The organism is Caenibius sp. WL, from assembly GCF_019803445.1.
In the GTDB taxonomy this organism is placed as follows: domain Bacteria; phylum Pseudomonadota; class Alphaproteobacteria; order Sphingomonadales; family Sphingomonadaceae; genus Caenibius.
Map to the genome: position 1 here is coordinate 2932053 of NZ_CP081844.1, position 52552 is coordinate 2984604.

A 52552-nucleotide genomic window follows, 5' to 3' on the forward strand; every position below is an offset into this window, starting at 1 on the left:
GACAGCAACGCGGTTTCGCGCCCGGCCCCAGTCGGGGCCAGCGTCCAAACCTTGTCTCGACAATGTCGGGATGGCGCGCAGATAAGCCTATTGCAGGCAATTTGCAAGTTCTTTCGCCCGGGAGGCCACAGGCGCCCAGCCCTATCGCCTCTTTGCCCGTTCCTGATTTGCCGCTAAGGCCCCGCGCCATGCGCTCTCTCGACGATATCCGCGAAGAATATGAATTCCTCGAAGGCGATGAACGGTATCGCCTGCTGATCGATCTCGGCCGCGATCTGGAGCCGATGCCCGATGCACTGAAGACCGACGCCACGCTGGTGCGCGGCTGCTCCGCCGCCGTGTGGATCTACCCCACGCAGGAAGGGGAACGGCTGCATTTCCTCGCCGATTCGAACGCGGCTATCACCAAGGGAATCGTGGCGCTGGTGCTGGCCGCCGTGCAGGATCGCCCGGCGGCGGAAGTAGCGGCGATGGATATCACCGCCGCGCTCGAACCGTTCGACCTGCGCAATCAGCTTTCTTCCAATCGCACGCAGGGCGTGCCCAACATGATCGCGCTGATCCGCGAAACCGCCCGGCGCATCGCCGCAGGCTGAACGCCAGCCTAACACAGGCCCGTTTCCGCGACACTTTGGTACAAAACGCGACGCTCAAACGCATTTTCCGATGCTAGATCAAAGGCATCGGCACTCCCCGCCGAGCAAGACCAAGGCACGGCCCCTGCAACGGCCATGCCAGAGGAGTGAAACCCATGCGTAAGTTCCTTGTCGCCGCCCCGCTCGCTCTCGCCACCGCCGCCGTGCTCGCCACACCCGCTTCGGCCGCGCCGGGCTCCTACAACAGCGCCCAGATCAGCCGCGAAATCAACCAGCTCGATGCCCGGATCGACCGGGCCCAAGCGCGCCGGGCCATTTCGCCCCGCGAGGCGAACCAGCTTCACCGCGAAGTCCGCCAGATCAGGGATCTGCGGGCGCATTATGCCCGTGGCGGTTTCACCCGGGCGGAACTGCGCACGCTCAACGTCCGGATCGACAACGTGGAGCGGAAACTGCGGGCGGAACGCAACGATCGCGACAACCGCCCCGGCCGCAATCCCTATCGCCGCTGATCAGGCCGATTAAAAGCGATAACCCCCTTGTCTTGCGGGGTCGGCGCGCCTAGCTGCCAGCTATGGCTAGCAGACCCCGCACTCTCTACGAAAAGATCTGGGATGCCCATGTCGTGGAATCGCGCGACGATGGCACCTCGATCATCTATATCGACCGTCATCTCGTCCATGAGGTGACGAGCCCGCAGGCATTCGAAGCCTTGCGGATGAGCGGCCGCAAGGTCCGCCGTCCCGAGCTTACGCTGGCCGTGCCGGATCACAACCTGCCCACCACCGCGCGGCTTGACGCAGCGGGCAACCGCCTGCCCATCGCCGACAAGGAAAGCGCGCAGCAACTCGCCGCGCTGGAGCGGAACGCACCCGAATTCGGCGTGCGCTACATCGGCGCGACCGATGCCGAACAGGGCATCGTCCACGTGGTCGGCCCGGAACAAGGCTTCTCTCTGCCCGGCGCGACCATCGTTTGCGGCGACAGCCACACCGCTTGCCACGGCGGCATCGGCGCGCTGGCTTTCGGCATCGGCACGTCCGAGGTCGAACACGTGCTGGCCACGCAAACCCTGCTGCTTAAACGCTCGAAGACCATGGAAGTCATGGTCGACGGCGATCTCGGCCCTGGCGTGACGCCGAAGGACCTGATCCTGCACATCATCGGCGTGATCGGCACCGCCGGCGGCACCGGCTACGTAATCGAGTATCGCGGCAAGGTGTTCGAGGAAATGAGCATCGAAGGCCGGCTGACCGTGTGCAACATGTCCATCGAAGGCGGTGCCCGTGCAGGCCTCGTCGCGCCGGACGACAAGACGTTCGCCTATCTCCAGGGCCGTCCCTACGCTCCCAAGGGCGCGGACTGGGACAAGGCGTTGGCGTGGTGGAAAACGCTCCGCACCGACGGTGGCGCGACGTTCGACAAGAGCGTGCGGATCGATGCCGCCGATGTGCAGCCGACCGTCACCTGGGGCACGAGCCCCGAAGACGTGGTGCCGATCGGCGGCGTGGTTCCGGCGCCCGAAAGCTTCGCCGACCCGTCCAAGCGGGACGCGGCGCGGGCCAGCCTCGATTACATGGGGCTGGAACCGGGCCAGAAGATGAGCGAAGTCGAAGTGCAGAACATCTTCATCGGCAGTTGCACCAACAGCCGCATCGAAGACCTGCGCGCCGCCGCCGCCGTGCTCAAGGGGCGCAAGAAAGCCGCCAATGTCAAATGGGCGATCGTGGTGCCGGGTTCGGGGCTGGTGAAGCGCCAGGCGGAAGCCGAGGGGCTCGACCGGATTTTCATCGACGCCGGGCTCGAATGGCGCGAACCGGGCTGCTCCGCGTGTCTGGGCATGAACCCGGACAAGGTTCCGGCGGGTGAACGCTGCGCTTCGACCAGCAACCGCAATTTCGTAGGCCGCCAGGGCCCCGGCAGCCGCACGCATCTCGTCTCTCCCGCGATGGCGGCCGCCGCGGCCGTCACCGGCAAGCTGACCGATGTGCGCGAATTGATAGGGTGATGCGATGAGCAAGAAGAGCGACAAGAACTGGACCGGTCCGGCAGCGATTGCCGGGGCCGCTATCGGCTCGGCCGCGGTGGCCGCGGCGTTGCTGTTCTCCAGGTCCCGCAAGGACAAGAACAAGGGCAAGCCCACATCGCAGCCGCACACCCCCACTGGCGAAAAGCCGGAGACCGATTGATGCAGCCTGTCCATGAAGTAAGCGGCCCCGCCATTCCGTTCGGCCGCAAGAATATCGATACGGACATCATCATCCCGGCGCACTGGCTGAAGACCATCAGCCGCGAAGGGCTGGGGCGCGGCGCTTTCGAAGCCTTGCGCGCCGATCCGGACAACATCTTCGATCAGGAGGCCTACAAAGGCGCGCCGATCCTGATTGCGGGCGACAATTTCGGCTGCGGTTCCAGCCGCGAACACGCCGCCTGGGCCCTACTCGACATGGGCATCAAGGCCGTGATCGCCCCCAGCTTTTCCGATATCTTTTCGGGCAACGCGTTCAAAAACGGCATTCTGACTGTCGTTCTGCCGCAGGAACAGGTCGATCGCCTGCTGGAAGTAGCGCAGACCGATCCGTTGACGATCGATCTCGAAGCGCAGACCGTGACCAGCCCGTTCCAGGACCGGTTCTCGTTCGAAATCGATCCGTTCCGCAAGCATTGCCTGCTGAACGGGCTGGACGAAGTGGGCCTGACGCTGGCCCGCGACGCGGCGATTGCCGATTACGAAAGCCAGCAGGCGGTGGACATGCCATGGTTCGCCAAAGGCACCGCCCTCGCCGCTGCCTGATCCTCGCAGACCGATTCCGCAGACACCCCATCGCGATTTACTCATCAAGGGACCGACATGACCGACTTCAATGACCGCGAACGCGCAGAAGAAGCCAAGTTCGCACTGGACGAAGAAACCGCCTTCCGCGTGGCCGCCCGCCGCAACCGGCTGTTCGGCCAGTGGGCCGCCGAAAAGATGGGCCTGACCGTGGAAGAAACCGATGCCTATGCCAAATCGGTGGTCCAGGCCGATTTCGAGGAAGCCGGCGATGAAGACGTGATCCGCAAGGTTCTGGGCGATCTGACCAGCGCCGGGATCGAGATCGATGAAGCCGCCGTGCGCGATGCGCTGGCGGAAAAATCGATCGAGGCCCGCCGCCAGCTTATCGGCAAAGTCTGAACGCACAGGAAGGACCAGCCTCATGCCGATGGCCGCCGACGACATTGCCGCCATGATCAAGGCCGCCCTGCCCGATGCAGTGGTCGAGATCACCGATCTGGCCGGTGACGGCGATCATTATGCCGCGCGCGTGACTTCGGCCGCCTTTGCCGGAAAAAGCCGTATCCAGCAGCACAAGCTGGTTTACGAAGCGCTGGGCGGCAATATGGGCGGAACGCTCCATGCCTTGCAACTGACGACCGCCATCCCCAATTGAGCGGGACAGGCCAGTACCGCCTTTCACGCTCCATCACAGGGCCAAACCCATGTCTGACACCAATTCCCGTATTGCCGAAATCGTGAACGCGAACGATGTCGTTCTGTTCATGAAGGGCACCCCGCTGTTTCCGCAGTGTGGCTTTTCCAGCCGCGCGGTTGCCATTCTCGAACATTGCGGCGTGGAATTCGCCAGTGTCGACGTGCTGCAGGACATGGATATCCGCCAGGGCATCAAGACCTATTCGGAATGGCCGACCATTCCCCAGCTCTATGTGAAGGGCGAATTCGTCGGCGGCAGCGACATCATGATGGAAATGTACGAAGCGGGCGAACTGCAACAGCTCATGCAGGACAATCAGGTCAAGCCCGCCTCCGACTGAACCGCTTTCCGGTAAAAGCAAACGGGCCTGCCGCCTTCGCGCGGCGGGCCCGTTTGCTGTTTGCGCACGAACGATACCACCCGGAAAACCGGCAACTATTCCGACAGAAGCGGCGCTGCCCTCTTGGCAATCCGCCGCGCGCTCCCCACTGTCAGGCACATGACTTTCGAAACCGATCCCCAAAGCGCCATCAACGCACGTCCTGCTGCCACGGTGATCGTTTTCCGCCGCTGCCCCGATGGCGGCGCCCCGCAGATTCTGATGCTGATCCGGTCGCAAACGATGTCGTTCGTTGCCGGTGCGGCGGTCTTTCCCGGCGGCAAAGTCGATCCCGCCGATTTCGAACTCGCCGCGCGAATCCCCGGTCTGCCGGATCGGGAAGAAGCCGCGCACCGCATCGCCGGTATCCGCGAAACACTGGAAGAAGCAGGCCTTGCCATCGGGCTGACCGCGCCCGTCAGCGCGCAGGATGCCGCTGCCGCGCGCCTGATGCTGCATCAGGGGCAGACGCTGGATGGCGTTCTGGCCCATTTCGGCTGGTCGCTCGATCTCGAAGCGCTGGTGCCGTTCGCCCGCTGGATGCCGCATTTCAAGCGGGGGCCGATTTTCGACACGCGCTTCTATCTTGCCGATCTGGGCACCGGCGCGGTCGATATCGCGGTGGACGGGACGGAGAACACCCGCCTGTTCTGGACGACCGCCAGCAACGCGCTGGCCATGGCCGACAGCGGTGAAATCCGGGCGATTTTCCCCACCCGGCGCAATCTGGAACGGCTGGCGCAATTCACCGATTTCGCCGATGCCCGCGCGCATGCCACGGCCATCCCGGTGCGCACCGTCACCCCGTGGATTGCCGAACGGGACGGCGAAAAATTCCTCCGGATCGCGGAAGACCACGGCTATCCCGTGTGCTGGGGCAGGCTTTCCGAAGCGGCGGGCTGACGCGACCAATCCCTATACGCAGCCGGACACGCTCGCCTGGGGCGCGGGATTGAAAATCCCCGCACCCGAAAGATCGCGATCGTCGCGCACATACATCGCCGCATACTTGCGGATCGTAAAATCGCCGAACGCCCACCGGCCGCCGATCAGCGGCTGATATCGGTACACCACTTCCGCCACCATGATTGCGCCACCCGGCTCCACCGTAACTCTCTCGTCAGCCGGTCCCATTCCGGGGAATGACGTCCCGGTTGCGCCATCGCCTTCCACGCCATAGCTGGATTGGTAGGCAGTCAGCACCCCCTTGCAACGCTGCCAGTGTATCCATTGCCCGCCCTCCGCATTGGTTTCGAGGCTGGACAGGAACAGGCGGCCATTCTGCATCAGATTCAGATCGGCGCCCTGCAATTCGGCCGCTTTGAAAGCTTCGTTCACATCGTATTCGCGAACCTGCGGCGCGCCGCCGATCGTCTGCTGCTTGAGCCGCGAGGCGTTGTCCGCCAGCGAAATCGCGATCTGGTTGATCCGCATGTGCGTGACAGTCAGATTGGCGATTTCCAGCCCACCCAGCAACAGCATCAACAGGATCGGCAAAGCCAGAGCGAATTCGATGATGACCGCGCCCCGCGTGTCGCGGGCGAGCAAGCAGCGAAAAGCCGATAGGCGGCAGGCGGCGGTCATTTCGGGCATATCTGCCTCACCGGGCGATCGGCCTGCGTTGCGAACGGCTGATTCATCAACGTGGTCACAGCGGTGAACCGCCGCTTCGGGTCCAGCCCGACGAAACGCGAAAGGGGGACGAGTTCATCATAAGCCACCGTCACCCGGTACACCACGACATCGCGCGCGCCGCCCTGCCCCAATGCCCCCGCGTCGGCATCCCAGAGGCTGTTGCCATTTTCGTCGTCGAAGCATTCCTTGTTGTCGTAAATGCCGTTCTTGTTGGCATCGATAAACACTTCCGGCCGGTTCACGTCGCTGAACGTCTGGTAATTCTTGCGCTCGAACGACACTTCCGCGCTGGGCAGCATCCGGTGAATCTGCTCTTTGACCTCGTCATCGATCGCCGTCTGGCTGGCATGCGCCATTTCCAGCCCCGAATCCCGGCCCGCCTGCTGCACGGCCCCGTTCACCATCGCTTTCATCCAGATATCGTACGAGAGTTGCAGCCCGCCGAGCAGCAGCATGATAAGGATCGGCCCGACAAAGGCGAATTCCACCGCGCTGACGCCGCGCGTATCGCGCAGCAGGCCAGAGGGATGCACGTTCACCGCTTCAGCCTCAGGTCGGCCACCTGCCCCGCGATATAGCGGAAGGCGTTGCGCAGTTCCGTCGTATTCGTGGCCTGATAGGCGCGATCGGCACTCGCACAGGTGCGCATGGCATTGGTGATGCTCGTCCCGAAGCTTATCACCCAGATCGTGTATCCTTCCTCCCGCGCCGCGCGGCAGGCAGCAAGGAAACGATTGGTGTGGTACGTCGCCAAAGTGCTGTTGGCACCGCTTCCCGATCCGCTGGGTGCGATGCGGCGATCGAGATCCTCGATCCCATAGGCGTTGTAGCCACTGCTGCTCGGCTCCATCTGGCCATCGGTCATGAAAATGATATGGCGGCTCACCGACGTACGGTTTCCTTCCAGCACGTTGGCGGCGAACATCCCTCGGGTGCTGGCCAGACGCGCGCCCCAGATCATGCCGATATCGTGATAGGTGTTGCCCACGGCGGTAAGGCTGTTGAGGTAGGTATCGAGCCACTCGGGCACCGTGTCGGGGGTGCGTGTGTCGACCTCCTGAAACTGCCGCATCGGTGCCGGGCAGCGTTCGGTAGCTCTGGTACCGCTGCGATTATATTCCACGATACCCCAATACGGCTTCCACTTAGTGTTATCGTTGTCGGCGATAGGCGCACTGTTGATATCGAGATCCAGCGCACCATCCGGCACCGGATTCATAGCCAGATCGACCACGGTCTGCCGTTCCTCGATGCAGCCGTTCCAAGCGTAAGTCGTCGGGGCGGGCAGATTGGTGTTTGCCGTCCCGTGTAGCTTAGCCAGCGCGCGCATGTCGTATTCACCACGTTCCGCCACGTAATAATTATCGTTAGAGGACAGCGATGTAATCAGGCTGCGGCCCCCCGGCACAACTCCGGTGGTGTCAATCATGGTCTGCTTATAGAGCCACTGCGTGAATTTATAGACTGTGGTATAAGTGGTGGTGGTCACCATTGGGATACGGTAACACGTCCCGATGTCGACCTTGTTTTTGCCGCTCCCTCTCGTACCAGTCTTGCTCCAATCCTGCCCCTTCACATAAGTTGTTTTGGTTCTATCCTTAGGTGCTGGTCCGCCACCCTCCGACGTACTGGCAATCCAATCATTACACTCGCTCTTGCTAACAGAAGGCGCGAGTTCTTCTTTTCCCCGTACCGCCGTCCCCTCATTTGGAAGATAATGAACTGTATTAAAGTAGGCGACCCGCGTCTGGTACGGTGTGTTGTCGGCAAACGCGCCTGTGGGCAGCGCCCCCGAAGCAACAAGACCGCTGGCGTTCACCGTCATGCTGTAAGGCACGAAGCCATAGCGGATAACGGTTCGGTCCTTGTCGATCACCGCACGGGCGACAGTGGTGTGGAAATCGCGCACGGCATCGCGCAAGCCCTGAATCTTGGTGCCCGCCATCGACCCGGTAACGTCGAGCACGAACATCACGTCCGCGCTCGCCATCTGCAACTCGGCGCTGCATTCGGCCCTCAGGTCCATGTCGCTGAATTTGAAAACCGCCATGATCGTGGTGGGCATCGTGGCCGTTGCCGTGCCTGTCACCGAACCGTCCTCATGCGCCTCCGACGTGAATGTCACGTCATGCGACTGGGCGGCCGACTTGCGAAAATTGAACGCGAACATCTTGTCCGCTTTCTCCTGCTCGGCCGAACCGTAGTCACCCGTCCGCGACAGCGCCTTGCGGCCCGCCAGTACCCCCGCGTCGCAAGCGGACTGGAGATTGGTCTTGACCATGTAGGCCCGGCTCATATCGACACCGCCGCCGACCGCAGCGAGCAGCATCAACACCGCAAACGCCACCACGGCCAAGGTGTTGCCCGCTTCATGACGCAGCAGGTTCGCCGCGCACCGGCGAACGTTCGCGCATCCTGAAGAAAAACCCGCCGCCCGATTCATATCGCCCCCGTCGCCCCACGCGGCGCAAGCGCGCCAACCCTGGCGATATAGACAGGCGGCCCTTAAGAATTAGCTAAATAGAAGCGTCCCATGCGCGCCTTTTGTGCCTTCCACCCCAGTCAAACAGCCGCATCCAGAAGCAGGTATTCGCGAGTGGGAGCCAACGCGACTTGGATGGCTATCCGCTTCACGACAAGTCCTTCGCCATCTTGAACCGGTTGAGATACTCGCCGTTTCGGAAGACTGTTTCTGGCTCGACCACCCTAAACCCGTTTCTTTCAAAGAATGGGCGTGCCGTGAGACTGACCTCCGAATGAAGTCTCGTCAGGCTGTGGGTCCGGGCTTGTGCTTCCACCGTTAGCAGGAGTTGTTTCGCCACACCCCGCCCTACATAGTGTGGGTCGACGTACATCTTGTCGATATGTCCGTCAGGCTCGAGATCGGTAAAGCCGATGGGCCTCCCGTCGACATCCGCGACCCACGTAGGCCTGCTCATCCGGCGCTCTGACCATAGTGGCCGATCAGCCTGTGCCCATGCATCAATCTGCGCGGGCGAATAGTCCTTAGAGGCAGTGTGCCGGATCGCGCGGATGAATACATCGATGACGCCGTCCAGATCTTGCGAACGGTAAGCCCGGATCGAGAGTTCACTTGGGAAAGCTCCTTCACATACTTGAGACGGACGATCGGCAAGAAGTGGCGCGCCCTACAGGTCTTAAACAGGATAGCGATATCAAACAGATAAGTTTGGCTAACCATCGATTTTGACTCACGCGATTCCGCCAGTCCTGAGATTTTTTGGCTAACCTTTTCGCACGAAATCTCGCCTTCCCGAATCACTTTCGTTCCCGTATTGTTCTCATATGGAACGCATGGAACGAGACGAACTCATCCCCGAGCTTGAACGTCTCCACCGCATCGTTGGGGAGTCCGCGTTCAAATCCACCAAGCACATGACGCACCTGGTCGAGATCGACCGGCTCATCCCCGATATCGTGGCGGCGCTGAAAGAGAGTGGGGACTTCGTGAGGGTCCCTCGCCTGCACCTCGGCAATCCCAAGGTGTGACGGTGAGCAAACAGCCCGCCGACCCGTGACTGGATGATTTCGTGCCTCGTTATGCAGACGGCGTAAGAGTTCCAGATAGCGCCTTCGAAGCCGCCACCTTCCAGACCTGCGTTGCTGCGACCTGCTCATGCGGGCATGTGGTTGTGTTCGATCCGCACGCCCTATGGTGGCACTGCTTCCAAAGGGGCTGGGATGATCGCTTCAGCCAGTTGCGCAGGCGGTTCTACTGCTCGCGGTGCTATGCGACCGACAAGCGCAAGGTGGAGCCGGAGTTTGCCACAACCAAGGCCGAACCGACCTTTGATCTACCGATGCCGCCTGAGCGGGAATGGAAACGCGCGTTGCGGCGGGTGCGCAGCTGACCGATCCGGGTCAGTCGGCGGGTGGCTTGTCGTTGATCCAATACCAGTCGTCCGGCAGCATTGCCTTGCTCTGCCAACTGGAAATCGGACACTGCAATGCACGATCGCGGCAATATTGCGTGTGTGCGCCGCGGTCGCTTACTTCGCTTCCGAGCGTGGTCCACAGTCCGTCAGCCACTTCCGATGTCGCGATGCGGTTGTGCACCAGCCAGGCCAGAGCAAGGCGGTGCGCGTCCGTCCGCTCGATTGGGCCCCACTTCGCGCGGCGGGCCGCATCGATCAGCACGTTGATCGCGAGAATATTCATCTGGCGCAGGGTCGGGCGGCGATTCATGGCGCGGGGCTTCGATTGACAGGTGGTCGGCGGCGCACCACCTTCGTTCGGTGTGCAACCTCTACCGCCTCGACCCAAGCCAGAAGGTGTTCGATTTCACCGCAGAGGAAATCCAGCAGCTCAATGTGCCGCTGGATATCTACCCCAACTATCCGGGCATTGTGATCGAGAGCGGCCAGCCCAAGGCGATGAACTGGGGCTTCCCGGCGCGTCTGAAGCACATGAAGCCCACATCGAAGCCGAAGCCGGTCAACAACACGCGTGACGACAAGCTGCGCACATTCTTCTGGCGCGACAGCTTCGAACGACGGCGTTGCCTTATTCCGGTCAGCCAATGGGCGGAAGCATGGGGCAAGCCCGGCGCCATGACAAAGACCTGGTACAGCCTGCCCGATACGGATGCCTTCGCTGTGGCTGGTATCTGGCGACACAGCGACGAATGGGGCCTGTGCTATTCGATGGTCATGACGGACGCGAACATGCAGATGGCCGAGGCCCACGACAGAATGCCGGTCATCCTCGCCCCCGACGACTATCAGCAGTGGACCCATGGCACGCCAGACGAAGCATTCGCCCTTGTCCAGACGTGGCAAGGCCCGCTTGTCGTCGATGCCACGGATGAATTGTGGTCAGTCAAACGATAGCTCCGGCTGACCGGCTTTCGCTCTTTTCGTGGTTTCGGCTTGCGAGAGAGCTTCGAAATCCTCCGGCTCCAGATCGAACGCCATGCTTGCGTCGATTGGATCGGTGGCGATCCGCGCGTAATAATCCGGCCGCGAAACCTTCCAGTCGTAATCGCCTTCGTCACGGGCCTCCTGATAGGGCTCCCAGCGTAGGTACATCGCCGTCAGCGCAACACGCGGTTCGGTAAAGCCCAACTCCTTGACGATCTTGAGGCGATCTTCCTCAGGCGCGAACAGTACGGTTTCGATCTGCTCAATCGTCATCGCAATGGAGTTGACCTTGCAGTACGCCGCCACCCGGCGCGCAACAGGCGCATCATAGTCCGGAAGGCGATACGGGTACTCGGTGAAAGCGGTAATAACGGGGTCGTCCATGGGGTCCTCGCGACTCGGGTGTGGCCCGATTATACGCCAGAACAAATGCGGAACAAAGTGCGCGCACTATCCACCTGAATCGATTTCACATCTGCCGGAACTTCTCAGCCAGACCGCCGTTATCCTCTCGCCTTCCTTGGGCAACAGATGACCTGCGGCGACCATAAACCCCTTCTCGTCCCCGGCTGCCGCAGGTCTAACTGTCCTCAGAGACACCACCCCTCAGGGTACGGGGCACCTTTTCGAACCGCATCGCGGCAGATACGTGCCACAGCGGACCAGCCGCGTTCGCCCCACGCTTCAATTGCACTTTCGAACGTTCGGGCGGCCTGTTCGCTCTCGAACACTTCCGGCCCGGGCACAGGCTTTGGCTCAGTCCGCACGTCCTCCACAGGCGGGAAGCCCTGAAACGTCCCGGCCTGCCTGCCGCAACCGCTCACAGTTAAGAGCATTGCTGGCAGCGCCAGGGCGGCCAGTATCGTTCGCGTTCCGTATCGCATCGTCTCGTCCTTTCTGAGCCTGTCCGGCCGCCTGCCGGTCTGTTTCGCGATCCTGCGCTGATTGCCCCGCCGATTGGTCGGCCAGATCGCGGGCCACCCCGGCAGCGCGAGCTTGCGCGGCCTGCTCGATGCTTCGTCCGTGGTTGCAGCCTTTGACGAACGCCAGCACCGCCACGGCAAGGCAGATCGCCAGCCACTTCCATGCGCCCGACAGGAAGCCGAGCGCGCTTGTCAGATATCGTTCCATGGAATACTCCCCGTCGCGTTGCGGTGCCGCTCATACCCCCCAAATGTCTGATTGGTGCCGCAACGCCTCATTCCTCAGGCTTTCCCCGCCCGAACTCGACTTCGCGCTGGTCCACTTTGGCCCGGAAGTAATCGGCGCCGAAGACGACAAGCCCAAGGATCAGCCCGAAACCGGCCATGATGGCGTTGTTCCACCACTGCTGATTGAGCGCCATCTGGCCGAACAGTGAACCCGGCGATGCGTCGCCCAAGACCCGGCGCACCATAACGATCAGGCCGATGTTCTGCAGCGAAAGGGCGATGATGCCGCCCAGCATGCCGAGCGAGAACAGCGCGCGGATCTGCGTCTGTGTCAGGTTGATCAACGCCCGGGCAGCGCAGGCGAGAACGCGGAAGGGATGGCCCAGCCAGCGGAGGAAATTCGCTGCGTGCGTCATGCCAGCCCGCCAATCCGGCTGTCCATCCAGCCGATCATAAAATCTTCGAATTTCGTCCCGCCCTTGGCCAATCCGAAATAGTGCATGAACTGGAGGCCGTTCAGCGTCTTGAGCATAAGCTGCCGCGCTTTCGCTTCCCCACGGCGGCGGCGGAGCGCCTGAAAGGCGGCGATAGAGCGCGGGCCGATCTTCCCATCTTCGGCAATGTCGGCATAGTCCTTCTGCCGCCGATTGAGCACGTTGAGGGCCTGCTGAAACCACAGGCGCGCCCGCTGCGGCCCTGCGTTCACGCCGCTGTCGATCAGTTCCTCCGCCACCAGCGGGTCAATCTCTGCCACGGCCAGAAACCCCGGCTTCTCGATATATTCACGCCGGTAGATTTCGATGGCCGTCGCCTTCGGCAGGCTCCGCATCGGGCCGGTGTAGCCGTTGGCGCGGGCAACCGCCTGCGTGATGCCGAACATCGTCGCGCCGCCCGGATCGGAAGGATGATCCACGAACCCGCCTTCGCGGTCGAGAATGCCCCCGATCATCTCGTCTATGGTCATCTCAACCCCCTTTCGTCACGGCGATCACAGCCAGTTTGAACACGCCCACGATCATGCCCACAGCGAGCCCCACGGCAGCAATGACCTTGGATAAGCCAGCAATCACCCTGCCCAGCGTCTTGAGCCCTTGCAGCGCCTCAAGAATTTCCCGGACAGCGGCCATGTCGGCTTGCATTTGCGGAAGGCAGCGCAATTCCTCTGCGATTTCCTTGAAACGCTGGTCTCCACGGTCCAGCCGGTCAGCGATATCCTGCGGCGTGATGGGCTCCACCATCAGTTCAGCCTCCGCCATTTGATGTAACTGCCCTTGAGGACAGTGTGCACGGCAGAGCCGGACGAGTTTCTGATCTGAAGCTTGAACGATCCGCCCGGCGTGGCTCCAGTCGTCAAAATACCCTGACAGAACACGCGGGACCATGAGGTCATATTGATGTTCGTGCTGGGGGTAAAAGCTGCGGCAAAATCGCCATGCAAATTGATCGAATCACTGCCGGAAGTCCAAGTTGACCCTGGACCGGCTGTGAAGAAGTAAGCCCCCTCGACGCCTGTTAGGGCCGTGCAGCCCAAGCGAAAATAGCTCGATGCGACCTTGGCAAAGGCGCGCATTTCCACTTCGTACAACGAGTTCGGACTAAGCGAAGCGCCCGTAATTTCAAGCCCGGTGTCCGTAAGGGTCGCGGCCGTTCCGGTGAAATTGGCGCTCAGGTAGTCATAAGTGAAATCGCTGGTCGAAGGCGGAGAAGGGCCAACATCGATTAGGGTATTGACCGCAGTCGCCAGCTTTACCCTGTTGTTCGTTGTGTCGATATAGAGACCACGAGGCAGCAATTGCCCAGCAGTGGCCAGCGCGGCGAGATTGGCCGCAGTGTCATAGTACGGAGCCACTTTGGCCCCGCTGATCGATCCACCTGTAATTGCCACGTTGTTGGCGTTCTGAACGGCGATGGTTCCCACGCTCACCGGCGTCGGCGTCAGGTCCGCAACAGGAGACGGAGAAAGCGCGCCGGAGGTGACCGAATAGACCGTGAAGTGATTGCTGGCGCTCTCATCCTTCCAGACGTGCACATAGCCGTTCGGGAGTGAGGGAGCAGCGGCTACCGCATCGGCCTTCGTCGAATAGAAATTGTAACCCGCCCCCGCTGCATTAACGATACCCGCTGCGATCTGAGCCGTGTCTGCGTCGGCAGCAGCGGCTTGCGCGGCGGTCTGTGCCAATGCGGCCTGTGCGCCAGCAGAGTTTACCAGCCCTTGCAGGGCCGCGTTCACGGTGTCCAGGATGGCAGGCGTATACGGGTCCGCCTCGTCCATGGTCACACCAGCACCATCCCGAAGGATCACGCGGTAAATTGTGGAATCGTCGTAGAAGATTGCGGGCCATTTCCCTGCGGCATTGGCCACCACGGGATTGGGAAGCTCGATAGTCAGCGCCTCATCGGCATAGACCGCCGCTTCTGTCGTCGTGCCCGTGAGATAGAAATGAAGCCGCGCGCCCGGCACCACCTCAAGGGCAGTGGCGGAAATCGCAGGACGGAAAGGAAGGAGGAAAGATTTGACCGTCATGTTCGCCCCATAAAAAAGGCGGCCCCAAAGGACCGCTTGCGCTATCATTTTTTGCTTGCAATATGCCGCGCGATAGCGTTATATGCTTGCATGAACAGCAAGCAGTCCAAGACGCTCAAAGCCATCTTCTCCGATCCGGTTTCGGGAACGATCAAATGGGCGTCTATTGAAAGTCTGTTCGTCGCGGTCGGTTGCGAAATAATCGAGGGCAAGGGATCGCATGTCCAAGCCCACAAGGATGGCGTGATAGGTTATTTCGTCCGCCCCCATCCGAACAAGGAGGCCAAGCGCTACCAAATTCGGGATGTGAGGGAATTTCTAGCGAAGATTGGAGTTGAGCCATGAACGTCATGAGTCACAAAGGTTACAGCGCCCGCATCGAATATGATGATGACGATGGCATTTTTTTCGGCAGGCTTGCCGGTATCAATGATGTGGTCGGCTTTCATGCCGATAGCGTCGAAGAACTGCGCGCCGCCTTTCACGAGGCCGTGGACGATTACATCGAAGCATGCGCGAAGATCGGGAAAGACCCTCAGAAGCCCTATTCCGGCAAGATGATGTTTCGCGTGAGCCCCGAGCTACATCGCCGGGCGGCCATCGCGGCTGAACTGGCGGGCAAGAGCCTTAACCAGTGGGCGGAGGAAGCCCTGCATGAGGCGCTTCCTCACTAGTTGATAAGAACTTGAAAGGGTCGTAAACCTATCGGGTGAAGGTTTGGCACATCCTCTTGATATTTTCAGTTGCCTACTTCCTGCCGCCGCGACGATTCAGGCTATATAGCCTAGCGCTTGTTCTCCTCATCTGGCCCTTCATTTGGTGAAGCTGCGAGCGTACCCACCCGAGGACCTTGCGCATTCAAAGCGTCGCGGATCGCGCCAACGAACGCGGCATTCTCGTTCGCAGCGATGCCGGGAAGCCCCCCAAGCCTGACAAAATACTTGTCTATGATGCGCGGGTCCGTGGTCTGAGGTGCTTGTTTCAGCCACTTTGTGAAGCTGGGGTTCAATAGCATTCGGGCCGCGCGTTCGTCGCCCCAGTTCTTCATGAAGTGGGCGGCGAAAGGAACGGCGACCGCACCGGCGGGACCGCCTTGCGACAGCCCCAGTGCGCCCAGCAAAAGGTTTTTCAACCCGCCAACGCGCGCCCCCATCGAATTGGCGGTCTTAGAAGCGTTGCGTTCGGATGACGCTGCGACTTTGGCTTGGGCGATAGTGCGCAGGTCTTCCAGCGCCGTTGCCCCATCCTTGCCAAAGATCAGCCGGGCGGTGCGCGGGTTGATACCCTCTTTCGGATCTAGGCTGCGGACAAGCCGCGCCAGACTGAAATCCCCGTTGGGTGCTCTGCCCAACGAGGCGGCAACAGTGGCAGCGATATCACCACGCTCGTTCTGATCCAGTTCCCGCCACATGGAGGAAAATTTGTCAAAGTTGCCCTTGCCTTTGGTCATCGACATGAGTCGTTGAGCAGCCGTTTCGGCAGAAATTGGCTGGCCACGCGTCCCCATGAACTGCTTGAGAGTGCCGTTGATAAATTCCTGCCTCTGGCGATAAAAATCGTCAGCGGCGCGAAGCGCTTCCGAGGCCGGTTGCGGCAGATCACGCGTCAAATCCCGGTTGGCGGCTTCGATCACCTGCGTGACCCTGCGTTCCGCGTCGGAAGCCGTCAGGTTCCGCTCGCTCAGTTGACCGCGCATATTCGTTCGCAGGTTTTGGACCGCCTCAATGGTGAGGCCACCGGGACGCGCCAAATCGGATTTCAGCCCTTCCAGATACGCAATCTGCGATCCATTGGTGGTTTCGCCAGCGGCCCGCAACTCGGCAATGTTCTGGTCAATCGCTCCGATTGCTTCCTGCGGGGATACTGTTCTCCCCTGTGCCGCCGCACGGGCGCGCTCGTACAGACGGTTCGCTTGCTGGCCTGTTCGCGCTTTGAAGCGTTCACCCGCTTCCTGCAATCGCGTTCCGAGCGCATACGGATCAGGTGCCCCCTCTCTGCCGCCGATAGCTGCGACGCGCTGTTCTACCGCCGACACATCATCTGTGAGTGCCTGACGGATCATGCTCCCGCCATTCGGTGTAGACTCGACAGCGCCGAACTTTCCGCGAAGCGAAGGAATCGCATCGGGCCGCCTGATCGGAATGTCCTGGCGAGCACCGGCAGCGATCACATTCATATCCGGCTGCGCGGAAGGCCTTGGAATCCGGGGCATGAGCGCGTTGCCGATCTTATCCAGCCCGAATGCCGTGCCCGCGCCCAGCGCTGCCCCTGTCGTCGTCCCTGCAAGGCTGTCCTCAGCACCGCGACCATAACCGAAACCGCCAAGCCCCCCGATGGTCGCGCCTTGCAGCAGGGCATTACCGCCAGCACCGATCCTTAAGGCGCCACCGCCACCAGCAAACTCCAGCGCCGTGCCGAGGATCGGGTGTGCTTCCCGCGCACGATTGACGAAATCCATCTCGGCATCACGAGACTTTCGGTACTCGTCCACGGGGTTCTTACCCAGCAGCAGACCCGCAATAGCACCGCCGACGCCCGCCGCCTCATCGGACAGGCCAAGCGTTATACCCTGCTTACCCAGCGCCGTGAGGCCTCGAAACCCGCTCGCATCCCCGTAAAACGGGTCATTCGGATCGTTGCCGGGAGTATTCGGCGTAGGCTGCTGCGGGCTATCGTCGGTGACAGAACCAGTCAGGCCAACCCCGTCCCAGTTGGCCTTTTCTTCCGGCTGATCTATGCCCAACACGACATCTGCGGCGGTTGGTCCCGCAGAGTCCTTGAGGCCTTGCAGGGCGACCAAGCGTGCCTGCGCTTTTTGCGCCAATACCTCCGGCCCATCACCGGGGCGTGGGAAATAGATTTGGCCTTGAGTCGCAAATTCTGAAGGCGGGATGGCCGCGCCTGAATCGTAGCGAAGTATCGCAGCAATAAAAGCCCGCTCTGCCTGTTCCGCCAACTGACGATTGGCATCGCTGGTCAAGCTGTTGGCGAGGTTCGGATAAGCGTCCGCGAAAGCTTGCCCAGGGACGGAACGCGGCTGCACATCACCCAGTTTCGAGAAATCCTGATTTGCCTGAATTGCCCGAGTGAGAAAGCCCTTTGTCTTGTTCTGTTCAACAGAACCTTGAGCGTCTTTCGCCGCAGCGCGCCGCTCTGCGTTCACGGCGCGTGCTTCTGCACGATCCGCCCGTTCGTTTGCCGCACGCTGCATCCTCTGATCTTCCGCAGCCCGTGCCTCAGCGTTCGCCTTATACGGATCAGGGGGTGCGATGATCGGGTCGCCAGAGGGCGCAGCGTCAAACTGATCGAAGAAGTTTCCGGGCATTCTGTTATTCTCCGATTACGATATGCCAGTGGGGGCCGGTCGCGTGGCTGGACGGGTTCTTGACCTCATCGCGCGCCTCAATGATCCGATAGCCCGCCTGCTTTATGCGGTTCACATACTGTCCGAATGTCATTCCGGGGATCGGCGCGACATCGACCGCGCCATGTGAACGAGCGTGCCAACTGCGAGGGTTGGCTTTACTCAAGGGATGGTTGGGGCCCCGATAACCTGAGGTAATACGGGCATCGGGGAACAGGCTGTTGACGACGCTGCGCCCGTCACTGACCGGGGAGAAACCCACCGGTGGCGTTACCGCCACCGCCTCCCAAGATGCGCTCGGCAGCACCACGGCCAAACTTCTGATCAAACTCGTCGCGCCGCTCAGGGTTCTGGCGCAAAGCATCAATGTGCGCCTGCGAAGGCGGCCCAACTTGGACCTGCCCTCCACCGCCAATTCGTGGCGTATAAACACGCGTCTCCCCGCCTGGCCCAGTATACGGGCGCACCATCCCGGCTTCGATTATTTGTTTCACCACTTCGCTAAACTCAGGCGTGCCGGGTTGAAGGCCCATGTCCTGTGCCTGTTTCCCAGCAGCAGAAAGAGCCTCTGGCTGGCCTGCGAGGAAGGAAAAGATTTCCCCCTGCCGCGCGGTCCATTCGGGATCGAACTGCGCTGGCACACCGGAGACATCAACGCCCATCTGCTGCGCGATGGATACACGGTTGGCATAGTTTTCAGGGGTGACGCCCTGAAACAGCCGGGCGATCTGACCCAACTGCGCCTGCTTCTGTTCCCGCGCGGCCTCCTCAGCTTTCGCCTGATACTGCTGCATCTGGAAATCATCCATCCGCGCCTGACGCTGGGCATTCTGCACCTGGAGCATCAGGCGGGGATCGAACTGGCTGATCTGCGCCAGCGCGTTCGGATCATCGGGGTTCATCGCAAAGTTGCGCATGGCGTTCTTGGCGTTCTGCTGATCGTTGCGCTGTTGCTGTGCGTCATAGCCCTGCTGAAAGGCCATGCCGACTTCGCGCGGGTCCATCAGGGCATTAAACATGCTCATAGTGCGCCTCTCAGAAGCCGAAGTTGTTCGCGCCGGGTGTGTTCACGTATCCGCCGAAAGCGGAGCCGGGCGTCTGGAAGCTCAAGCCAGAGCCCGCGCCCTGATAGCTGCTGGTCGGAAATAGCGCATTGGTAACGCCAGATACGCCCTGACCAATCGCGCCGAGAATGCCCGCAGTGCCCGCGTTCGAATTGTTCGCGTTTGCGATGGCGCCCTGCCCGATGGCATTGGCGGTATTCTGATTGATGCCCGTTGCTGCGTTGGCGAAGCCCTGCCCGACGCCTGCGAGGGCAGAACCGGCAGACAGACCCATGCCCGCCTGATTACCAAGCAGGGTCATGTAGTTGTTGAACTCGGCGGAGGCGAGGTTCTGGTTATACTCGGCCAAAGCCTTTTGGGCCGCACCGCTCTGGAGCATGCCATTGGCGGCGTATCCCGCGTTGACGCCATTGTTCCCCTCGTTGAGACGGAACTGATAGCCGGTGATGTTCTTGTAAGTGTTGAACGCCTGCTGAGCCGTGACCGGCTTAACAGTCGGCGTAGCGGGCGCTTGCGTCGGCTGATTTGCGTTCTGAGGCGCATATATGGACGTACTACCGGGCGGTAGCGTAATCGTCCCGTTGCTGAAATCGAAGGTCGGGAGCGCACCATTTCCCGTTACCGACGAGGCAGGCATGATGCCGTTGGGCGTGTTCACATACCCGGTGCCATTGTTGTTCGCGGGCTGGAACGTCTGCGCGGGCGCGGCAGGGAGACCGAGGAGGGCATTGTAATAGTCGCCCGCAACGTTCCCCCGCCCCACATAAGGCGAGAGAAGGCCGTAATTCTGGTTATAGATGGCCTGCTGTAGGGCAAGGCTGTCCTGATTGGCTTGAACCTGCGCATCCGTGGCCTTGTTGATGGCCTTCCGGTTTTTGCTGGCGGCTGACGACGATGCAACAGCACCGCCTATGCCAACTGCTGCGCCTACGGCAACACCTACCATATCACTCTCCGATCATTTTGGAGTAGATGCGCTCGACTTCGGTATAACCGAGCTTTTCGAACAGCCACGAGGCGTCCTTGTGCACCTTGGAACCCGCAAACATTCGTTGCACGCCGCGCCGCTTGGCTTCTGCCTCCACGGCTTTGAACAGCCGAAACCCTGCCATCTTCCCGCGATGATCGGGGTGCACCCAGAAGATATCCAGATGTAGCGTAAGGCAGGTTTGATAGTGCAGCCCCGGCGCGACGAAACCGACGAAATAGCCGACCAGCTTGCCCGCATCGCGCAGCGTGATGGTCATGACCATGCCTTGCGCATCACGCTTCAAATACTCATCGTATTGAGGATCAAGCGGTACGCAGTCCTTGTTCAGCGCCAGTTCTTCGTAATGGAGGGCCAGAAGCGGCTTCACTTCCTCCAGAAATGGAGGAAACGGTTCAACCTGGGCGGTCAGCATTGGCGAATGTCCACGATGCAAACGATCCTGTCGTCCGCGCTATTGTTGATCACCTCATGTTCCGTGCGATTGTCGATCCACCACACGGAGCCAGAGGGGAAGTTGATCGCCTCGTCACCGATGCGGAAATTGCAGCCGGGCAACGACTGGAGAGCGATTTGGTAGCGGGTGAAGTACTCGGCGGGCGCACCCTGATCGACATGGGGCAGGATGCGCTTGCCCGGACGCAGGCGGGTCAGGATGACCCTGCCCAATTGAACGCCGCCCACGCGGTGCATGAGATCGAGAACTAGGCTGCGCAGGTGCGGTAACTCGGTCCATGCCCGATACGGAAAGACCGAGATATCGTCGATGACCTCAGCGGGATCATTCGGCACCTTGTTGAACATCAGCCAGATATCATCAGCCTCGGCATGTGCCGTCCCTGCATGCTGTGTGCGCAGGGGGTTCTCATTCCATAGACCCGGCTTCACCGCCAACGCGGCAAGCGTGGGAATGGGATCGACAGCGCCGACCTGTAGGAAGTGCCTCACAGGATTACCTCACTTGTTCGCAGATCGTCGATCAGCGCTTTCAATGTACGGGAAAGGGTTTGTACGTGATTGGCCAAAGCCTGCATTTCAGCCTGCGTTGGCGGGTCGGAGACAACGGGTGCGGTGTAGGTCGCGAATGCCGCCCGGCTCGCGGTGCCCGTGGGACTGCCCCAATTGGCTGTGGTATCCTTGACGACAAACGTAGCAGCGGCTTCCTGCAGTGCTTCAATGTCGGTGCTCAAACCCTCAAGAAAGCGCTGAAAGCGAAACTCTGCCTGACCGGTGGCATTGACCAGTCTTTCCGTAGAGGTGACGAATTTACCCACGGCCCCGTCCGCCCATTTGCTCGTTGTAGAATGCCCCGCTCACCCGAAAACTCACCGGATCGGCCACGCGGAACTCGAACAAAACGCCCGGCGCATCGACAACACCCCACGAGCGCCATTCAGGCCGCTTGCGATACACGCCTTGTTTGCCAAGCGAAGTTTGCCGCCAGAGGCCCCAGGTCTGCCCGCCGTCTCGTGATAGCCGCGCTTCGACGATGGGATCGGCGTAGTCGCCCACAGTGTAATTCGTCTGGCCCGGGTTCGTCCGGATACCCAGATTATCGATTGTCATCGTTCCGCCATTAGCCGGTAAGCCAGCGCGGAAGCGGCGAACCTGCGCCGCACCCAGGTCATCGTATTCGGAGAAGATCAGCAGCTTGCCATCTTCGACCGAACCGAACACCGGGCCTGAGATCGATACACCCCCGAGGAGTGGGCCACCGTTGGAACTCCATTCCGCCCACTGCTGGCTCTTGGCCCCGTAAACCAGAGAAACTGTGTCCAAATCGATCTTGAGGAACTCGTTGCCTTCAAGATAGAACGAGGTGACCTGACAGTTAAGGGAACCGGATATCAGTTCCACAATGCCTTCGTCGCTGATCGCTAGCGGAACGTTCCCTGCACGATAGACGATGTTCTCCTCGCTGACCCACGCGAACGAGTTGTCAAAGTGCGCAGCGCAACCAGAGGCGCGAATGCCCTTTTGATACACCCGCCCTTGCATGGGAGCCCACGGCGCTGCGGACTGCCCCGTCTCGGCATGAAACTCGATGGTGTTCTGGCCGAACAGTACCAGCGAGTCTTCGATAACGAGGATATCGAGTAGATGATCGGGTTCGTTCTCAGCACTGGCGTAATCAAGCGGATCGACGACGATATCGCCGCTGCCGTTGATCATCGCCGTATAAGGCTTCGTCCAGTAGTAACGATGCGACTGAGCCCGCAGGAAAATAAAGCGCCCGCCTTGCTCCGCCACTCTCGTGACATTGGCGTTGTCGGGAAACGCCACAGATCGATAATTCGTGCCATCCCAGAAGGAAACCGTCTCACCAGCAGTTCCAATAACGCCGATTTCGTTGCCAGCGAGATTGGCCGCGCCGCTTCCAGCCAAAAGCCCCTTTCGTTCACCATCTACGTAGAAATCGGTATCCGAGACCGCGATAATTCGACCGTTCAGAACGCCTTGCTGCCGGAATAGTGCCCTTATCGGGCCATCCCCATATTGCTGACCGTTGCCTGAAAATCCTGGACGTGAGAGCAGTGAGAAACGCTCTGGCTCCGTGATTGCGGCCTCCGCGAACATGTTGACGAGCGGAAGCTGCGGTAGTTCACCGCGCGATCTCCGCACGGTACTGGTGGCAAGTCCAAGATTGGGCATCAGAAGTACTCGGTTGTCCCGCGCTCACGCGGCAACAGTGCCTGCTTGATCTGCTGGAGGCCTGTCATCGCCAGTTTCGCAGTTACCGGGGAAATTTCCCGTCCATAATTGTCCGCCACTCGAATAATCAGGTTGTTTTTGATCGCGGCGATGAACTGATCCGGCACATAGAGCTTTTCCGACGCCTCCAGAGGGAGATTGACGCCGGTGTCAGCGCCCTGCCCCTTCCAATCGGCCAGCATGTCATTCAGCCATTCAAGCGCATCGTCGAACTCGCCCGACGATGCTTGCTCACCAATCCCTACGATCTTCCGCAGCGCAAATGCCGCGATTTCCCCAGCAGTGCTAAGCCGCGCCAGATCACGCGAGACGATGGGAACATAGATCGTCTCTTTCTGTGTTTCGCCGTAGGTGGTGTAGACCGTCGCCGCTATTGTGCAGATCGCCCCCACAGCGCCGCCAGCCAGATAGACTTCGATTACCGAACTATCGTGGCTGTCGCTTACGATGCTCGCACCATCCGGCTCCAGCACATAAGACGAGATCGTATCGCCGGGCAGGAGAGCGGGCGCCCACGTGTAGCGATAGGTTGCGCCCTCCGCTTTCGGAACCCAGTTGACCGCCATGGGCTATCTCCTGCTTTCTGCGTATCGGGAGGCGGAGCGAGGGGCGGAAAGAACGCCCCGCTCTATGCCGCCTGCGGACCGATAGGCCGGGGTCGCAACGCCCCCTTCGAAATTGTCATTCTCGCCCTCAAGCGCGCCCATCACCCCGTAGATCGGCGCAACGCCGATTGCCGCAAATGTGTCGGGTCCGCTTTCAAGAGCGGCGAGATAGGCGAAATGGGGCACAACGCCCGACGCCGCAAAGATATCGGAGCCAATTTCCTGAGCGGTGAGTGCGCCGACCACTTCCGGGCGGACGATCAACCCGTCGAAATCGTCGGCACCACTTTCCACTACCGCCAGTGCGCCGGATACGGAGACTGCGCCGTAAACGATCACATAATCAGGCTGGGGTTCCGATATGACGAGATCGCCAATAACGACCGGATCGCCAGTACCGCTGAAAATGTCCTGCCCGGTTTCCGTTGCCGCCATGTATCCAACGGCAGGCTGGAAAATGAAGGCGTAGAACGTGTCATCGCCAGTTTCGGAGGCTGCAAGGCTCCCGGCGACAAGCACACCGCCCTGACCGGCGAATGTATCGGGCGCTTCCACCGCTGCCAGTGCGCCGGATATTGCAACAGTCGCAGTGGCCGCAAATGTGTCGGCTCCGCTCTCCTGTGCCGAAAGCGCGCCGAATATTCCGGGCGCGGGAAGATTAAGTCCCAGTGAACCGAACGGGACCGCACCGAACGGCGCGCCGCCGAAGATCACTTAACGGCTCCCGGCCTCGATAAACAGCGCATCGATTTGCTGTTCCGTCAGTCCAAGCGCTGTCCCGATCTGCGCAATCAGGTAATGATCGCGCCGGAACTCGGTTGCGTTCGCCCATTCGATTTGTGCAGAGCGCGGGAGTTGCGCAACCAGTGCTTCTACTGCATCGAGCTGGCCAGCACCTTCAAGGGCCAGCAACGCTTGCCGACGCGAGACCACTTCGGGGACAACCGGCGCCGGATCGGGAATTTCAACGACTTCCTCAACGCCGGTCGCAGCGTTAATGCGGAGTGCCATGCCCATGGCTTACCTCCCGAACAATGTGATGGTGCCAGCGTCGAAATTGCCAGCGATAGTCCCGACGCGAAGCGCAGAAATGCCGCCATCGCACCGCCAACCGCCTCCAAAATTGGCGGCGGCAATCGTTGGGCTTGTCGATACCGAAGCAGCCCCGCCATCGAATGAGCCCGAATTTTCCTTGTAGTTAGTAATGCGCGTCTCACCGTATAGAGAACCGCTAGCGGCAATCGCTGCCCCAACAGTCACAGCGGTTGCAAATGTCACTCCATCAGGCGACACAGATAAGTTGATGCTGGTGCTCGTTCCAGAATCATGACTGACGCCGCTATAAGCCAACCTCAGATCAGTGAAATGGCGGGGAACGCTGGTGAAATCGACCGTGTTCACGCCGGTCGGCGTTGCCGTGGCTATCTGCGTCCACTTCTGCGTGCGGGACAACAAAACGAGGCCCACGCGTTTCGTCCCCGTACTGAAATTCACCGCCGCATTGGCATTGCTGCTGCGCAAGATGGTGGTGCGGGTCAGAGTATTCGCAGCGGAGTAGGTGCCTATCCCTTCCTCCACGTCGCCAGTCGGCGCTCCATTACTGTCAACAGCCTGAATGGTGTACGGAACGGTATCGCCCACCGAACACACGGACGAGAAAGCGAAAAACCCATTCACCGCTCCCGCAAGGGTGAAAGGGCTGGTGCCTGTGCTCGTGCTCAATTCGAGGATCAAGTCCTCAGTGACGTAAGCCATGGTCAGGCGTGCTTGATCGTTGCGCTCGAAAGCGTCACGTCCTGCCCGGTGGCAATCGACGTGTTGTTAAGAATGATATCGGTCCCGGTTGTGCCAACAGTCAGCCCGGTCAGGTTCGCCGTGCCGCCGCTGGTCTTCAACTGAGCCTTCGTCGCAGTGCCAGTCCCCGTTGCGGCAACCGTGTTCGCATCGAGCACGAACGTCCAGGTATCGCCTGATATGGTCCCGCCGCTTGCGGAAAGGCCAAACGTCACAAGGACGGCATCCGCCGCTGTGAGAAGTTCAAGGGTCCCGTTCGCGAAGTGGTCGCGGGTCGTGGTCATGCGCGCGGTCTTGACCGCGACATTGTAGTTTACAGCCATTATTCGCCAACCTTCTTCCGACGCGTGCGGGGCAGAGAGCCGCCCTTCTTGCCGTTGCCATCGTGATCCAGTGGATCGGCTCGTTCGAATTCCCCCTCAATCAGCCGCAGGGCCAACTCGTCGGGGCATTCGGTGGGTTCGTGGCCATCGAACGTCACACCCTCGTAGGTGATCGACGTGCGGCCGTTGGTGTGTTCACCGGTAAAGCGGATACGCATCGGCGCCTCCCGAAATGGAAACGGGGAGCCGAAGCCCCCCGCCTCTCATCAGACCGCCAGAGCGCCCACGTAGCCCGTGAAGACGCCGTGGTCCTGGTTCTGGTACATCAGCTTTTCGACACCGAGCATCTCGTGGATGCCCACGCCCTTGACGAAGCCGTAGTCCCGAACATCGGTCGTGCTCTTCGTGGTCTGCGCCCACGCAACACCAATTGCCTGCGCACCGCACAGGAAATAGGGTTCGATGCGGGCGCTCGTCGCGCCGACATTGCCGATAGACGCGATTTCCTGAATCTTGCGGATGACCACGCCATCCCACATCAGGTCACCATCGTTCCACAGCGGGTTGCTGTCGCCGCGTTCCTGCGCATTCTGCAAACTCGTGGCCAGATCGGTCTTGAGATCACGGAACGCACCCGAGCCGACGAACATGACGTAAGTTTCGCTGTCCTCGCCCACCGTCACCGGACGGATGATGGGAGTGGACAGTTCCGCTTTCGCCTTGGCCTTCGAAACCACCTCTTTGGTGAGTTTCATGCCAGCAGTGACAAGTGCCAGATCGGCCGAGTGGTCGGTGAAGCCGCCGACCGTGCCATCCCCGAACATCACACGGTCCGAGTTGGCCGCCAGCCATGCGTCCTTGTCACCTTCGGAAGCCGACGCATAAATGATTCCGTTCTTCGAGCCCAGGGCATCGATGATGTTGGTGCGCAGCTTCTTCATGGCCCAGAGCTTGAGCTGCTCCTTGGCCGCATCACGCAGCGGAATGCCCGTGAACTGCTGGTCATTGTCCGTCACGGCAACAGCATGGCGGCGCGTGGCGACTTCGATCTTGTGACCGTAGTTGCCCAGCGCCTCTTCGTTGCCTTCCAGCAGACCATTGCCGGTCTGGCCAGCACCCGTCAGTTCGGTGATAAGCGGGAGCGTAATCCCGTCACCGGCCTTCTTGGTAAGGTCCATCTTGGTATGGATGATGCTGTTTTCGGTGGTGCCCATGTACCGCTTGAAGCGGTTTGCACGGACGTAGGACTTGAAGAAATCATTGTCCCAAAGCTCTTCAACGTTTGCAGCGTTGACAGTGGTGAATGCCATGGAAAGTCTCCATCATAGGGAAACCGGCGTCATCTCGACGCGGGATCAGCGGGGGCGACTAACTCCCCAGGATGTCTTGCAGAGACACCCCGCCAGCCTGCGGCACTACGCCGCCGCGTGACGATTGGGCATCTGCCAGCGAGTTTGGAAGAACCGGGGCAGCGGGGGCCTGCGCGGCCATTTCCGCCTGGATCTTCTCGCGAAGTTTCTGTTCGAGAGACGTGACATCGGTCGCGCCAAGTTCCTGCATCGCCCGATGGCTTTTGACGATTTGATACGCCTTGTTCCACGGGTGCGGGTCTGCACGCGCCATATCCAGCAGCGCCGGGTTCTGCTGGGCCATGGCAAGAAATTCCTGCTTCGCTTCTTCGAAATCAGGATTGGCCTGCCGGGCCATCATTTCGGACATATCCAGTCGGGCATTCAACGCAGCCGCCTGAATGACCTGTCCGCCGAAATGCTGGGTCCACCCCTGTTCATCGTCCCACAGGGACGGTGGCGGGGCGGGAGGGTTCTGGTTCGACTGTAGTTGTTCGCGAAGCCGATCACGTTCTTCTTCCGCCGCCTGACGGCGCTTCCGTTCCGCTTTCAGCCCTTCGAACTCTTCCTTGGGAAGGTCACCACCGGTCGGCTCCACCGGCTCCGCAGGGGTTTCCTGCGGCGTTTCGCCCGTTTCCTTCGTTGCAAATCGCCCTGCCTCATCGCGCGGCTGTTGCACCGGCTCGGCAGGGGTTTCCACCACCTCAGGTTCATCGCTTCCGTTCAGAATGTCATCCAGATCGCTCATGTCGTCCTCGTTCACGCCCGTTATGGTCGGCACCACCGTTCACGCCCGATTGCCCCGGCGACAGGCACGACGCGCCATCCCTCGAAAGGGACATGGAACGCGCGTAATCTCGTTGGTTAGATCATGCCCATGCTGGCTGCGGCTGCATCCTTGGCAGCGCCAACCAGTTTGGCTTGAGCGTCAGCGTTGTTGCGCTTGGTTTCGCTCTTGGTTTTCTCAACCTCGGCAACAGCGCCTTCGAACTGCAACTGCTGCGCTGCTTGCTGCATCGGGTCAGGCTTCTGGTTCTTCGCCTGCTCCATGATTTCGCGCAGCTTGTCCTTGTTCCGCAGCGACGACGCTTCGATCATCATCTCGAACATTGTCGGCAGGAATTGCGGCGGGGCCATCGGGGCCAGCTTGGTCAACTGGTCGAACTGCTCGATCTGCAAAGTCGGCGTATCGACCACTTCATCTATTTCGATATCAACGTCCAGTTCGGCAACCACGTTCATGGGCTGCATCATCACCGGATCAAGCTGCACCTGCTGACTGAACTGCGCCGCCTGCTGCTGGTCGATCTGACCAGTCCGCAGCGCTTCGCGGATTTTCATCATCGCGTCATCGGCGCGCGAGACGTTGAAACCCACAAAGCGGACGTTCTTTTCGTCATCGGTTACACGCACCCAACGTTCTGCCGTCCAGAACTGGCGAATGCGGTTCCAAACGGCCCGATAGACCCGAATATTGAAGTGCCGCAGCGCGTCCAGCAGTGGCGCGACTTCGGTCATTCCGCCCTGCTGCAAGGCGAGAATAGCCCGTCCTGACTGGCCGACCTCGGACTTGCCCTGCATCGTCGCATTCGGGCCGACAGCTTTGATGGCGTCCTTTGCCTCAGCCAGCAGGTTGAAGTGGCCCGCAGCCATCGCGCCGCTCGTCAGGTCCTCCACCTCGCCCTGTTCGGCCATCAAAATGCCATCGGGGCGGTTGAACTCCTGCCGCGCCGCTTCCGGATCAAGGCCAGATGCAGGCGATACCCGAACCGGGCGGCTGTTCGACAAATGCAGAAACTTGGACCGCCGCTTGTTCACTTCGTCTTGCAGCGTCATGAAGTCGCGCACAGGCCCATAACGGTCGTTATCGCGGTCCACATAAGCGGATTGCAGGATCAAGCCGCAATCAGGATGTCCGTTCTCGTCCAGGAACGGCGATGGGGCCGTGGGCTCCACTTCGCCGGAGAGGGTGAACACGCACCGCTCCCATTGCCCCCGCCTGCGATCATACATCGTGACGATACGGACACGGCGGCGCTTGCCATCCGACCAGTTGGCCCAGCGCGGCTTATCGTCATAGGTTTCGAAGGCGGACGAATAACCGCGCGCGAACGAGGCTTCGATTGCCGCACGCGCATCGGGCCAGCGCCGGATTGCCTCGTCAAAGTCCATCCATGTCACGTAGCCAAGATACATGGCATCGCTGAAATCAGGTTTGCGCGAATGCGGATCGAAAAACAGCCGGTCCCAATCCAGTTCCTTGATTGCCGGATCGATACCGTCGCGCACCTGCTCGGCGGTAACCTCCACGCCGCCGAAACCCTCGATCAACATGTTCTGGAACACGTGGGAACGCTTGATCGCGAAATCCTGATCCTCAGTCGCGTAACGCAGGGCGTCAGTCGCGGCGTTGGCATCATCCTCATGAACGATCGTACGCGGCAAAGCGCGCGGATCGGTACGAGACTGGCGCTCAAGGCCGCAGAGATAATCCACTTTCGGACGGATCAGGTTTTCAATGACAATCGGTTGCTTGCGCTTCTTGAGTTCCTTGATTTGCTCGGGCGTAAGCTGCCGTCCGTCATAATAATCACGGGCGCGCTCGCTTTCGGAACGGGCCTCCTGCGATGCCTGCTCCGCTTCCTCAAAGGCGCGGACAAGGGAATTATGGTGATCTTGCGCCATCATTCCTCCTAGACCGTCATCCAATCGTTATCGGCTTGCTCTTGCGGCCAGTACCCATCGCGGCGTTGCTTGTGCTTCTGCGCTGCCACAATGGCAGGATGCGCCTGATCGATAGCCCGACCGATCAAGCTCGCCGTATCAACATCGTCGTCATGCTTGCCTGCCGGGAACACCAGAAACTCACTGATGTCCGCTCCAGGCTCGAAATGCACGCGCCCCGTCGCAGCCATGGCTTGGAACGATCTGGCCCGCGTCGGCTTATCCGCGACGCTGGAAAGCCATTCCAATCGGCAATGAACGTTGCGCTCGCGCATCCGGCGCTTGAGCATCGGCTCGACAGCCTTCTGAATAACCCCGCCCTCACCGAACCAACACAGCGGCTTGTACTTCGCTATCAGATCCAGTTTACGCTCTATCCATTCGTCGCTTGCTGTCTGGCCGCGCCACCCATCGACGCGAAAAATGTCTCCGCTGGGAGAAATGCCCCAAACCCTATGGACCGTGTAATCTCCGCCGCCGTCTGTGACAGCGTAATCACTCGTTCCGTAATACCGCAGCGCAGGAAGCTTATCCCACGTGTTGAACCAGTCCCGCTTGAAGAACGTCCCTTCATCGGGCTGTGGCTTCTGCTGATAAAGCGCCGACCACTCGCGCGGGCCGACTGTGTTTTTGATGCGCAGGAGCGCTGCCTCATCGTACCATTCCGGCCAGAGCGCTTTGCCATTCTCATCGAGCGCAGGAAGCTCCAGGACGGTCCATTCACCGCCGTCCTCAACTCTGCCATCCTGTTCCAGCAGGCGGCCCGCAAGATCATCCTCATGCCAGCGCGTCTGCACCAAAACGATTGCCCCGCCCGGCATAAGCCGCGTGAACAGCGTTGATCGATACCAGTTCCAAACCTTCTCGCGCTGGGTTTCACTGTCAGCGTCTTCGCGATCCTTAAACGGGTCATCGATGATAGCGAGATGAGCGCCGCGTCCGGTTGTCGCTGTGCCAACACCAACAGCGAAATAAGCACCGCCGTGATTAGTGTTCATTCGGTCAGCGGCCCGGCTGTCCTGCCGAAGCCCGACATTGCCAAACACATCGCCATATTCAGGCGAAGAAATGATCCCTTTAACTTCTCGGCCAAAGTCAGTGGCCAGATCGCTGTTGTAGCTCGCTGAGATTACCTGATGCTTAGGGTTTCGCCCGAGATACCATGCAGGAAACCGCTTGGTGGTCTTCTCGCTCTTGCCATGTCGCGGCGGCATAAAGACCATCAGCCGGTCGATCTCGCCGCGCTCAGTGGCCTCCAAATAGGTGTCTAGTTTCCGCTGGTGTTCCGCGTGAATGTAATCTGCGTTGGTAAAGCTAGTGAACGCGGCCAGACTGCGGCGCGCCCTCTCCGCCCTGATCTCCGTCAGCGTTGGCACCCTTTGCGACAAGTTTTTCAAGCGCGTCGAGTTCATCGGCGCTGTAGCCGCTAAGGTCATGACGATATGTTACCTCAGACTTGGTGTTGATATTCACCTGCTCGCCAAATTCATCCCGAAGCCATTTGCCAGCCAGCCTCAGCCGCGTGTCTATCCGAACCCGCTTGTTGGCGACTTCAACCGCGTCACGAACAGGCTCGTCCGCGATTTCCTTGCAGTCATCGACCATCGCCCGCACACCGATCGCCTTTCGCGCGCGGAAACGTGCGGCAAATTCAGGATCGCATTCGATCCAGTCATACACCGTACGCAATCCCGGCATGCGCGGATCACGGCAAATGGCGGCAAGGCTTTCCATTCCAGAGGCGAGGCGGTCCAACAGCTCTTCGATCTGGTCATCTTGGAAGGTGCGGTTAGCCATCTACGCCTCCATGAATTAGGTCTGACGTTGCCAAGCTTCGCCACGATACTATCCGATGGTCGTACAACCTATCGGCGGGGTGGACAGCGTTAACTCGTGAAAGCAGCCTGACCCTCGAAGCCGCCGCCATTGTCGGCTTTGAAAGGACCACCCCTATGAATTTCTGCCCATCGCACACGCGATCACGTGCGCGCCGCATAAGTCGCGCTTCTGGTGTCTGTGTCGGGTGGATGGGCAAGGCAGTCAGAGAGGGAGTGATCTGACTGCCGAATGGTTGACCACGCTGGCTTTCGGCCAACCTCTATCGAGTGAATGGAACCAGCGTGGTCTAGCTTGAAGAAGCGAAAGGGCCGCGCCCGGCTTTCCGTGCGCGACCCATTCATCGAAAATGCTCTGGCGGGCATAGTTTTCGATTTTTTGTAATCAGCGTGAGACACCCCAATTACTATTTCGTCCTTTTGAATCACCTTTTGTTCCGTGTCAAGCGATCAAAGCGCATAATCCGTCGAGAGCTTCGCGCAGGCGTCTTTCATCCATCGGGTCGGCGTGCTTATGGGTACGGCGAGCGAAGATGAGATTATCAAGCCAAGGCGGCCCGTGATCCGGATTCACGTCAATGACAAGTTGGTCGAACGACCGGCGAACGCCCATCCGATCCACGAACCGCAAGCATTCCGTCAGCCATTGCTCTTGCCGCTTGATCTTCTCGTGATCCAGATCGACGATGCTGCCACCTGTCTTGTCAGCGATCGCGCTGACTATGGGGCCCGTAGTGAAAGCTCGCCAGTACGCGTTCGCAAGCTTGCGGGATAGATCAAGCAAGGCCTTTGCCTCATTCCCCTCACCCAGCAACCCCCAGCGATAGGCGCGCCCAATCTGATCGGCGCCGTCCGTACCGTACAATGATTGCATCGCCTGCGCTCGTTCCGTGCCCTTGTCGAAGTTGATTGCCGCTCGGGAGAGACGCCCTGACTTTGTGCGTGCGCCCTGCTTTCGTTTCCGCCCTGCCCTGCTCATCACTCACGCCCTCCGTACTGCAACCACGTCCCAGTCATCCCCTGTGTCCGTCCAGCGAAGCTGCTCATCAGTTCCCCTCCATCGCGAACGGCAAGCCATCCAAACTGTCGTTCAGCTCGTCATGGACCTTGAAGCTGGTTCCCATCTGGATAACCTCAGCGCCGGGGAAACAATCCTTGGCGCGGGAAATCTCCGGGAACTTCGAAACGATTTCGGCGATCTCCTCGAGCGACCATATCTGAACCGCCCGGCCATCGGGTTGGACCTGCGCCAGTTCGGCCCGATCGCGCACGAGAATTACCGGCGTGCCGTCTTTCAGTTCGAATTCCCACCACGATGGCGGTGCTGGCGAGAAGCCACTTTCGATGGCGATCCGCTCCAGCGCCTCGTACGCACGCAGCATGGCATCGCCATGTTTGCGAACGCGATCAAGATCGCTCTGCTTGAGCGAGCCAGCGCATTCGAAGCAGGCCAGTTCCCATTTGCGTTTCTGCGAAACGAATTTCTCAGTCCACGTCGGCGGAACGAGATGGGGCAATCGATTGAAGCCCCACCGGCGATTGGTCTGGCGAGCGTGTTCATCGACGGTCTTGATGATCTCGCCGATGGCACGGGCGATCATCGACCTGGTCGGTGGCGGTGCGCCGGTCATGCCGTCGCTCCCGACGCAAAAATTCCCCGAGGGGGAGCGCCCCAGAAAGCTCCCCCGTAGGGGGAGGGTCTACTTCCGCAACACTTCCGCAGACTTCCGCAAGGATTTCTGCGGGTTTCCGAAGGAGCTTCCGCAGACTTCCGCAGACTTCCGCAAAGGGCTTCCGCAAGGATTTCTGCGGGTTTCAGCGGATTGCGGAAGTCGACTTCCGCAGCTTCCGCAAGACTTCCGCAAGGCTTCCGCAGCGTCATTTCATGCTCCTCTGATGATGGGATTGAGCACACGCAGCCCCTTCGACTTCGTGTGCTGGTCGGCTATTTCGATGGCCAGACACCCGGTCTCCAGCCACGATGTGAGGTAGGTCGAAATCAGCCGTTCGGGGCACCCGAGAGCACTGGACAGGACGCTTGGCGCATACCTTCCCTGTGCGCGAGTATTCGGCGCTGTGGAGAGCGGGCTAGCCTCAATCCACTTGTCGGCGATGATCCCGAAGGCTTTCGCTATTTGCTCATTGCTCAGGTCTTCACGTTCAATGGCCGGTGCCTCCGAACGGAACGGCACCAGTGTGCTTTGCTCTTCTTCCAGTCCCTGTGCCCACGTTACCTTTTTCATGCGCATGTAGATCGGTTCTGCTTCCTCAGCGTCTTTTTGCTTTTCCGTTTTCAAGGTCACTATTTCGTCTGATTTCGATATCCTGATTGACGCGTCGCAGCCGCCCAAAAGGACTGTGCTGCCTCTCATTCCTTTTTCCTTATCTTTGCCTGAGTGGTGCACGCCGATGACGGCGCCGCCAGTATGGAGTTTGATTTCGTCACAGGCCGCGACGAAGGCGCTCATCGACTCCTGCCCGTTCTCGTCGGCGCCAGCGAGCGCGCGAGAAACAGTGTCGATGACAATAAGTCCGATCTTGAAGCCTGCGCGCGCTATTGCAGCGTCGATAGTACGGACCAGCTTGGCCCGATGCTTCTCGTCCAAAAGCTGCACGGCGATAGGAAGCAGGAGGAACGGCGCATCCGCACCTTCCAACCCGTGTTCGCGTTTCCAGCCCTTGATGCGCTTCGCAAGGCCCGCAGAGCCCTCACCGGCAATGTAGAGCACGCCGGTTTGCATGGACTGCGTGCCGTGCCAGCCCATGCCGATAGCGACGCGCAGCGCCATATCGAGAGCGATGAATGATTTGCCCGCGCCGGGGTCGCCGTAGATGACACTCAGTCCTTGCTCGGCAATCATTTCGTGGACGAGCCAGGTCGGAGGCGGGAGACGATCGATCTCATCGAAATCAAGCAGGGGAAAGATGCTGTCTGCTTCTTCCCTACCCGCTTCCTCTGTCTCGACATCATCGACCGGTTCGGCGAACCCGTATTTGGTGCGCGCGCCTTCAAGCGCGGTTTGCATTTCCCGGAGAGTTTGCTGAACGGAGTAGCCGGGCAAAGTGATGTGATCGGCTATCGCGAAGATTTCAGCACTCGTGCGATCCTTGCCCGCGAGATGAGCGACAAGGCGGATCATGTTGTTGTGCCATTGATCGCCTCGGCGGCACGCGTCGATCAGATCGCCGACTTGTGTGCGCCTCATAGCCGACAACGTCGATTGACCGGCACCAGGGCTGACGTGATCGCCTGCGCTGGAACGCCCCGGAAATGCAGCCGTGATTTGATCCGGCGTAACCGGTTCGCGTTCGTCGCTGAACCGCGTGCGGAGCGAAGTCAGCTCCATGCGGTAACCCTTGGCGAGCTTATGCTGGGGCGGATAGTTCACTGTCCCTGCGAGGCGCATGATGCGCGAGGGATTGATGACTGCATCCCCGCCCAGAGATTGGGCGATACCGCGCTGCCGCTCGGTCCACGCAGCCATGTTGCCGACCGGCTCTTCAAGCTGCCAGTAAAAGTGCGGACGACGATGTGGTTCCAGTCCTGTTGTGACCGTCATCGTCGGCGGCAAGGCCTTGAGACGCTGCCCCGCCATTTCGACGGCTTCGGCATCGTCAAGATCGGCGAATTGGTAGAACGCGATAGCGACGTCGCTATCGTTTGCGGCGCCTTTGGTTGCGGGCTTGCGCGGGTTTACGCCGACATAGACGTTCGCCCCTTCCCGATTGCGGTTCGCGGCGAAGGCGGCGGCCTCGGCGATCCCTTCGGGATGGGCGCTGAAATAGGCGCTGGTGAAGGCGGCACCGTAGCGCAATTCGATCAAGCCTTGCGGATACTCCTCTGCGCAAGGCGCAAAAAGCGTGTCCAGATGCTCTTTGATCGCACTGGTATCCGGCTCTATGATCGGTTGCACCACGGTTGCCATTCTCTTCACTCGGCTTTCGTGTCAGGGGTCCGTTCGCTCGAACCGAACGGACCCCGCTTCATCAGAAATCGACGTCATCTTCCGCAGCAGCGGGCACGGGTTGTGCCGCAGGCGGAGGGGTGTGCTGGCTCTGTGCCGGTGCAGATGCAGCCGCAGGCGCAGCGGCCTGGGACGTACCGCCGCCAAGTTCCGAAGGCCGGTCAGCCCAGGATACGATTTCGAATTGTGGGCGATAGTTGGTGCCGTGCTTGTTGGTCACCGGGGTAACGCCAACGCACTTCACCACGGGCAGCTTACCCGGATTGGAAGCCTTGTCGGCCGCCCAGTGGTCGTAAAGATCGTTCATCGCGTCGATCACGGCGCCTGCGGTCGAAGAAAACTCCCGCACGCCCATGAGGTTCTTTTCGCTGAACACGTCCAGTTCGAACCCGCGCTTGAACCCTTCGCCGGGCTTTGGCGCTGCTTCGGAGAGCGAGGGGTCCATGTTCTTCACCGGGGCCACGCCCGGCGCGAACAGGAACCAACCCGTCTTGAGATTGTCCATGTCGAAGATCGCGGTGAAGTTGGTAACTTCAAATTCCGCCGCCTCCGGCTTGTCCTCCTTGGTATAGAACCGACCGGCCTTGGCGTTGTACTTCACGTAGACCTTGAAATCACCGCCCGAAGCGGGGTTGCTCATAAAGCCCATTGTTCATTCCTCTTCACTCGTTGTGTCTGCCGATGTGGCCCGGCAGGTGCCTTCCGCCCTTGGGGCGAGAACTGGTGGCGGGTGCGCACGGCACCGCAGGAACATTCCCAGTCGTACTGATCCGTTGGCCAGTCGCAGGAAGGGGAATGCTCGGAAGAGCGCGTCATGCCGAATCGCCCCAAATTTCAGCGGCGATGCGGCGCGCAGATTGATCGCCCCAGTAAAAACTGGAGAGGTCCGGCGCGAAGCAGCGGGTCAGATATTCCGGGTCATCGCTCAGCGAGAGCAGGCGCTCGATAGCCTGCGCGGCACGGACGAAACTCGCCAGGTGAGCGGCGGAATCCTCAATGACGTAAACAGCGATGCTCTTGGCCGACACATAGGCCATACGAACCTGAAGGTTCGATCCGTGTCGGGTGTAGAGCGAACCCTGACGGGCGTGCGCATCGCTGATCTGCGAGGGAATACGGCCGACCGTCTTGAGGTCACCGATGATGCCGTGCTGTTCCCAGTAGAAGTCGAGATATCCCCAAACCGGGACGGGAAGACCGGCAAGATCGATCACCATCTTGTGCTGGCGTTCGCCGCCTTCCGGGGCAGCGGGGACGCCGTATTGGCGCAGTTCCGCAAGAGCGACCGCCACGGACGGCGCGATAGATCCGCGCTCCTTTTCAATACGGGGGTCAGAAGACAGCCGCGTGAGAGAATGGAACTTCTCAAGCGCAAGTGTCTGGCATTCCTCAATCGGCATATCCGGCGCAAACAGGCCAGCCTCAACGCCGCATTCGATTGCCGTTCCCCGATGCGCGGCCGGGCCTACCGGAGTCCGCTTCTTCATCAGGTATGATGCGCACCAGAGTGCCGGCTGTGCGATGAAAAGGTTCACCGACGATGCTGACAGGTGATCGATCCCGTGTTTCGCAAAGGCGTTCATGCGGCCGCCCTCGCCTTCTTCGCCTTCCGTGCCTTTCGTTTGCGCGGAGGAAACTCGGCAATGACAACACCATGAAGGGCTTCGACGAGCTTCTTCTTCAGGCGGTAGACCGGCGTCAGCACGCCTTTCACATCTTCGACGATGCGGCACGTCGAACTGAAATACGCGAAGTCAGCACGGTATGTGCAGATGTGCCGACCATCGATAACGATGGGAAATTCCGGCTGCATTTCCAGACGGGAGATATTCCCGGTCTGTTGCAGCGTATGAAGCGTGTCGCAGCGCGCCGCTTCGATTTTGCTGTCATGGACATGACCATGCGCGCACGCAGTGCGTTTGGCGGAATACTTCGTCATTCTTCCAATCCCAATTCCAGCATTTCAGCCTGGGCCGCGACCTGACGCCTGATTTGCGCGAGCGTTTCCTCAGTGATGAGGTCCGGCTCAGCGAGCAGCTTGGCGAGGTCCGCCTCAATCTTTCGAAGAGCGCGCGCGATCATACCTGCACCTCCAGCGGGAAATGCTTGCAGCCGATGTCTTTGCGGGTGTTGCAACGCGGGCACGGATCGCGGCTGACGCGAAGTGTTTCGACAAGGGCTTCGCGCTGCTCGAACGCCTTGCGCACGGCTTCGCCGCGCCGCCACTTGTCGGACCCGACCGGCCACGGCCTGCCCTGAAACGGAATGCGCCAGATTAGGTCATTCTTCGGTTTCAGCGCGACACCGCTGCGCGCCAGAGCAATGCGGGTGGCGAAAGCTTCACTGGCCTCCGTCATTATGCGCTCGTGTTCGTGCGGCTTTTCGATGCAGTGGCTGCTCATGCCGCCCCCTTGATCTGGTCGGCCTCGGAGCAAATGGCCCCGAGCGCTTTCATCAGGGGACGCGCGGCATCGGCCAATTGAAGCGTTTCGACATGGCAGCGATGGCCGTCCTCCAGCGCCGCAGCGAACTGGCCCGCGAGGTTCGACAGGCTGGAAATCGTGTGAAGATCGTTCGCCGCTTCGTTGCGCAGCGGACGAATACCGACGCCATAAAGCGCAAGAACTTCGTCCAGCGCCGTCAGATCGGCAGCGAGAAAGTCGAGCAGGCCCTTGCCGGTGGTATCGTGCGAGCCGCCCGAGAAAAGCTTGTCGAGCGCGCGCGTGGTCCGGCCCGACTTGTCGGCCACCTGCCCCCGCCCATGCCTGGCGCTGACGCGCGACAGCCCGAGAATGAGATTGTCCCGGTACTGCGCTTCGCTCGGAAGCTTGCCATTCGGAACTACAGTGTTGCTATCCATGGGTATTCCCATCGCAATGGAAGGAAGGACAAACAGACCGGAAGCCTTCGGCACGTTGGCCAAGGCGGTCATCGAAAAGCTGGGTGGCCGGGGTGGATTGCAGTACCCCGGCCATGGGGGTGGTGATGCCGTCCTGCATCTACCGCTCCATGATCCAGTGGATCGGCCAGACGAACACGAACACGAGATCGGCGTACCAACCACGGCTTTGCGTTTTGACCGTGAGATAGATGCCCGTGCCGATCCAAAGTCCGGCGACAATTGCACCCGCTACGCTTGTGCATGCGAGTACCGTCAGGCCAACGGCGATCAACACCCAGATCATGCAGCCCTCCCCTTGGGTTGGGGGGATGAGACACGCGCACTTTTCGGCGGAAAATCGTCTGCGGTGATCCGCTGCTTCTTCTTTCGCGCTAGCTCAAGGATCGGGGGGCGGCGCCACTCGGGAATGAAATTGACAGTCTTCCAGCTTTCGATTGTAGTGAGCGGAAAGCCGGTCCCGCGCGCCAGTTCGGCCGAACCGCCAAGTGCGTTGATTATGTCGGATGCCGTGAACATAACCCAATGCTACGATAACCGTAGCATATTGGCAAGCATGTAATACGATGTTCGTTGCGGACGCGCTACGCGTGCCCTGCCATTATGCAGGAATGCTAGATTCTAAAGGTCTGATCACCGCGCTCGAGAGCCTCAAAGCGGCAAAAAAGACCACGAATGCGGACATTGCGCGCCTGCTCAATCTGCCGACCTCTCGGGTAGCAGAGTGCTTTTCCGGCAAGCGTCGGATCACAATCGACGAAATGAAGGTTCTCGTCGAACATTTCGGCCTTGAGGCTACCTCGCTGGTGACCCCTAATGCAGAAACGCTTGAGCCGATTTTAGGGGAACTTTTGCTACCATTGGTGCCGCCCGGCCGCCTGACGGATCAATCTCGGAAAGCCTTAGCCCAAGCGCTGTCATATGCTCTTGAGTTGCTTGATAACTCCGTTTCCAGTCACGCCACCGAGGATGCGATAAAGGTGGCCGCTCGCGCAGCAGCTCTTCGATTTCGCGATTCAAAGCCGCAATAGTCTGCCGCGTGATCGCGCAGTCCAGATAGCACGGCTCACACCCGCCCGCACACTCTGGTGACGCAAGCTTGATGCGGCGCATGTGTTTCTCCTTATTCGCGCGAATCAATGTTCCCGATTCGTTCTCAATATGCCATAATGGAAACCTGTAGGAAACTACCGATGCACGCGTAGGATTTCTTTCCCATATGTAGGATTTTTCCTACGATGAATCGAGGATTTATGCCCTCCCGTATCAGCTTCGCCATCGTCCTTTCCTTCTGCGTCCTCGCCTTTGCGACCATGTTCCTTGGCGCTTACTCCATGGCGTTCGGTCAGGAGCCACAGACGGTCATGTGCCGGGTGAAGTGGGTCCATGACGGCGACACCTTCCGCTGCGACGGATACGCCAAGAGCACCAGGCTATTCGGTGTGGACGCACCTGAGATGCCCGGAGCGTGTCGGCAAGGCCGTGTCTGCACCCCGGGCGATCCCTACGCCAGCAAGGCATACCTGGAACGCCTGATCGGCAACAGGACGCTGGAATGCGATCATTTCGAAACGGATCACTACGGGCGGCCCGTCATGCGCTGCTGGGCAGGCGGCCGGGACCTATCCTGCGCCATGGTGAAAGCGGGGATGGCGGTGGAGAGGTATGGGCGGTTGAATTGCTGAGGGCGTGAAAATTCAAATCTGAACTGGGTTAGGCAGCCAACAAACGGCCTTCGGATACGCGCGCAAACGACATCCGCTCACCGGCCGCCATACCCAGCAAGTTCATTGCATCAGAGGTCCATCCATCTCGCTCATCGTAAACGAGGATAGGCCGTGCACGAAGCTCTTGTGCCCGAACTACATCAAGGCTTTTAACAATGGCCGCATTGACGGACGAGGAGTCGGGGCTCACAGCATCGACCAAAATCACTTCACCGTCTTGCTCAATGCCAAAGTCAAAAGTCTGCTGTTTAGCATGGCCGGTAAACTTGAAGTTTGGGGTGCCTTCAGGAAAACGCTGCCGCAAAGCATCGCGAACGCGCACATCCAGTGGCTGGCCGACCCGAACTTTGCTGTGCGCCAACATGTATTGCGCTGCTCGCAAACTCGCATCGGCAACCAAAGCAACGCCAATACCGACATCATTCAGCTTAATTCTGTCCCGGAAAATTTCTCCTTCCGGCGTCAGCCGAAAGCCAGTCTCCGTCAACAATCTGCGTACATGTCCGACTGCAGGGAATGACTTCCCATGCTGTGATAGTTCGTCAAATGCGGCGCCGTTATCATGCATGAACAGCAATCCGTCACGCATCTGAATATGGATATGGATCAACAATCCGGAGGGCATCATCGTGTCGGCCAAAACGCGCACGCCATCGTGGACAGGCGTAAAATCGCGGGATGCGCAAAGGGCCTCCTTGATCTCCTGCCAATCCATTAGAATAGTCCTCCTTGGCCCGGCCACACGATGGGGAGCCATGCTGGCGATTCTATGCCGGTTTGGCGTAAAAACCAAACGAACGCTGCTTCGCGTGTGTCAATTTCTGTAGGCAGAATCTCAGCGTACGGCAGGATTGCGCGATTTCTAGCCGTCAAATGTCGGTTGTCCGCCCATCGGTGGAAGTGGGCAGTACTGATCGTTTCGCCAGTGATACGATTCCGATGTCCAGACCCAATGCAGAGCCGCGCAACACACTCGGGTGCGAGCAGTACTATAACGATGTATTCGGGAATGGCAGTGCGGATGGTCACCTCGATCTCGGCACCGCTGGACACTCCATCGACCTCAATCGGGATGCGGGTTTTCATTTCTCCTACACGAGACTTGTGCGGGAGCCATTGAGGCGCAGCGGGCAAGCGCTTCCGCTCGCTCAGGAGAAGCGCGTCAATCTCTGCGACGTTCATGAGAACACATTAGTTGCAGTCGGCCCCTCCGATTCCCCTGCCCCCATCAAGCCAGACAGGCGCGTGTTTGCAATGAGATTTTGATGTGCTGAAATAATGCTACGATTTCCGTATTGACATATCGCTACGATAAACGTAGCTTAATCCCATCAGCCGGACGAGCCGAAAGCGCAGACCCCGGCTCCCGATGGGAGACATTCGATGGCAAAGTTCAAGCTTACCGCTGCTGACTACGCAGCCATGGCGGACATGAAGCCGACCGACCGGCAGCTTTATCTCGATACCGTTGTCTATCCGCGCTTCTACAATGAGAAGCTGGGCCTGACCCGTGCCCGTCTTCACTTCCACGCGGATATCGCTTTCCACAACAGCTATCAGGCATGGCGTGATGATTTCATCGCCCGCGCTTCTGAAAGCTACGTGCCTGCACAGGTGGCGGCATGACACCTTGGACTTACGTCACCGATCCGGCTGAATTCGCATTCGAATACGTTGTGGATGCGAATGGGTCGATAGTCGCGCAGCCGAAGGGTGCAGATCGCGCCCGCAAAGGCCGCCTGATAGCCGCCGCTCCTGAAATGGCGACACTGCTGCGCAAAATCGCTGGCCGCAAATGGAACAGCATGACGCAGGGCTGCAACGCCATCTCAGAGGCCCAGCGGGAAGTGCGCGCCCTTCTCTCCCGCATTGAGGGAGAAGGAGAATGAGCGCCCTCGCCCAAATCCGCCCGGCGTATGCTCATCTGCTCCCGCCACCCGCGCCGACTCTTCGCGATCTATGGTTGGCGGCAGCGGAAGCATCTGAGGCGCTGACCAAAGCCAATGGCGAATGGTCGCTTGAGGTTGCAGCGGACGAAGCCCGACAGGCTCTCATCGATCACCTGCTGTTCGAACACGGTCTGACTGCCGCCGATCTGCGGAGGCATGTGCTGTGAACGAGCGCCCCACCCTTCGCGATGCTTTCACCGGCGAAAATCTGCTCGGATTTTTGCTGATGATCGCAGGCGTCAGCCTCATCCCGTTCGCGGTCGTGCTGCTGGAAGCGGTGTTCTCATGATCCCCCAGCAAGCCCCGATCAACCGCCACGCAACCCAGCGCCGTTCGGCAGACACATCTTGGCCCCTTCGCGGAGCCGATGGACGGCCATTCTACGAGCGCAAGATCACCAGGGACCGGCCGGGGCTAATAACCCCGGCCGGGGAAAAGTGATGACTCCCCCCGTCACGACCCCGACCGCCGAAGAACTGGCGCTGGCGAGGAAGATCGTAGGTCGCCAACTCCGCATGGAACCCGAGGACATCACTTGGTGGAATGAACTTCCGGAGGTCCAAGCAGCCCTATCCGCCATCCGCGAAACGACCGTGAAGGTAATCAAGCTTGCCGAGCAACAGCAGCAGGATTTCCTCTCGCCGGAGTATGCGACTGGGCAGCCGCTGTCATCGTTTCAGGAACGGTTTGCCTGTGGCCAGATTGCCGAAGCCCTTCGCTCCAACGCCCACCTGAAAGGCGAAGCCCATGACGGCTGACACATGCGAAACCTGCCGCTTTCGCGGTGGTGTCTATAAGCCTGCCGACCATGGCATAGCAGGCGTCGAGGGTTTGACCTTCAAGTGCCGCCGTCATGCACCGCTTATCACTGGTGGGCTCCACGCTCCGACGATGACCGTTTGGCCTTGGGTCCGGCTCCACGATTGGTGCGGCGACTACGCTCGGGGAGACAAAGGCCATGCCTGACATCATGCAGACGCCTGAGCAGATCGCTGAGGGGCTGAGCGAGCGCGAACGCCGCACAATGACAGATCACCAGCGGATGCTTTGGCGCGATGACGTTGAAGGCATCTGCCCAACGCCCGATAGCTGTTTCGAATATGGCGTACTTGTCCGGTGTGGCCCCTGCGCGATCCAACAGGCCAGACAGTTCGGCATCGAACCATATCAACCGGCCGCCAACTTGCCGGAAGTCAATCGTTTGCGCCGGAAGCTGGATGCGATCCGCGAAATTCTCATCACAAAGGAGGCCCGCCGTGGCTGACGACAACAACGTGCTCGTGCGGGAGCTTGAACGGGCTGAACGCGAATTGTTTGACGCCCGCGCATCCAGACTGTCATCCACATTCCATGGTCGAGAACGGACACAGGCGGCCCTACGCGAAGTCGAACGCCTCCGGGGAGAGTTAGCCGCCCTCCGCACCCCAGCGCCTGCCCCTGTGGGTGGTGATGTGGTGGGATTGCAGGCACTCGTGCATGAGAGCCTCTTTCACCTGCGCCTGGATGCTGGGGCGAAGGCTTACCACGATAAGGCGCTCACCGCCCTCCAATCCCCTCCCGCGCCCGAGCAAGATGCGGTGGAGCGGGCGGCGTTCATCATCGCGCAAAAACTTACTCCCCCTCAGTCGGGTGAGATTCTCCGGATGCCGAAACACGGGATGGATACACTATCCGGTCGCGACGGGTCGATCTCTTACACGTGGGATTTTGCTGAAAAGTGCCGCGATATTGCCCGCGCCGCCCTCGCAGCGATGCCGCCGAAGGTGCCGTTTCAGCATCGCGTTGGCGACTGGATGAAGCAGTGCTTCACGCCTGAAATCGTAGCTGGCAAGTTGGAGCGTTCTGACCGGTTCATCGAAGAAGCCTTGGAACTGGTACAGGCTTGTGGGTACGACGCAGCCCGCGCCCATGCGCTTGTCGATTACGTTTTCAGCAGGCCGGTAGGCGAACCATCGCAGGAAGTTGGCGGCGTCATGGTTACGCTGGCCGCGCTCTGCAATCCGCACGGTCTGGACATGGAGCAGGCAGCGGAAACCGAACTGGCCCGCATCCTTCAACCGGTGGTCATTGAGAAAATTCGTGCCAAGCAGGCCAGCAAGCCCACTGGCAGCGCACTGCCTATTCCGGTGGCGAAGGTGGAGGCTCCCGCAGCGGATGAGGTTCGGGAGTTGGTGGAGGCGGCGTATCGCGAAGGCCACCAGCGCGGCCGTATCGATGGTTCCTATCTCGAAGAGGACCACGACTGGTCAAACAGCGATGCCATTGCCATGCTCCAACGCCTCTCCCACCCGACAGCAGATGCCGTGACGGTGGAGCGGGAACGGTGCGCGAAGATCGCGGATAGGTTTGCCGTTCGCCATATCCCTGGCGATCACTCGTATGGCCGAATGGTCGCCGCCGAAGACATTGCCGCCGCCAGCCGGTCGGGAGGCGCGCATGGTTCTTCATAAGGGCAAGCAGGTTCAAATGCGCAGCATTGGCGCAGTGAGGAACACAACCCTCTGCGGCCGTATGAACCGGAATAGCGTCGATGGGATGAATATCGCTGACAGCGATGCTGAAGTGACATGCAAGTTCTGCCGCAAGATGATGGAGGCGTCAGCCATCCGTTCGGGAGGCGCGTCATGAGCGATTTCGACTTCTCCGGCATGCAAGAGCGCATTCGTTCTACGCGGAGCGCCCGCAAAATGTCACTGGATGATGTGGCTAGTGCATCGGGCTTCACCAAGAGCCACGTGTGGGAACTTGAGCAAGGCCGCAGCCGGAACCCAACCGTAAAGGCTGTGTGGGGCTTGTCTCGCGCATTAGGCGTCTCCCCCGCTTATCTGCTTGGTCTTGATCCACAGGAATCGGCAATCGATCCACTCGCGCTCGAAATCGCTGTTCTGATAGATCGCCGCATCCGAGGAGCCGAAATTGAACGGCTGAGAGAGGCGCTGGTCTGGGCTGACCTGAAAATCCGGTCGTTCCCTCGCGCTGACCAAAGTGATGTCGAACCTATCCGCCAAGCCCTCAAAGGAACAGGAGCCGATCATGGTTGAGAACACGAGCGCTCCCATGCGCGTGCAGCTTTCCCGTAAGAAGGGCTGGAAGATGCCGCCCAATACAGTGAGCGTGGCGAGGCCCACAAAATGGGGCAATCCGTTTACGCCATTCGGCTGCGCTGAAGCAGGCTATATTGGCACGGCAGACGAGCTTCGCGAGCGGTGTGCTGGCGCGTTTCGCGTATGGCTCGCCACGCCCTACTGGCGTAACAATTGGGATGGCGAAGAATCTGCCGCTGCCCGCGCCAAGATGCTGGACGAGTTGCCCGAACTGCGCGGAAAGAACCTCGCGTGCTGGTGCCCGCTGGACAAGCATTGTCACGCCGATGTCCTGCTCGAACTGTCTAACGCCGACGCCCTCCTAGCCGAGCGGCAGAAAGGCGGTGACGCGTGAGCAGGTACGCCGAAAACACGTCCGTATCGGTCTCCAACAGCAAGGCCGAAATTGAACGACTGATCGAGCGCTATGGCGCATCCGGCTTCATGTCGGGCTGGGATGCTACCCGCGCCGTGATCGCGTTCGCGATGAACGAGCGGCAGGTCAAGTTTGTGCTGCCGATGCCAGCGCGCGATGAAAAGCGGTTCACGCACCATAGCCGAGGCATGCGCACAGCGGACGCGGCGCTAAAGGAATGGGAGCAGGCCTGCCGCCAACGGTGGCGGGCGCTGGCGCTGGTGATCAAAGCCAAGATGGAAGCCATCGAAAGCGGGATCAGCGAGTTTGACGACGAATTCATGGCGCACATCGTCCTGCCGAACGGTCGCACAGTCAGCGAAGAAGCTAAGCCGCGCATCGCGCATGCATACAAGACTAGGGAAATGCCCGCGCTGCTACCTGATTATTCGGGGGATTCCACATGACCAAAGCAGACCTCATTGCGCTCGCAGAACGGTGCGAAGCCCTGCGCGGTTACAGCAACGAAATTGATGTGCTGGCTGAACTAGCGCTGTTCAAGCCCGATGATGATTACGTCAGTGTCCGCGCCAACCATGCAGGAACCAAGGTGGTTTACACCACGGCATCTGGACATGATCAAACCTATTGGGCGCCAGATCACACGATCAGCAACGCAGCCCGTCAGAAGACATCCGCCTCTCTCAGGGCTATCGCAGAGGAGATGGACGGATGACGGCGCACGTTCGCTTCAAACAGGCCGATGTGAAGCGCGCGGCGGCAGGCACTATCGCTGCAGGTCTCCCCATCGCCAAAATCGAGATAGACCCCAACGGGAAAATCGTCATTATTACCGGATCGCCCAAATCAGCATCGGAAGTGAATGAATGGGCCGACCTCGAATGAATAATGTTCTGCCCAAATTCGCCAGCGCGTTCAAAGACCGCCATGGCCGAGAACGCGTGCGTCTGCGTCGTACAGGATGGCAAACGGCCTACGTTTCAGAGGTGCCCGGGACTGCTGAATTTACGCAGATCTATAAGGAGTGGCTGGAAAACGGCAGGATAGAGGCCGCTGAGGCAAAGACCGTGCCCGGCACTTTCGACGATCTGATCTCCCGCTTCTATCAGAGCGCATACTTCAAAGACACCAAGCCACAGACGCAACGGATCTACAGGGGCGAATTGGAGCGGTTTCGAGCGACATATGGGAACCGTACGGTTGCAGGCATGAATGCGAAGCACGTCGCCAATCTGATGACGAAGATGCAGGCGACGCCCTCAGCGGCCAACAACCTGAAAAAGCGCCTCGGCCAACTGTTCGATTTCGCCATCCTCATGGGAATGCGCAACGATAATCCTGCCCGTGTGGTGCGCGGGGTGAAGTCGCGCACTGGTGGTTATCAGACATGGCAAGAGGAGCATATTGCGGCGTTCCAGGCGCGTTGGCCTATCGGCACACAGGAGCGGCTTGCTTTCGATCTGGCGCTTTATACCGGCCAGCGCAAAAGCGATGTCTGTCGCATGGGCCCGCAGCATGTCGAGAAGGGACGCATCCGAATCACGCAGGTGAAAACCAGCAAGGAGCTTCGCATTCCGATCCATCCTGATTTGGCAAAAAGCATCGCAGCCACTCCAAGTGGGCACCTCGCCTACATCGTCACCAGACTGGGCGTGCCTCGGACCCGCAATGGCTTCGGCAATTGGTTTGGCGATGCGTGCCGAGCGTCGGGCTTGCAGGGCTATTCAATGCACGGGCTGCGGAAGGCTTGCGCCCGACGCTTGGCTGAATTGGGTCTATCAAATCAGTTGATCAAATCGATTACCGGGCATTCCAGTGACGCCGAAGTGGCGCGATATACGCGCGATGCGGAACAGGTGCGACTGGCCGATACAGCCATGGGTTTGGCTACCCAATACAAAACCGATTTGGCTAACCGCCAAGAAGATGTTGATTAGAAAACAATAATTTTTAAGGTGGCGCGCCCTACAGGAGTCGAACCTGTGACCTCAGGATTAGAAGTCCCGTGCTCTATCCAGCTGAGCTAAGGGCGCGCTGGCCGAATGGCCGGGGGTGCCATAGCGTGCTTTTCCTGCGTGGCAAATCACTATAGGCAGTTGCGCCATGGAGCATGAACCGAAACGGATCGAAGGCCGGGAAGGCGCGCGACGGCAATTTCGCTATTACGATCTCGTCATGGCGGCGTTCGTGGCCATTCTGCTGCTGTCCAATATCATCGGCGCGTCCAAGCCCAGCTTCATCACGCTGCCCAACGGCATGGAATGGTCGTTCGGTGCCGGGGTGTTGTTCTTTCCGATCAGCTACATCATCGGGGACGTGCTGACCGAAGTCTATGGCTATGCCCACGCCCGCCGGGTGATCTGGACCGGTTTCGCCGCGCTGACTTTCATGGCTTTCATGGCCTGGGTGGTGGTGTCCCTGCCGCCCGCGAAGGATTGGCCGGGACAGGAAGCGTACGAATTCGTCTTCGGCAACAGTTGGCGCATCGTCGTGGCGTCGATTTTCGCCTTCTGGGTGGGGGAATTCGCTAATTCCTATGTCCTTGCCCGGATGAAAGTGTGGACGGGCGGCAAATACCTGTGGACCCGCACCATCGGTTCCACCGTGATCGGGCAAGGGTTCGACAGTCTGATCTTCTATCCGCTCGCTTTCTACGGGCTGGCCGGATGGCCCCCGGAACAACTCATGCAGGTCGTCATTTCGCAGTGGCTGATCAAGACCGGATGGGAAGTGCTGCTGACCCCGCTGACCTACGTCGTCGTCGGCTGGCTGAAAGACCGCGAAGGGGTCGACGTGTTCGACAGCGACACCGATTTTTCACCTTTCGCCTCCACGCGTTGATCGCGTTTGGCCATGGCGCTCGACCGCATCACTCTGTCGCGATTCCGCAATCATGGCGAAAGCAGACTGGACGGGACAGCCCATTTCAATCTGCTGATCGGTGAAAACGGCGCCGGCAAGACGAACGTGCTGGAAGCTCTCTCGCTGCTCGCCCCCGGCCGGGGGCTGCGCCGCGCGGCGCTGACCGATATCCCTCAGAAGCAGGCCGGTGGCGGCCCGGCAAGCGGCTTTGCCATCAGCGCCCGGCTGGATAGCGGAGATGGCGGCGAGCCCGTACTGATCGGCACCGGGACGCGCGAAGATCGCCTGACGCGCCGCCTCGTCCAGATCAACGGCGCCGACAGCAGCGCCATGGCGCTGGGCGAATGGCTGGCGGTCAGTTGGCTGACCCCGGCGATGGACGGGCTGTTCACCGACAGCGCGGGCGCGCGGCGGCGGTATATGGACCGGCTCGCCCTCGCGCTCGATCCCGCGCATGCCCGCCATGCCTCACGCTACGAAGCGGCGCTGCGCGAACGCAACCGGCTGCTCGACAGCGACAGCGAACCCGATCCGCAATGGCTCGACGCGGTCGAGGCCGGTCTTGCCCAGCATGGGGCCGCGCTGGCGGCTGGCCGGGCGCGGCTGGTGGAACGCCTGATGGGGGAACTGGCAGCCTTGCCCGATCAGCCTTTCGCCCGCCCCGCCCTGGACTATGCGGCGAACGCCCCTGACAGCGAACAGGCGCTGGCCATGGAACTGCGCAGCCAGCGCCCCCGCGACCGCGCCGCGCGGCGCACGCTGAACGGGCCGCATCGCGATGATCTCACCGTCATGATGGCGGGCAAGGATATCCCGGCCGCGTATTGCTCCACCGGGGAACAGAAAGCGATGCTGATCGCGATCACACTGGCCCATGCCGGGCTGGCGGCGCGCGGGCGGCCCGGGGTGCTGCTGCTGGATGAAGTCGCCGCCCATCTCGACCCGGTGCGGCGCGAGGCCCTGTTCGAGCGGTTGCGGCTGGGCGCGGCGCAAGTGTGGATGACGGGGACGGAGCGGGCCCCGTTCGCAACCATTGCCACCGATCTCGCCGTCTGGCGCGTCAGCGGCGGAAAAGTGGAACGGACGGGCTGAACGCCCGCCCGCTCTCGATCATTCAGGCGAAGACCGCCGCGTTGGCCGGGTCCTTCGGGTCCGGGCCGAAACGGTTGGGGCCCGGCGTACCGGGCAGAACCATCAGCACCAGCAGCGCGATGGAGGCAAGCGTGCCGACAATCGGAATCATGCTGGCCACGATAATCCCGAGATACCACCAGCCGGACATATCGCGATCATGCAGGCGGCGGACGACCACCGCGATCGACGGGACGAGGAACACCGCCATATAACCGAGCGCCACGATCCCCAGGACGATCATGAAGAAAACCGGCGGGGTGGAACCCTGAAAGCTGCCCGTGGCATAGCCGATGGCACCCAGCACAATCGCAAGGCCGGCCACCACCAGCACGTTGAACAGCGTGAACATCCAATATTCCATGCGCCGCGAACGGCCGGAAAAGTCCGCATACCGCTTCAGCGGCAGAAGCATCCATTCCATGTAAAGTCCCCTCGGATACGGCACGAACGGGTCGTGGCCGAACAAACGTCTAAGCGAAAAACGCTCGGCGAATGTTGATTTCATGCCGCGTAAACGCTTCCCGGTAAACAAAAAAGGGAGGCTGCCCCAGCCTCCCTTTCGTAAAGTTGCCTTGGCGCGGATGCTACCACTTGAAGCGGGCGGACGCGCCATAAGTGCGCGGCTGGTTCGGATAGGCCGAAATCGCCAGCGGCTGCGCCACGGAATCGAAGATCCGGTTGAAGTACCGGTCATCGAGCAGATTGCGCCCCCAGATCGACAGTTCCAGCCCGTTGCGCATCGCATAGGTAAGCGAGGCATCGACTTCATCGACCTGGCGCTTGAAATGGCTCGCCGCCTCGATCGCGGGCTTGTAATCGACAGGATTGCCCGCCGTATCGCGCGCGATGAAGCCGGGCAGGCCTTCCACCGCCCAAGAGCGCGATTCATAGTGATAGGAACCGCGCAGGATCAGGCGATCCCCGTTGCCCAGATCCTGATCCCACTGCGCGCTGAACGTGGTCGACCACCGGGGGATTTCCGGCGGGCGGCGGCCCGACTGATCGCCCACGGCCGACGCCACGAAACTGTTGTACTTGGGGTCGAGCCAGGTGATCGCCACGCCCAGCGTCAGTGGCGGGATCGGGCGGGCGGTGCCTTCGAATTCCACGCCATAGGTCGATTGCTTGCCCGCATTGGCGAGCGCAAAGCCCGTCCCCAGGAAGATGTTCGACTGGAAGCCCTTGATCTCCTGATAGAACACCGCGAGATTGACCGAATAGGTGCGCCAGTTGCCCTTGGCGCCCAATTCGATGACCCGCGATTTTTCCGGATCGGCCACGCGCGAACCGTACTGGAGATTGGGCACCAGCAGCCCCGCCCCCGCCAGCCCGCTCGCCGCCGAAAGCGGCGGTCGGCTGTCGCGCGAGAGATTGACCGAGCTTGCTTTGAAGCCTGTCGCATAGCTGGCATAGATATTCACGTGATCGCTGGCATCGTAGGCCAGCCGCACGGTATAGCTGAAATTGCTGTCGCTGGTCTTTCCGTCTTCCGCCGCGTTGGGCAGGTTGACGAACGGCGGGAACAACTGGAGCGTGCGCAGCCCGCCCAGCGGATTGGCCCGCGGATTGTTCATGTTCGCCGTGGCATAGGCCGCGGCCTGCGCTGCGGCGAGGCCGCTGTTCAGCGCCCCCTGATAGATCAGGTTGTAACGCAGCGGCGCATATTGCGCGGCATCGAAATCAATGGCCGAAAACGGATCGTAGGAGGTGACATCGGTGGCGAACTTCTTCTTGTCGCGGGTGTAATTGCCCCCCAACGTCAGCGTCAGCCGCTTGGCCAGTTCGATATCCATCTGCCCGAAGACGGAGAAGGATTCGTTGCGCAGCGCCATATCGATGTTCTGGCCCGTGCCCGCGCGGAAGAATTTGCCGATATATTGCCCGGGGTTGCCATCCATCGCGCCGAACGCCCCTTCGAGCGTGGCGAGATTGAGCGCCCCCCCGCTGCGCCCCTGAATCAGGAGATTGGCATAGGGGCGGAACTGGTCATCGAGATAAAGCTCGCCGTGCTGGCGGAACTTCTCGTTCAGATAGAACACGCCGAACAGCGCACTGATCGAATCGGTGATATCGCCGGTGACGCGGAATTCCTGGCTGAAGCTGCGCAGCCACTTGTCTTCCAGATTGGAGGACAGCAGCCGGGCGGAAGTAAAATCGGAATCCTGGTCGTTCACCGCGTTGGTGCGGCGCAGAGCGGTGATCGACGTGAGCGTGAACGGCCCCGTGTCATAATCGATCTGCGCCGAAACGCCGAAGTTCTCGATCTTGTTGGTCGAGGGGAAATTGCCGTAAATCCGGTCCTTGAACGCATCCTTGGGATTGTTGACCATCCCGCCGACGAGAGGCGACATGAGCGCGGCGGTGGCGCCGGAGCTTTGGATATTGACCACAGCGCAGCAGTTCTCGTCGATCTTGTCGTAATCCCCGATCAGGCGGATTTTCAGCGCATCGTTCGGCTCGAACAGCGCCTGCCCGCGCACGAACCAGCGGTTGCGCTCGTTCGTGCGGGTATCGCTGCCCAGATCCTTCACATAGCCGTCGCGCTTGTTCACCCCGGCAGCGAGGCTCAGCGCCAGCGCGTCGCTCACCGGACCGGTGACATAGCCTTTCAGCACCCGGGCATCGAAGTTGCCGTAGGATGCTTCGACCGAGCCTTGGAACGTGTGCTGCGGTTCGCGGGTGACGATGGAAATCACGCCCGCCGATGCGTTCTTGCCGAACAGCGTCGATTGCGGCCCACGCAGGACCTCGACCCGCTGGATATCCGGGAAATCGCTGATCTGCGAGGCCGTGCGCGAACGGAACACGCCATCGACGAACACGCCCACCGACGGTTCGATACCGACGTTGTTGGAGCCGTTGCCGAAGCCGCGAATGAAGAAGTTCGTCGCCTGCGAGCCTTGCAATTGGACCACGCGCAGCGACGGCACCACACTGACCAGATCGCTGACATCGCGAATGTGAGCGCGTTCCATGGTTTCCGCCGTGGTCACGCTGACCGCAACAGGCACATCCTGCAGCGTCTTTTCGCGCTTGGTCGCGGTGACGATGATCGCATTGCCATCGCTTTCGGCAAAAGTTGTGCTCCCGGCATCCTGCGCGGCGGCGAAGCCCGGCAGGACGAGAGCAGTGGCCCCTGCCCCCGCCAGAATGGCGGTGCG

General features: G+C 60.2%; 74 protein-coding genes and 1 tRNA gene (1 of these 75 running past the window's edge). 31 read left to right on the plus strand and 44 right to left on the minus strand.

Features of this window, described 5'->3' with window-relative positions; translation table 11 throughout:
• Positions 1 to 188: 188 nt before the first annotated feature.
• The 9 genes from K5X80_RS14000 to K5X80_RS14040 all read left to right on the plus strand — a co-directional run bounded on the left by K5X80_RS14000 (position 189) and on the right by K5X80_RS14040 (position 5351).
• Entirely contained in the window at positions 189 to 596 is a 408-nt protein-coding gene (locus K5X80_RS14000; RefSeq protein ID WP_222558325.1) for a SufE family protein, read from the plus strand.
• Between the two features lie 155 nt (positions 597 to 751).
• Complete coding sequence (locus tag K5X80_RS14005; protein ID WP_222558326.1) at positions 752 to 1108, plus strand: hypothetical protein; 357 nt, start codon at positions 752 to 754, stop codon at positions 1106 to 1108.
• A 62-nt stretch (positions 1109 to 1170) separates the two neighbouring features.
• A complete protein-coding gene (gene leuC / locus K5X80_RS14010) occupies positions 1171 to 2604 on the plus strand; it encodes a 3-isopropylmalate dehydratase large subunit (protein ID WP_222558327.1) in 1434 nt (477 codons plus the stop codon).
• A gap of 4 nt (positions 2605 to 2608) precedes the next feature.
• Positions 2609 to 2785 (plus strand): hypothetical protein, encoded by a 177-nt coding sequence (locus K5X80_RS14015; protein ID WP_222558328.1) that lies wholly within the window; start codon positions 2609 to 2611, stop codon positions 2783 to 2785.
• A complete protein-coding gene (gene leuD / locus K5X80_RS14020) occupies positions 2785 to 3390 on the plus strand; it encodes a 3-isopropylmalate dehydratase small subunit (RefSeq protein WP_222558329.1) in 606 nt (201 codons plus the stop codon). The genes K5X80_RS14015 and leuD overlap by 1 nt, the downstream gene beginning before the upstream one ends.
• 57 nt (positions 3391 to 3447) lie before the next feature.
• On the plus strand, positions 3448 to 3771 hold the full coding sequence (locus K5X80_RS14025; protein WP_222558330.1) for a DUF1476 domain-containing protein: 324 nt from the start codon (positions 3448 to 3450) through the stop codon (positions 3769 to 3771).
• Positions 3772 to 3793: 22 nt separating this feature from the next.
• Positions 3794 to 4027 (plus strand): BolA/IbaG family iron-sulfur metabolism protein, encoded by a 234-nt coding sequence (locus tag K5X80_RS14030; RefSeq protein WP_222558331.1) that lies wholly within the window; start codon positions 3794 to 3796, stop codon positions 4025 to 4027.
• Between the two features lie 49 nt (positions 4028 to 4076).
• Positions 4077 to 4409 (plus strand): Grx4 family monothiol glutaredoxin, encoded by a 333-nt coding sequence (gene grxD, locus K5X80_RS14035; protein WP_222558332.1) that lies wholly within the window; start codon positions 4077 to 4079, stop codon positions 4407 to 4409.
• Between the two features lie 159 nt (positions 4410 to 4568).
• Positions 4569 to 5351, plus strand: a complete 783-nt coding sequence (locus tag K5X80_RS14040; protein WP_222558333.1) for an NUDIX hydrolase — start codon at positions 4569 to 4571, stop codon at positions 5349 to 5351.
• A 12-nt stretch (positions 5352 to 5363) separates the two neighbouring features.
• Here K5X80_RS14040 and K5X80_RS14045 read toward each other — a convergent pair whose 3' ends face one another.
• The 4 genes from K5X80_RS14045 to K5X80_RS17355 all read right to left on the minus strand — a co-directional run bounded on the left by K5X80_RS14045 (position 5364) and on the right by K5X80_RS17355 (position 9166).
• Positions 5364 to 6041, minus strand: coding sequence for a TadE/TadG family type IV pilus assembly protein (locus K5X80_RS14045; RefSeq protein ID WP_222558334.1), 678 nt, complete (start codon positions 6039 to 6041; stop codon positions 5364 to 5366).
• Positions 6029 to 6622 carry a TadE/TadG family type IV pilus assembly protein gene (locus K5X80_RS14050; protein WP_261390545.1) on the minus strand — a complete coding sequence of 198 codons (594 nt, stop codon included), beginning with the start codon at positions 6620 to 6622 and terminating at the stop codon, positions 6029 to 6031. Before K5X80_RS14050 ends, K5X80_RS14045 begins: the two co-directional genes overlap by 13 nt.
• Complete coding sequence (locus K5X80_RS14055) at positions 6619 to 8526, minus strand: VWA domain-containing protein (protein ID WP_222558335.1); 1908 nt, start codon at positions 8524 to 8526, stop codon at positions 6619 to 6621. The genes K5X80_RS14050 and K5X80_RS14055 overlap by 4 nt, the downstream gene beginning before the upstream one ends.
• A 187-nt stretch (positions 8527 to 8713) precedes the next feature.
• Positions 8714 to 9166: a GNAT family N-acetyltransferase gene (locus K5X80_RS17355; protein WP_222560474.1), complete on the minus strand. Its 453-nt coding sequence runs from the start codon at positions 9164 to 9166 to the stop codon at positions 8714 to 8716.
• 223 nt (positions 9167 to 9389) lie between these two features.
• On the opposite strand from K5X80_RS17355, the gene K5X80_RS14065 reads away from it, so the two are divergent.
• Positions 9390 to 9593: a hypothetical protein gene (locus tag K5X80_RS14065; protein WP_222558336.1), complete on the plus strand. Its 204-nt coding sequence runs from the start codon at positions 9390 to 9392 to the stop codon at positions 9591 to 9593.
• A 137-nt stretch (positions 9594 to 9730) separates the two neighbouring features.
• Positions 9731 to 9955, plus strand: a complete 225-nt coding sequence (locus K5X80_RS14070) for a hypothetical protein (protein ID WP_222558337.1) — start codon at positions 9731 to 9733, stop codon at positions 9953 to 9955.
• Between the two features lie 10 nt (positions 9956 to 9965).
• On the opposite strand, the gene K5X80_RS14075 is transcribed toward K5X80_RS14070, so the two are convergent.
• Positions 9966 to 10289 (minus strand): hypothetical protein, encoded by a 324-nt coding sequence (locus K5X80_RS14075; protein ID WP_222558338.1) that lies wholly within the window; start codon positions 10287 to 10289, stop codon positions 9966 to 9968.
• 50 nt (positions 10290 to 10339) lie between these two features.
• Between K5X80_RS14075 and K5X80_RS14080 the strand changes: the two genes are divergently transcribed.
• On the plus strand, positions 10340 to 10933 hold the full coding sequence (locus tag K5X80_RS14080; protein WP_222558339.1) for an SOS response-associated peptidase: 594 nt from the start codon (positions 10340 to 10342) through the stop codon (positions 10931 to 10933).
• Here the strand turns inward: K5X80_RS14080 and K5X80_RS14085 are convergent.
• The 6 genes from K5X80_RS14085 to K5X80_RS14110 form a co-directional block, all read right to left on the minus strand.
• Positions 10919 to 11347, minus strand: coding sequence for a hypothetical protein (locus tag K5X80_RS14085; protein WP_222558340.1), 429 nt, complete (start codon positions 11345 to 11347; stop codon positions 10919 to 10921). The genes K5X80_RS14080 and K5X80_RS14085 overlap by 15 nt on opposite strands.
• A gap of 372 nt (positions 11348 to 11719) precedes the next feature.
• A complete protein-coding gene (locus tag K5X80_RS14090; protein WP_222558341.1) occupies positions 11720 to 12094 on the minus strand; it encodes a hypothetical protein in 375 nt (124 codons plus the stop codon).
• 67 nt (positions 12095 to 12161) lie between these two features.
• Positions 12162 to 12530 carry a hypothetical protein gene (locus tag K5X80_RS14095; RefSeq protein WP_222558342.1) on the minus strand — a complete coding sequence of 123 codons (369 nt, stop codon included), beginning with the start codon at positions 12528 to 12530 and terminating at the stop codon, positions 12162 to 12164.
• Entirely contained in the window at positions 12527 to 13078 is a 552-nt protein-coding gene (locus K5X80_RS14100) for a glycoside hydrolase family 108 protein (protein ID WP_222558343.1), read from the minus strand. Before K5X80_RS14100 ends, K5X80_RS14095 begins: the two co-directional genes overlap by 4 nt.
• Before the next feature lies 1 nt (position 13079).
• Complete coding sequence (locus K5X80_RS14105; RefSeq protein WP_222558344.1) at positions 13080 to 13370, minus strand: hypothetical protein; 291 nt, start codon at positions 13368 to 13370, stop codon at positions 13080 to 13082.
• Positions 13352 to 14638 carry a hypothetical protein gene (locus K5X80_RS14110; protein WP_222558345.1) on the minus strand — a complete coding sequence of 429 codons (1287 nt, stop codon included), beginning with the start codon at positions 14636 to 14638 and terminating at the stop codon, positions 13352 to 13354. Before K5X80_RS14110 ends, K5X80_RS14105 begins: the two co-directional genes overlap by 19 nt.
• Before the next feature lie 90 nt (positions 14639 to 14728).
• On the opposite strand from K5X80_RS14110, the gene K5X80_RS14115 reads away from it, so the two are divergent.
• Together K5X80_RS14115 and K5X80_RS14120 are read left to right on the plus strand one after the other, a co-directional pair.
• Positions 14729 to 14983, plus strand: a complete 255-nt coding sequence (locus K5X80_RS14115) for a type II toxin-antitoxin system HicA family toxin (RefSeq protein ID WP_222558346.1) — start codon at positions 14729 to 14731, stop codon at positions 14981 to 14983.
• Positions 14980 to 15312, plus strand: coding sequence for a type II toxin-antitoxin system HicB family antitoxin (locus K5X80_RS14120; RefSeq protein ID WP_222558347.1), 333 nt, complete (start codon positions 14980 to 14982; stop codon positions 15310 to 15312). Before K5X80_RS14115 ends, K5X80_RS14120 begins: the two co-directional genes overlap by 4 nt.
• Before the next feature lie 110 nt (positions 15313 to 15422).
• On the opposite strand, the gene K5X80_RS14125 is transcribed toward K5X80_RS14120, so the two are convergent.
• From K5X80_RS14125 to K5X80_RS14265, 29 genes are all read right to left on the minus strand, one after another.
• Positions 15423 to 17963, minus strand: a complete 2541-nt coding sequence (locus K5X80_RS14125) for a hypothetical protein (RefSeq protein WP_222558348.1) — start codon at positions 17961 to 17963, stop codon at positions 15423 to 15425.
• A gap of 278 nt (positions 17964 to 18241) precedes the next feature.
• On the minus strand, positions 18242 to 19006 hold the full coding sequence (locus K5X80_RS14130; protein WP_222558349.1) for a hypothetical protein: 765 nt from the start codon (positions 19004 to 19006) through the stop codon (positions 18242 to 18244).
• Positions 19007 to 19037: 31 nt separating this feature from the next.
• Complete coding sequence (locus tag K5X80_RS14135) at positions 19038 to 20012, minus strand: hypothetical protein (RefSeq protein ID WP_222558350.1); 975 nt, start codon at positions 20010 to 20012, stop codon at positions 19038 to 19040.
• 1 nt (position 20013) lies between these two features.
• Complete coding sequence (locus K5X80_RS14140) at positions 20014 to 20469, minus strand: GNAT family N-acetyltransferase (protein WP_222558351.1); 456 nt, start codon at positions 20467 to 20469, stop codon at positions 20014 to 20016.
• Positions 20463 to 21002, minus strand: coding sequence for an aspartyl/asparaginyl beta-hydroxylase domain-containing protein (locus K5X80_RS14145; protein ID WP_222558352.1), 540 nt, complete (start codon positions 21000 to 21002; stop codon positions 20463 to 20465). Before K5X80_RS14145 ends, K5X80_RS14140 begins: the two co-directional genes overlap by 7 nt.
• Entirely contained in the window at positions 20999 to 21328 is a 330-nt protein-coding gene (locus tag K5X80_RS14150) for a hypothetical protein (protein WP_222558353.1), read from the minus strand. The genes K5X80_RS14145 and K5X80_RS14150 overlap by 4 nt, the downstream gene beginning before the upstream one ends.
• A complete protein-coding gene (locus K5X80_RS14155; RefSeq protein ID WP_222558354.1) occupies positions 21321 to 22706 on the minus strand; it encodes a packaged DNA stabilization protein in 1386 nt (461 codons plus the stop codon). Before K5X80_RS14155 ends, K5X80_RS14150 begins: the two co-directional genes overlap by 8 nt.
• Positions 22706 to 23332 (minus strand): packaged DNA stabilization gp4 family protein, encoded by a 627-nt coding sequence (locus tag K5X80_RS14160; RefSeq protein ID WP_222558355.1) that lies wholly within the window; start codon positions 23330 to 23332, stop codon positions 22706 to 22708. Before K5X80_RS14160 ends, K5X80_RS14155 begins: the two co-directional genes overlap by 1 nt.
• 3 nt (positions 23333 to 23335) lie before the next feature.
• Positions 23336 to 24085 carry a hypothetical protein gene (locus K5X80_RS14165; protein ID WP_222558356.1) on the minus strand — a complete coding sequence of 250 codons (750 nt, stop codon included), beginning with the start codon at positions 24083 to 24085 and terminating at the stop codon, positions 23336 to 23338.
• Entirely contained in the window at positions 24086 to 24388 is a 303-nt protein-coding gene (locus K5X80_RS14170) for a hypothetical protein (protein WP_222558357.1), read from the minus strand.
• A 3-nt stretch (positions 24389 to 24391) separates the two neighbouring features.
• On the minus strand, positions 24392 to 25126 hold the full coding sequence (locus K5X80_RS14175) for a hypothetical protein (protein ID WP_222558358.1): 735 nt from the start codon (positions 25124 to 25126) through the stop codon (positions 24392 to 24394).
• Positions 25127 to 25128: 2 nt separating this feature from the next.
• Complete coding sequence (locus K5X80_RS14180; protein WP_222558359.1) at positions 25129 to 25488, minus strand: hypothetical protein; 360 nt, start codon at positions 25486 to 25488, stop codon at positions 25129 to 25131.
• The gene (locus K5X80_RS14185) at positions 25488 to 25706 is read right to left on the minus strand and encodes a hypothetical protein (protein ID WP_222558360.1); all 219 of its coding nucleotides are present in this window, start codon (positions 25704 to 25706) and stop codon (positions 25488 to 25490) included. Before K5X80_RS14185 ends, K5X80_RS14180 begins: the two co-directional genes overlap by 1 nt.
• A 48-nt stretch (positions 25707 to 25754) precedes the next feature.
• Positions 25755 to 26798 (minus strand): N4-gp56 family major capsid protein, encoded by a 1044-nt coding sequence (locus K5X80_RS14190; RefSeq protein ID WP_222558361.1) that lies wholly within the window; start codon positions 26796 to 26798, stop codon positions 25755 to 25757.
• A 58-nt stretch (positions 26799 to 26856) separates the two neighbouring features.
• Positions 26857 to 27585 (minus strand): hypothetical protein, encoded by a 729-nt coding sequence (locus tag K5X80_RS14195; RefSeq protein ID WP_222558362.1) that lies wholly within the window; start codon positions 27583 to 27585, stop codon positions 26857 to 26859.
• A gap of 116 nt (positions 27586 to 27701) precedes the next feature.
• Positions 27702 to 29522, minus strand: a complete 1821-nt coding sequence (locus K5X80_RS14200; protein WP_222558363.1) for a portal protein — start codon at positions 29520 to 29522, stop codon at positions 27702 to 27704.
• An 8-nt stretch (positions 29523 to 29530) separates the two neighbouring features.
• Positions 29531 to 30820: a terminase large subunit domain-containing protein gene (locus tag K5X80_RS14205; RefSeq protein ID WP_222558364.1), complete on the minus strand. Its 1290-nt coding sequence runs from the start codon at positions 30818 to 30820 to the stop codon at positions 29531 to 29533.
• Between the two features lie 55 nt (positions 30821 to 30875).
• Positions 30876 to 31358: a terminase small subunit-like protein gene (locus K5X80_RS14210; RefSeq protein WP_222558365.1), complete on the minus strand. Its 483-nt coding sequence runs from the start codon at positions 31356 to 31358 to the stop codon at positions 30876 to 30878.
• Positions 31359 to 31838: 480 nt separating this feature from the next.
• Positions 31839 to 32375, minus strand: coding sequence for a hypothetical protein (locus K5X80_RS14215; protein ID WP_222558366.1), 537 nt, complete (start codon positions 32373 to 32375; stop codon positions 31839 to 31841).
• A gap of 67 nt (positions 32376 to 32442) precedes the next feature.
• A complete protein-coding gene (locus K5X80_RS14220) occupies positions 32443 to 33027 on the minus strand; it encodes a hypothetical protein (RefSeq protein WP_222558367.1) in 585 nt (194 codons plus the stop codon).
• A 252-nt stretch (positions 33028 to 33279) separates the two neighbouring features.
• Positions 33280 to 35322: an AAA family ATPase gene (locus K5X80_RS14225; RefSeq protein WP_222558368.1), complete on the minus strand. Its 2043-nt coding sequence runs from the start codon at positions 35320 to 35322 to the stop codon at positions 33280 to 33282.
• A gap of 61 nt (positions 35323 to 35383) precedes the next feature.
• Entirely contained in the window at positions 35384 to 36001 is a 618-nt protein-coding gene (locus tag K5X80_RS14230) for a hypothetical protein (protein WP_222558369.1), read from the minus strand.
• A 172-nt stretch (positions 36002 to 36173) separates the two neighbouring features.
• Positions 36174 to 36944 carry a hypothetical protein gene (locus K5X80_RS14235; RefSeq protein WP_222558370.1) on the minus strand — a complete coding sequence of 257 codons (771 nt, stop codon included), beginning with the start codon at positions 36942 to 36944 and terminating at the stop codon, positions 36174 to 36176.
• On the minus strand, positions 36941 to 37300 hold the full coding sequence (locus K5X80_RS14240) for a DUF1064 domain-containing protein (RefSeq protein ID WP_222558371.1): 360 nt from the start codon (positions 37298 to 37300) through the stop codon (positions 36941 to 36943). The genes K5X80_RS14235 and K5X80_RS14240 overlap by 4 nt, the downstream gene beginning before the upstream one ends.
• Positions 37297 to 37443: a hypothetical protein gene (locus K5X80_RS14245; protein ID WP_222558372.1), complete on the minus strand. Its 147-nt coding sequence runs from the start codon at positions 37441 to 37443 to the stop codon at positions 37297 to 37299. The genes K5X80_RS14240 and K5X80_RS14245 overlap by 4 nt, the downstream gene beginning before the upstream one ends.
• Positions 37440 to 37763, minus strand: a complete 324-nt coding sequence (locus K5X80_RS14250; protein WP_222558373.1) for a hypothetical protein — start codon at positions 37761 to 37763, stop codon at positions 37440 to 37442. Before K5X80_RS14250 ends, K5X80_RS14245 begins: the two co-directional genes overlap by 4 nt.
• On the minus strand, positions 37760 to 38221 hold the full coding sequence (locus K5X80_RS14255) for a hypothetical protein (protein WP_222558374.1): 462 nt from the start codon (positions 38219 to 38221) through the stop codon (positions 37760 to 37762). The genes K5X80_RS14250 and K5X80_RS14255 overlap by 4 nt, the downstream gene beginning before the upstream one ends.
• Before the next feature lie 139 nt (positions 38222 to 38360).
• Positions 38361 to 38546, minus strand: a complete 186-nt coding sequence (locus K5X80_RS14260) for a hypothetical protein (protein WP_222558375.1) — start codon at positions 38544 to 38546, stop codon at positions 38361 to 38363.
• The gene (locus tag K5X80_RS14265; protein ID WP_222558376.1) at positions 38543 to 38779 is read right to left on the minus strand and encodes a carph-isopro domain-containing protein; all 237 of its coding nucleotides are present in this window, start codon (positions 38777 to 38779) and stop codon (positions 38543 to 38545) included. The genes K5X80_RS14260 and K5X80_RS14265 overlap by 4 nt, the downstream gene beginning before the upstream one ends.
• Positions 38780 to 38826: 47 nt before the next feature.
• On the opposite strand from K5X80_RS14265, the gene K5X80_RS14270 reads away from it, so the two are divergent.
• Together K5X80_RS14270 and K5X80_RS14275 are read left to right on the plus strand one after the other, a co-directional pair.
• The gene (locus K5X80_RS14270; RefSeq protein WP_222558377.1) at positions 38827 to 39291 is read left to right on the plus strand and encodes a helix-turn-helix domain-containing protein; all 465 of its coding nucleotides are present in this window, start codon (positions 38827 to 38829) and stop codon (positions 39289 to 39291) included.
• A gap of 222 nt (positions 39292 to 39513) precedes the next feature.
• Positions 39514 to 39945 carry a thermonuclease family protein gene (locus tag K5X80_RS14275; RefSeq protein WP_222558378.1) on the plus strand — a complete coding sequence of 144 codons (432 nt, stop codon included), beginning with the start codon at positions 39514 to 39516 and terminating at the stop codon, positions 39943 to 39945.
• A gap of 28 nt (positions 39946 to 39973) precedes the next feature.
• On the opposite strand, the gene K5X80_RS14280 is transcribed toward K5X80_RS14275, so the two are convergent.
• Entirely contained in the window at positions 39974 to 40702 is a 729-nt protein-coding gene (locus K5X80_RS14280; protein ID WP_222558379.1) for a hypothetical protein, read from the minus strand.
• Between the two features lie 668 nt (positions 40703 to 41370).
• Here K5X80_RS14280 and K5X80_RS14285 point away from each other — a divergent pair.
• The 13 genes from K5X80_RS14285 to K5X80_RS14340 all read left to right on the plus strand — a co-directional run bounded on the left by K5X80_RS14285 (position 41371) and on the right by K5X80_RS14340 (position 47332).
• Positions 41371 to 41613 carry a hypothetical protein gene (locus tag K5X80_RS14285; protein ID WP_222558380.1) on the plus strand — a complete coding sequence of 81 codons (243 nt, stop codon included), beginning with the start codon at positions 41371 to 41373 and terminating at the stop codon, positions 41611 to 41613.
• Positions 41610 to 41876 carry a hypothetical protein gene (locus tag K5X80_RS14290; protein WP_222558381.1) on the plus strand — a complete coding sequence of 89 codons (267 nt, stop codon included), beginning with the start codon at positions 41610 to 41612 and terminating at the stop codon, positions 41874 to 41876. The genes K5X80_RS14285 and K5X80_RS14290 overlap by 4 nt, the downstream gene beginning before the upstream one ends.
• Complete coding sequence (locus K5X80_RS14295; RefSeq protein WP_222558382.1) at positions 41873 to 42103, plus strand: hypothetical protein; 231 nt, start codon at positions 41873 to 41875, stop codon at positions 42101 to 42103. The genes K5X80_RS14290 and K5X80_RS14295 overlap by 4 nt, the downstream gene beginning before the upstream one ends.
• On the plus strand, positions 42100 to 42225 hold the full coding sequence (locus K5X80_RS17125) for a hypothetical protein (protein WP_261390551.1): 126 nt from the start codon (positions 42100 to 42102) through the stop codon (positions 42223 to 42225). The genes K5X80_RS14295 and K5X80_RS17125 overlap by 4 nt, the downstream gene beginning before the upstream one ends.
• Before the next feature lie 151 nt (positions 42226 to 42376).
• On the plus strand, positions 42377 to 42694 hold the full coding sequence (locus K5X80_RS14300) for a hypothetical protein (RefSeq protein WP_222558383.1): 318 nt from the start codon (positions 42377 to 42379) through the stop codon (positions 42692 to 42694).
• Positions 42695 to 42894: 200 nt separating this feature from the next.
• On the plus strand, positions 42895 to 43200 hold the full coding sequence (locus tag K5X80_RS14305; RefSeq protein WP_222558384.1) for a hypothetical protein: 306 nt from the start codon (positions 42895 to 42897) through the stop codon (positions 43198 to 43200).
• Positions 43193 to 44386 carry a hypothetical protein gene (locus tag K5X80_RS14310; RefSeq protein WP_222558385.1) on the plus strand — a complete coding sequence of 398 codons (1194 nt, stop codon included), beginning with the start codon at positions 43193 to 43195 and terminating at the stop codon, positions 44384 to 44386. Before K5X80_RS14305 ends, K5X80_RS14310 begins: the two co-directional genes overlap by 8 nt.
• Before the next feature lie 174 nt (positions 44387 to 44560).
• Entirely contained in the window at positions 44561 to 44977 is a 417-nt protein-coding gene (locus K5X80_RS14315; RefSeq protein WP_222558386.1) for a helix-turn-helix domain-containing protein, read from the plus strand.
• Positions 44970 to 45374, plus strand: coding sequence for a DUF4326 domain-containing protein (locus K5X80_RS14320; protein WP_222558387.1), 405 nt, complete (start codon positions 44970 to 44972; stop codon positions 45372 to 45374). Before K5X80_RS14315 ends, K5X80_RS14320 begins: the two co-directional genes overlap by 8 nt.
• Positions 45371 to 45841, plus strand: a complete 471-nt coding sequence (locus tag K5X80_RS14325; protein WP_222557403.1) for a hypothetical protein — start codon at positions 45371 to 45373, stop codon at positions 45839 to 45841. The genes K5X80_RS14320 and K5X80_RS14325 overlap by 4 nt, the downstream gene beginning before the upstream one ends.
• A complete protein-coding gene (locus tag K5X80_RS14330) occupies positions 45838 to 46110 on the plus strand; it encodes a hypothetical protein (RefSeq protein ID WP_222558388.1) in 273 nt (90 codons plus the stop codon). The genes K5X80_RS14325 and K5X80_RS14330 overlap by 4 nt, the downstream gene beginning before the upstream one ends.
• A complete protein-coding gene (locus K5X80_RS14335; RefSeq protein ID WP_222558389.1) occupies positions 46107 to 46280 on the plus strand; it encodes a hypothetical protein in 174 nt (57 codons plus the stop codon). Before K5X80_RS14330 ends, K5X80_RS14335 begins: the two co-directional genes overlap by 4 nt.
• Positions 46277 to 47332: a tyrosine-type recombinase/integrase gene (locus K5X80_RS14340; protein WP_222558390.1), complete on the plus strand. Its 1056-nt coding sequence runs from the start codon at positions 46277 to 46279 to the stop codon at positions 47330 to 47332. The genes K5X80_RS14335 and K5X80_RS14340 overlap by 4 nt, the downstream gene beginning before the upstream one ends.
• A 19-nt stretch (positions 47333 to 47351) precedes the next feature.
• Here the strand turns inward: K5X80_RS14340 and K5X80_RS14345 are convergent.
• Positions 47352 to 47428 (minus strand) — tRNA-Arg (locus K5X80_RS14345).
• A gap of 70 nt (positions 47429 to 47498) precedes the next feature.
• Between K5X80_RS14345 and K5X80_RS14350 the strand changes: the two genes are divergently transcribed.
• Entirely contained in the window at positions 47499 to 48236 is a 738-nt protein-coding gene (locus tag K5X80_RS14350) for a queuosine precursor transporter (RefSeq protein ID WP_222558391.1), read from the plus strand.
• 12 nt (positions 48237 to 48248) lie between these two features.
• Positions 48249 to 49349, plus strand: coding sequence for a DNA replication/repair protein RecF (recF, locus tag K5X80_RS14355; RefSeq protein ID WP_222558392.1), 1101 nt, complete (start codon positions 48249 to 48251; stop codon positions 49347 to 49349).
• A 22-nt stretch (positions 49350 to 49371) separates the two neighbouring features.
• Here the strand turns inward: recF and K5X80_RS14360 are convergent, their stop codons facing one another.
• Together K5X80_RS14360 and K5X80_RS14365 are read right to left on the minus strand one after the other, a co-directional pair.
• Positions 49372 to 49812, minus strand: a complete 441-nt coding sequence (locus K5X80_RS14360) for a DUF805 domain-containing protein (RefSeq protein WP_222558393.1) — start codon at positions 49810 to 49812, stop codon at positions 49372 to 49374.
• A gap of 163 nt (positions 49813 to 49975) precedes the next feature.
• Positions 49976 to 52552 carry the 3' portion of a TonB-dependent receptor gene (locus K5X80_RS14365; protein WP_222558394.1) on the minus strand. Its footprint extends 51 nt past the window's final position, so 2577 of the gene's 2628 nt are visible here — the last part of the coding sequence; the start codon falls outside the window, past its right edge — the gene reads right to left on this strand; its stop codon occupies positions 49976 to 49978.

Coding starts and splice junctions, on each gene's coding strand:
- K5X80_RS14280 (WP_222558379.1), bottom strand. CDS start 40,702: ATGGATTGGCAGGAGATCAAGGAGGCCCTTTGCGCATCCCGCGATTTT.
- leuC (WP_222558327.1), top strand. CDS start 1,171: ATGGCTAGCAGACCCCGCACTCTCTACGAAAAGATCTGGGATGCCCAT.
- K5X80_RS14195 (WP_222558362.1), bottom strand. CDS start 27,585: ATGAGCGATCTGGATGACATTCTGAACGGAAGCGATGAACCTGAGGTG.
- K5X80_RS14000 (WP_222558325.1), top strand. CDS start 189: ATGCGCTCTCTCGACGATATCCGCGAAGAATATGAATTCCTCGAAGGC.
- K5X80_RS14330 (WP_222558388.1), top strand. CDS start 45,838: ATGACCAAAGCAGACCTCATTGCGCTCGCAGAACGGTGCGAAGCCCTG.
- K5X80_RS14055 (WP_222558335.1), bottom strand. CDS start 8,526: ATGAATCGGGCGGCGGGTTTTTCTTCAGGATGCGCGAACGTTCGCCGG.
- K5X80_RS14350 (WP_222558391.1), top strand. CDS start 47,499: ATGGAGCATGAACCGAAACGGATCGAAGGCCGGGAAGGCGCGCGACGG.
- K5X80_RS14190 (WP_222558361.1), bottom strand. CDS start 26,798: ATGGCATTCACCACTGTCAACGCTGCAAACGTTGAAGAGCTTTGGGAC.
- K5X80_RS14335 (WP_222558389.1), top strand. CDS start 46,107: ATGACGGCGCACGTTCGCTTCAAACAGGCCGATGTGAAGCGCGCGGCG.
- K5X80_RS14285 (WP_222558380.1), top strand. CDS start 41,371: ATGGCAAAGTTCAAGCTTACCGCTGCTGACTACGCAGCCATGGCGGAC.
- K5X80_RS14300 (WP_222558383.1), top strand. CDS start 42,377: ATGACTCCCCCCGTCACGACCCCGACCGCCGAAGAACTGGCGCTGGCG.
- K5X80_RS14360 (WP_222558393.1), bottom strand. CDS start 49,812: ATGGAATGGATGCTTCTGCCGCTGAAGCGGTATGCGGACTTTTCCGGC.
- K5X80_RS14215 (WP_222558366.1), bottom strand. CDS start 32,375: ATGAGCAGGGCAGGGCGGAAACGAAAGCAGGGCGCACGCACAAAGTCA.
- K5X80_RS14260 (WP_222558375.1), bottom strand. CDS start 38,546: ATGATCTGGGTGTTGATCGCCGTTGGCCTGACGGTACTCGCATGCACA.
- K5X80_RS14120 (WP_222558347.1), top strand. CDS start 14,980: ATGAACGTCATGAGTCACAAAGGTTACAGCGCCCGCATCGAATATGAT.
- K5X80_RS14315 (WP_222558386.1), top strand. CDS start 44,561: ATGAGCGATTTCGACTTCTCCGGCATGCAAGAGCGCATTCGTTCTACG.
- K5X80_RS14045 (WP_222558334.1), bottom strand. CDS start 6,041: ATGCCCGAAATGACCGCCGCCTGCCGCCTATCGGCTTTTCGCTGCTTG.
- K5X80_RS14340 (WP_222558390.1), top strand. CDS start 46,277: ATGAATAATGTTCTGCCCAAATTCGCCAGCGCGTTCAAAGACCGCCAT.
- K5X80_RS14040 (WP_222558333.1), top strand. CDS start 4,569: ATGACTTTCGAAACCGATCCCCAAAGCGCCATCAACGCACGTCCTGCT.
- K5X80_RS14015 (WP_222558328.1), top strand. CDS start 2,609: ATGAGCAAGAAGAGCGACAAGAACTGGACCGGTCCGGCAGCGATTGCC.
- grxD (WP_222558332.1), top strand. CDS start 4,077: ATGTCTGACACCAATTCCCGTATTGCCGAAATCGTGAACGCGAACGAT.
- K5X80_RS14275 (WP_222558378.1), top strand. CDS start 39,514: ATGCCCTCCCGTATCAGCTTCGCCATCGTCCTTTCCTTCTGCGTCCTC.
- K5X80_RS14240 (WP_222558371.1), bottom strand. CDS start 37,300: ATGACGAAGTATTCCGCCAAACGCACTGCGTGCGCGCATGGTCATGTC.
- K5X80_RS14170 (WP_222558357.1), bottom strand. CDS start 24,388: ATGGGCATGGCACTCCGCATTAACGCTGCGACCGGCGTTGAGGAAGTC.
- K5X80_RS14245 (WP_222558372.1), bottom strand. CDS start 37,443: ATGATCGCGCGCGCTCTTCGAAAGATTGAGGCGGACCTCGCCAAGCTG.
- K5X80_RS14075 (WP_222558338.1), bottom strand. CDS start 10,289: ATGAATCGCCGCCCGACCCTGCGCCAGATGAATATTCTCGCGATCAAC.
- leuD (WP_222558329.1), top strand. CDS start 2,785: ATGCAGCCTGTCCATGAAGTAAGCGGCCCCGCCATTCCGTTCGGCCGC.
- K5X80_RS14030 (WP_222558331.1), top strand. CDS start 3,794: ATGCCGATGGCCGCCGACGACATTGCCGCCATGATCAAGGCCGCCCTG.
- K5X80_RS14130 (WP_222558349.1), bottom strand. CDS start 19,006: ATGGACCCGCGCGAAGTCGGCATGGCCTTTCAGCAGGGCTATGACGCA.
- K5X80_RS14290 (WP_222558381.1), top strand. CDS start 41,610: ATGACACCTTGGACTTACGTCACCGATCCGGCTGAATTCGCATTCGAA.
- recF (WP_222558392.1), top strand. CDS start 48,249: ATGGCGCTCGACCGCATCACTCTGTCGCGATTCCGCAATCATGGCGAA.
- K5X80_RS14225 (WP_222558368.1), bottom strand. CDS start 35,322: ATGGCAACCGTGGTGCAACCGATCATAGAGCCGGATACCAGTGCGATC.
- K5X80_RS14115 (WP_222558346.1), top strand. CDS start 14,729: ATGAACAGCAAGCAGTCCAAGACGCTCAAAGCCATCTTCTCCGATCCG.
- K5X80_RS14105 (WP_222558344.1), bottom strand. CDS start 13,370: ATGGCGGAGGCTGAACTGATGGTGGAGCCCATCACGCCGCAGGATATC.
- K5X80_RS14110 (WP_222558345.1), bottom strand. CDS start 14,638: ATGACGGTCAAATCTTTCCTCCTTCCTTTCCGTCCTGCGATTTCCGCC.
- K5X80_RS14005 (WP_222558326.1), top strand. CDS start 752: ATGCGTAAGTTCCTTGTCGCCGCCCCGCTCGCTCTCGCCACCGCCGCC.
- K5X80_RS14235 (WP_222558370.1), bottom strand. CDS start 36,944: ATGAACGCCTTTGCGAAACACGGGATCGATCACCTGTCAGCATCGTCG.
- K5X80_RS14140 (WP_222558351.1), bottom strand. CDS start 20,469: ATGCTGACCGCCCAGGTTGAACCGTTTCCTCCATTTCTGGAGGAAGTG.
- K5X80_RS14085 (WP_222558340.1), bottom strand. CDS start 11,347: ATGGACGACCCCGTTATTACCGCTTTCACCGAGTACCCGTATCGCCTT.
- K5X80_RS14305 (WP_222558384.1), top strand. CDS start 42,895: ATGCCTGACATCATGCAGACGCCTGAGCAGATCGCTGAGGGGCTGAGC.
- K5X80_RS14160 (WP_222558355.1), bottom strand. CDS start 23,332: ATGGCGGTCAACTGGGTTCCGAAAGCGGAGGGCGCAACCTATCGCTAC.
- K5X80_RS14065 (WP_222558336.1), top strand. CDS start 9,390: ATGGAACGCATGGAACGAGACGAACTCATCCCCGAGCTTGAACGTCTC.
- K5X80_RS14265 (WP_222558376.1), bottom strand. CDS start 38,779: ATGTTCACGGCATCCGACATAATCAACGCACTTGGCGGTTCGGCCGAA.
- K5X80_RS14250 (WP_222558373.1), bottom strand. CDS start 37,763: ATGAGCAGCCACTGCATCGAAAAGCCGCACGAACACGAGCGCATAATG.
- K5X80_RS14090 (WP_222558341.1), bottom strand. CDS start 12,094: ATGGAACGATATCTGACAAGCGCGCTCGGCTTCCTGTCGGGCGCATGG.
- K5X80_RS14255 (WP_222558374.1), bottom strand. CDS start 38,221: ATGGATAGCAACACTGTAGTTCCGAATGGCAAGCTTCCGAGCGAAGCG.
- K5X80_RS14230 (WP_222558369.1), bottom strand. CDS start 36,001: ATGAGCAACCCCGCTTCGGGCGGTGATTTCAAGGTCTACGTGAAGTAC.
- K5X80_RS14270 (WP_222558377.1), top strand. CDS start 38,827: ATGTTCGTTGCGGACGCGCTACGCGTGCCCTGCCATTATGCAGGAATG.
- K5X80_RS14210 (WP_222558365.1), bottom strand. CDS start 31,358: ATGGCTAACCGCACCTTCCAAGATGACCAGATCGAAGAGCTGTTGGAC.
- K5X80_RS14320 (WP_222558387.1), top strand. CDS start 44,970: ATGGTTGAGAACACGAGCGCTCCCATGCGCGTGCAGCTTTCCCGTAAG.
- K5X80_RS14135 (WP_222558350.1), bottom strand. CDS start 20,012: ATGGTAGGTGTTGCCGTAGGCGCAGCAGTTGGCATAGGCGGTGCTGTT.
- K5X80_RS14200 (WP_222558363.1), bottom strand. CDS start 29,522: ATGGCGCAAGATCACCATAATTCCCTTGTCCGCGCCTTTGAGGAAGCG.
- K5X80_RS14025 (WP_222558330.1), top strand. CDS start 3,448: ATGACCGACTTCAATGACCGCGAACGCGCAGAAGAAGCCAAGTTCGCA.
- K5X80_RS14100 (WP_222558343.1), bottom strand. CDS start 13,078: ATGACCATAGACGAGATGATCGGGGGCATTCTCGACCGCGAAGGCGGG.
- K5X80_RS14185 (WP_222558360.1), bottom strand. CDS start 25,706: ATGCGTATCCGCTTTACCGGTGAACACACCAACGGCCGCACGTCGATC.
- K5X80_RS14180 (WP_222558359.1), bottom strand. CDS start 25,488: ATGGCTGTAAACTACAATGTCGCGGTCAAGACCGCGCGCATGACCACG.
- K5X80_RS14095 (WP_222558342.1), bottom strand. CDS start 12,530: ATGACGCACGCAGCGAATTTCCTCCGCTGGCTGGGCCATCCCTTCCGC.
- K5X80_RS14220 (WP_222558367.1), bottom strand. CDS start 33,027: ATGACCGGCGCACCGCCACCGACCAGGTCGATGATCGCCCGTGCCATC.
- K5X80_RS14155 (WP_222558354.1), bottom strand. CDS start 22,706: ATGCCCAATCTTGGACTTGCCACCAGTACCGTGCGGAGATCGCGCGGT.
- K5X80_RS14175 (WP_222558358.1), bottom strand. CDS start 25,126: ATGGCTTACGTCACTGAGGACTTGATCCTCGAATTGAGCACGAGCACA.
- K5X80_RS14125 (WP_222558348.1), bottom strand. CDS start 17,963: ATGCCCGGAAACTTCTTCGATCAGTTTGACGCTGCGCCCTCTGGCGAC.
- K5X80_RS14295 (WP_222558382.1), top strand. CDS start 41,873: ATGAGCGCCCTCGCCCAAATCCGCCCGGCGTATGCTCATCTGCTCCCG.